Here is a 49296-nt window from a genome sequence, read left to right on the forward strand (position 1 = left end):
TAGTATTATATTTGAAAACAGATGTAGGATTTAATGGCAGTAGGTTTGACCATTTACACAAAATTCTTCACAGGCTCTCTTGTTTCTCTCTTTCGGTCTTCCTGACTTTCTTGTCTCTTGATTCTATGTTCTTGTTTCTCTCTTCCGGTCTGACTTTCCCGACTTTCGGACTACTATCAGCCATGAACTATGAACCATCAGCCGCCTTCAACCTTCTGGCCTTCCACCTGTATAATCGTAGTTGAACTATAATATGATAATATCCTACAAAATATAGCGAAAATATTATAGTAAATACGTATGTTTTCAGAATAGCTTTGTTACTGTTTTAATAGCAGACTTTGAAATAAAGCAGGCGATGTTCAAAACAAGTGTTTTCCGGACTTGCCTGTTCTTAACCAATTTTAAACGATAGATGAAAAATCTTCCTGTACTTGACCTTTGTGTTATTGCACTTTACCTGATAGCCATGATAGTTGTCGGAATCTATTTCTCACGTAAGAATAAGAGTTCCGAACAATTTACCAAAGCATCCGGAAAAATACCCGGCTGGGCCATTGGTTTATCTATATATGCTACATTTTTAAGTAGCAATACATTCCTCGGAGTTCCCGGTAAGGCATTTGGAGGTAACTGGAACGCCTTTGTGTTCAGTATATCCATGCCTCTTGCTGCCTGGGTAGCATCCAAATATTTTGTACCATTTTATCGTACCATTGGCGGAGTATCCGCTTATACACATTTAGAGCACCGGTTTGGCGCCTGGGCACGTACCTACGCCGTTGTGTGCTTTTTATTAACACAGCTTGCCCGTATGGGCTCCATATTCTTTGGTATAGCCCTGAGCTTACAGGCGCTTACCGGATACAGCATGAGTGTTATCATGATTGTAATGGGCGTCTGTATTATTTTTTACACTGTATTGGGCGGTATTGAGGCCGTTATCTGGACGGAGGTAGTGCAGGCTATTGTCAAGACAGTTGGAGCCTTGCTTATTCTTTTCCTGATTATTAAGGATATGCCCGGAGGCGTCTCCGATATTATAAAAATTGGTGTGACAGACCAGAAATTCAGTTTAGGAAGCCTGTCGCCCAATTTCACCGAATCCACATTCTGGGTAGTGCTTTTTTATGGCTTCTTTATTAACCTGAACAACTTTGGTATGGACCAGAATTATGTACAGCGTTATCATACCGCCACATCCGAAAAAGAAGCAACCAAATCAGTTTGGTTGTGTGTGTGGCTGTATGTTCCGGCATCGCTGTTATTTTTCATAATCGGCACCTGCCTGTACGCTTATTACCAGGTGCACCCGGAATTCTTGACCAGCATTAAGCAGCAGGTAGCTATAGAGCGACTACCGCATGGGGCTTCTTCACAGGAAATATCACAGCTGGCATCTTCTCTAAAACCCGCCGATTATGGTGATAAGGTAATGCCGCAGTTTATGGTGACTAATATACCGGCGGGCCTGGTTGGATTGATTATTTCAGCTATTCTTTCGGCAGCCATGAGTACCATCAGCTCCGGTATGAATGCATCGGCAACGGTGTTCTCTGTCGATATTTTCAAGCGCTACATTAAACCTGATATCACCGAAAAACAAAATATGAATTTATTATATGTGGCTACGGTTGTGTTTGGTCTGCTCGGTATGGGAACCGGTATCGCGATGATTGGAGTCAAAAGCCTGCTTGATATCTGGTGGGAGCTTTCCGGGATTTTTGCCGGGGGAATGTTGGGCCTATTCCTGTTGGGCATGATAAGCCGCCGGGCAGGAAATCATGAAGCGCTGACAGCTACACTTATCGGTATACTGGTTATCCTCTGGATGACCTTCTCTAACCTGATACCGGAGCAATACAGCTTTTTACGTAACCCATTGCACAGTAATATGATTATTGTGATTGGTACGCTTACCATTTTCCTGGTGGGATTATTCATGACGTCAGTCCGCAAACAGCCGGTAACGCGATAAGAAATTAACAAGAAAAGAAATAAAATAATGAAGAACAAGCAAAAGGGATTTATTCCCGTTATGTTAACGCCGTTTAAAGACAATGGCGCTGTAGATTATGATGGATTATCGCGAATAACCGAACTGAATATAGAAGCAGGGGCCGCCGGGTTGTTTGCCAACTGCCTTTCCAGCGAAATGTTTGAGCTTACGCCACAGGAACGTATTGACAGTGTAAAGCATATTGTTAACATCGCAGACGGAGCAGTGCCTATAGTCGCTACCGGGACATTTGCCGGTACTGTAGCGCAACAGGCTGATTTTATAAAGCGTATATACGATACCGGTATTGAGGCCGCCATAGTAATTACGGGACTAATGGCCGAAGAAACCGAGCCGGATGAAATTTTCGATAACAATGTTTTCAAGCTGATAGCGCTTACGCCAGATATTCCCTTAGGATTTTACGAGTGTCCCGAGCCGTATAAACGATTAATTTCACCAGCACAATTAAAGCGGTTTGTTGAAACCGGCCGGGTAATTTATCATAAAGATACCTGCCTGGATATAAACCTGATAAAGGAAAAAATCGAGGCTACTAAAGATTATGAACAATTCGGTTTGTACGATGCTTACATGGTACACGCCGTTGAATCGCTTAAAGCCGGTTCCGCGGGGCTGTCCTGTATCCAGGGTAATTTCTTCCCCGAACTGATTGTTTGGTTATGCAATAACTATGACCGTCCGGAGCTACAACAACAGGTTGTTAAAGTGCAGTCATTCATTACCCGTAACATGGAACCTATGCATGAAGTATATCCCATCGTTGCCAAATATTTTCTTCAAAAACGCGGACTTAATATCTCATCGTTTACACGCAGAGACGTTGGCCGGTTTACACCAGATGTTAAGCAACGCATTGATGTGCTGTACAATGAATATTACCAGCTTCGTGCCGAATTAAATCTCACTTTTGAAATAGCATAATATGTACAACCGCCTGCATATCGCTGTATTTTACGTTATCTTACCAGGATATTTGTTTATTATGCAGGCTTGTTCTGTCAATCAATCCGGTAACATGTCTTTTCGCGAAAAACAACTTACACACGATAAAAAAGGTCATTGTCTGCATATTTCACAAAGCTTTTCGCCGGATAACGAATGGCTGGTGTACGATACCCGTAATAATGATACGCTGATACGGAGCACCGGAAGCATTGAGATAGTAAATGTAAAAACCGGGGAGATAAAAGAGGTTTATAAAACCTCTAATCAGACGGAATATGGGCCAGGTGTGGGAGCTGTAACATTTTCGCCGGTTGCCGATACCGTCTTGTTTATTCACGGTATTCGCAATGCCGATAGCCGTAATCCGTACAGCTTTACCCGTCGTACCGGCGTTGCGGTAGATATTCATCATCCGTATCAACCCGTGTTTATGGATGCCCGCGATATTACCGTACCGTTTACTCCGGGCGCTTTACGCGGAGGTACGCATGCCCATTCATGGAGCGCTGACGGGCAATGGATTAGCTTTACCTACAACGATTATGTGATAGAGCAACTGGCAAAAACCGATACCTCGGTGCAGGATTTGCGGGCAGTAGGCGTGATGGTTCCGGGACATCCGGTTACGGTGGAATCGGACAATGCAGGCGAAAATAACAGCGGTAAAATGTTTGCCGTTGCGGTAACCCAGGTTACCGAACATCCACAGCCCGGCAGCGATGAAATTGACCGGGCATTTGATGAGGGCTGGATTGGTAACGGTTATCAAAAGACCGATGGCAGCTGGCAGAAACGGGCTATTGCTTTTCAGGGAAATGTGCGTGACAAGAATGGAAAAACCAAAACCGAAGTATTTGTCGTTGACCTGCCCGATAATCTTACCGTGGCTCGTCCGGGATTGCCATTAGAAGGTACAGCAAGCAGCCGTCCAAATGTACCGGCCGGAGTAGTGCAACGCCGGATTACATTTACAGCACATGGAATAGAAGGGCCGCGGCATTGGCTGCGCAGTACCAGCGATGGTAAACAAATTGCTTTCCTGGCTAAAGATGCAAAGGGCATTGTACAAATTTATGGGGTTTCGCCGAACGGCGGAGCTATTACACAATTAACATTCAATGAATTTTCGGTTGCAGGACCGTTTAATTTCAGTCCCGATAACCGCTATATTGCTTATCCTGCTGATAACAGCATTTTTATAACCGATTTAAAAACATCCCGCTCAGAACGGGTAACACCAAAATCAACCGATGATGAAAAACCGGTAGGCGGTGTAGTTTGGTCGCATGACGGCAAAACACTGGCTTATAACCGTTATGTAAAATCAGGAAATGAGCAGTTTTTGCAGATTTTTGTGAGTAAGCGGTTGTAATTAAAAAGTACCTGCTTTCTGTTAGCGCTCGTTTGCAACGAGTGCTATATTCTGTTGTGATTGTATCACAAACAATCATGATTTTTGGCGTTATAAACGCCGTGCAATGAGGCGCTCGTTGCAAACGAGCGCTATCCGATATGAAAATAGTAATGTGCCGTAGGCACAATCGCTTTGTAAAAAATGTATGTAAATATACTTGCCCTGTAGGGGCAATCCATTGATTGGTCTCACAATGTAGCAAATGATTAACCAAAAGATATAACCCAGTAAGGTGTGTACCTGCGGCACGCTTCTCATACGTTTGTGCTGTTATAAAGCGGCTGCTCCTACGGAGCAAGAGTCACTCGATTATATCCTTATTTTTCGTACCTCGCTTAACTCTTAACTTTCAACCTGACATCAATACGTCAGATACTTCTTTTTATATTCTAACGGAGTCATGCCTTTAACTTTCTTAAAATGACGGTAAAAGTTAGAAACGTTATTAAATCCGCACTCAAAACAAATAACCTCGGTAGGTAATTTATCTTCTACCAGGTAGCGGCAGGCATGGCTTATCCTGATTTCAATTAAAAAATCGTAATAGGTTTTCTTGGTAATCAGCTTAAAATAACGACAAAACGAAGTAACGCTCAAATTGCTCAATGCAGAAATCTCTTCCAGGGTAATTTCCCGCTTATAATTTGACAAGGTATGTGTATAAATTTTATTCAGCCTGACCGTGTCGTTCGACTGGGTAAAATTCGGCACCGAGGCAATATTTTTGTACTCTTCAGTCTCTGCAAGGGTTTTTAAGATAGAAAGCAGGATAATCAGCCGGTCAAGGTTGGTAGCATCAATAGCCGACACCATCAGTTCCGACAATTTTTTCCGTGCTTCGCCCTGTATAACCATGCCGCGAAGCGCTTTCTCAAAAAGCTTGGGCAGCAGGTAAGCCTCCGGCAAGCTCAGGATATCTTTACCCAGGCAATCGGGTAAAAAATGAATCACGATGGCCTCAACGCTCAGCTCATCATTTTGCTGAAAATACTCCTCGCGGCAACGCCAGGTATGCGGTAAATTTTGTCCGAGCAGGATAATATCGCCGGAAGAAAAATTGCTGATATTATCCCCGATGAAACGCACTCCCTCACCCCGCATCACATAATGTAATTCCAGTTCCGGATGGTAGTGCCAGATAGTGCCAAAGTTGGGCTGTATGTCATGCCGTATGCTGAACGAGTTCTGAAGTTTAACCGGTACTTTATGATATTGCGGCTTCATAGCGGCTTTTTACTAATTTAAGTTCTGGTTAGAAATTAAGTATTACAGGCTACAGCGCTTTAGCAATACAGCCGGTTCTCATCAATTGGTTTTGTTTTTTTAATTCTATTACTAAGGAAAGCAAAAAATACAATCTTTCAAAGTTTATGATAATATCCTACAAAAAAAGGATAAGAAACTGCATAAATCCGGAGATTGGTTAACGCATATTTGTATAGCTGCATGAGGGCAGCCACTAACCGGTTTATGAATTAAATTTTCAGTTTAACGTATTAATCATTCTTACGATATTATGAGTACAGGCAACAAAGAAATCTGGCTGGTTGCCAGCGGAGATTTACGATTAGCAGCCAACCAGGATTGCTGGCAGGCGCAATATGAAATGGAAGAGCTGTTAAAAGCGGCCCTTGAAAAGCAAGGTTATACCATCAGGCGGGCACATCCTTACGATGAAGTAAAGAAACACGGGTTTATCGATTCGCAAAAGATGGGGATGGAAGTTTTCCGAAATATTGACCCCAATGCGCCGCTGATTGTTGCAGAAAGCGTCTGGCAATATACACACCATGTGCTTGCCGGACTTACCACGCATCAGGGCCCGATTCTTACCGTTGCCAATTGGAGCGGTATGTGGCCGGGTTTGGTCGGCTTGTTAAACCTGAATGGTTCGCTAACCAAAGCAGGAGTAAATTACAGCACGCTGTGGAGTAAAGATTTCGGCGATGATTTCTTTACCCGGAACCTGAACGAGTGGCTGACTACCGGGAAAATTAAACATGACCTGCAGCATGTGAAAGATTATAAGCTGGTTAAGATTCCGGCAGCGGATGAGAAGACTGGGTTGGAATTTGCCGCTGAACTGAAAGGCAACAAAGCCATTATGGGTGTGTTCGATGAAGGCTGTATGGGCATGTTCAATGCCATTGTGCCCGACCATTTGTTGCATGCTACAGGCATTTTCAAGGAGCGTCTCAGCCAATCAACGTTATATGCCCGTATGCAGCAGGTAAGCGACGCGGATGCCCGCAAGGTATTAGATTGGCTGCTGCAAAAGGGAATGAGCTTTAACTGGGGCAGCGATGAAGCTACCGAGCTTACCGAAAAACAAACATTGGAACAATGTAAAATGTATATCGCTGCGCTCCGCATTGCCGATGAATTTGGCTGCAATACCATCGGTATACAATACCAGCAGGGCCTGAAAGACCTCACTGGCGCAAGCGATTTGGTAGAAGGATTGTTAAATAATACCGAACGTCCGCCGGTGTATAGCGAAGATGGCAGAGAATTGTATGCAGGCAAAGCGCTTCCGCATTTTAACGAGGTTGACGAATGCGCTGGTATTGATGCGTTGGTAACCTATCATCTGTGGAATAAATTAGGCTTACGCGGCGATAACACCCTGCATGATATTCGCTGGGGCGAACATTACCGGGGCGATGGTATTGATGATTTTGTTTGGGTGTTCCTGATTTCAGGAGCTGTACCCGCTTCGCATTTTGCAAATGGCTACCGCGATGCAGGCAGCGACAGGCAGCCACCAATGTATTTCAGGTTAGGCGGCGGTACATTAAAAGGTGTAAGCAAACCGGGACCGATTGTGTGGAGCCGCGTTTACATTATGGATGATAAGCTGCATTGCGATTTAGGTGTTGGCGAAGCTGTAAAGCTCCCCGAAGACGAATCGCAGCGTCGCTGGAAGGCAACCACGCCACAGTGGCCCATTATGCACGCCGTGCTTAAAGGCGTTTCCCGCGACCAGTTGATGGGGCGGCACAAAGCCAATCACATCCATGTAGTGTACACGGATAATGAGGCACAGGCACATCAGGCCTGCCGGATTAAGGCCGCTGCCCTGGCAGGATTAGGTATTGAAGTGCATTTCTGCGGAGATGTGGAACTGGATTAGTTGTTAGTTGGTTAGTGATTGGTTGGTTAGTGTGACATCTCACATCTAAAATCTCATATCTAAAATCTCATATCTAAAATCTCATATCTTAAAATCTAAAAGAGAATGCCCGCAAAATATGTTATTGGTATAGATTTCGGTACCGATTCGGTTAGAACCTTATTGGTGAATGCCCATACCGGGGAAGAAGCCGGATGTGCCGTTCATTATTATCCGCGATGGAAAGAAGGCAAATATTGTAATGCTGCTGTTTCACAATTCAGGCAGCATCCGCTGGATTACCTGGAAAGTATGGAAGCCTGTTTGCACGAGGTGCTGGCAGGCCTATCGCCGGAAGTGGTGAATAATATCACCGGTATTTCGGTAGATACTACGGGCTCATCGCCGGTAGCGGTTGATAAAAACGGGACACCACTGGCGCTTTTGCCTGAATTTTCGGAAAATCCCAATGCTATGTTTATTTTATGGAAAGACCATACGGCTAATGCCGAGGCCGAAGAGATAAACAAGCTATGTCGCCGGTGGCATACGGATTATACCCGTTACTCAGGCGGAGCCTATTCGTCGGAATGGTTCTGGTCCAAAATACTGCATACCCTGCGGGTGGATGAGCAGGTAAGGCAAAAAGCGTTTTCGTGGATGGAACATAGCGACTGGATGCCGGCTGTATTAACTGGTAATACCAATCCGCTTACCGCGAAACGTAATCGCTGCGCCGCGGGGCACAAGGCCATGTGGCACGAGGAATTTGACGGTTTACCCGAAGAAGCATTCTGGAAAACGCTCGACCCCTTGTTAACCGGTTTAAGAAGCCGTCTTTACCAGGATACTCATACGGCCGATGAAGCCGCGGGAACAATTTCTGCCGAATGGGCGCACCGGCTCGGTTTACCGGAGCACGTTAAAATCGGCGTAGGCGCTATCGACGCACACTTTGGAGCTGTGGGCGCTTGCATAGAACCTTATTCGCTGGTAAAAGTAATGGGAACCTCAACCTGCGACATGCTGATAGCGCCGGCAGAAAAGCATAAAAATCATTGTGTGAAGGGAATTTGCGGTCAGGTTGATGGCTCCATTCTTCCCGGAATGCTGGGTATGGAAGCCGGTCAGTCGGCCTTTGGCGATGTCTATTTCTGGTTTAAGGAGCTGTTAAGTTTTCCGCTAAAGCAGCTATTAAAAGATAAAATACCGGCCGAAACTCTTACAGCGGCGGCAGAAAATATACTGCCAGAATTGAATAAGCTGGCGGCAACGCTTCCGGTTACAGAAAAAGATGTGGTAGCCTTAGACTGGATTAACGGTCGCCGCACACCGGATGCAGACCTGACATTAACCGGTACCATTGCGGGTATCAGCTTAGGAACCGATGCCCCGCGAATTTTTAAGGCGCTGGTAGAAGCTACAGCCTTTGGCTCAAAGGCCATTGTTGAGCGTTTTAATGATGAGGGAGTCCCCGTCAAAAAGATAATCGCCTTGGGCGGCATCAGTAAGAAATCAGCCTTTGTGATGCAAACGCTGTCCAGCATTTTGAACCTGCCTATTGAAGTTATCCAAAGCGAGCAGGCTTGCGCATTAGGCGCCGCCATGTTCGCGGCAACGGCAAGCGGCGTATATCCGGATATTCAGCAGGCGCAAAAAGCCATGTCGGGAGGAATTGAAACCGTATATTCGCCCGAAAAGGATAAAGTAGCGGTTTACGAAAAATTGTACGAGCGCTATAAACAGCTACAACATTAAAATAATAGGTATTATATTTATGGTTTAACCCAGAATTCTGCTCTCATGAATATTCAATCCGACCAGCAGTTATTGCAACAGCTTAAAGCGGGTAGTTCCAGGGCTTATGATGCTATATTCCTGAAATACTATAAGCTGCTGTGTATTAATGCCTATTTTTATCTTCACGATGAACAGGAAGCCAAAGACCTGGTACAGGCTTTTTTCCTGGAATTGTGGGAAAAGAAAATTTATATGCGGTTGGAGGGCGATATTAAAGGATATTTATACCGTTCCATACAAAATAGATGTTTGAATTATTTGCGAAAGCAGGAAACCAATACCAAAAAGCAATCCGAGCTGGTCAGTGATTTAGAAACCGAGTATATATTTGAGGAAGAAGACTCGTTGGAAGCGGTTTATGCCATGCTGAACGGTGCGTTCAGCGAGTTGCCCAACCAGCGTAAAGAAGCATTAAAGCTGGTTTATTTCCAGGATAAAAAGTACCAGGAAGCTGCCGATATTATGGGTATCAGCATCAATTCGCTGAAAACACATTTAAAAATCGGATTAAAGAATCTACGCGAAATGCTGAATATCTTTTAAAAAAATTAACCTGAAATCCCCTCTTTATTGTATTACTACTAATGACATCCGATTACGAGCATATACGCCAGTTGTTTATGGAGAAGCTGGCCGGCACACTTAGTCCGGCAGATGAGCTCCGTTTACAGCAGTTACTGAATGCCGATGAGCGTAACCGGGCGTTGTGGCAATCGCTTGAAAAACAAAGTGCTAATATTGGTGCAGGCGATTTTCTCGATAAATTAGATACGGAGCATGATTTGTCAGCAATCAGGAAAACAATACAGCAGCGTTCTGTAAAGCGGATACGTCCCTGGGTAATTTCGGCGGCCGCTATGTTGCTGGTTGTGCTGGGAATCAGCAGCTGGTTTTTATTGGTAAGGAAAAATCAGCCGGAGAAGATATTGGCTAAAAATACGGTTAAAAGTAGTTCTGAGCACGTCCAGTTGTTACTGGAAAACGGCGAAGCCGTGACGCTGGATAAAACCACGAAACATCGTGTTTTAACGTTGGGAAATGTGAAGTTTCAGACTTCCGGCAATACTTTGCAGACCGTAAGCGGCAGTAATCCCGAACAGCTGACCACGCTTTCGGTTCCGGTAAAAGAAGATTTCCGGGTAACCTTGTCAGATGGTACGAAAGTGTGGCTGAACTCCATCTCAAAATTACGTTTCCCCGTACGCTTTACCGGGAAAACACGGGAAGTTTACCTGGAAGGGGAGGCCTATCTCGAAGTGGTCAAAGATGCCCAACATCCGTTTATTGTTCATACCGAACAATCGGATATCCGTGTTTTAGGAACAAAATTCAATGTGAATACCTACCAGGCAGGCAGTATGAAAACCTCGCTGGTGGAAGGTTCTGTTTTGCTGACAGCTAAAAACGGGAGTGCTACAAAGTTATCGCCGGGTTACCAATCGGTGTATACGAAAGATGGATTTAAAACAACATCTTTTGACGCGGATGAAGTGCTCTCGTGGATGGATGGAGTCTATTACTTTCAGCATGTGCAGCTAAAGGAGCTGGAACCGGTAATTAGCCGTTGGTTCGGGCTTAATGTTGCATTTGATAATCCGGCATTGGGTGATATACGCTTATCCGGAATGATAGAAAAACAGCAACTGACCGGTTTTTTAAAAGACCTGGAAACGTCAAGCGATATTCAGTATACCATTTCCGGCAATGTGCTTCATTTAAAGTAAAAGTTATTATGTTCTTATCCGGGACTTCTTCGGGACTTGTTCGAGGCAGCTTCGGGAGAGTTCCCCAAATTTCCGAACGTGTCCCGAAGCAATACACTAAGTATCCCGGAGAAAGTTGATTTTATAGGCGCTGACGCACATCAGAAATTTTTTCATTAGGAGTATCGCTCAATTTTTACTTGTTTCAAGTCATTTTGCAAGGCTGATAATCTTACACGTTCTTCGACAGCTCTTCGGGAAAAGTTTCGACTCCCTCATAACAGACCGGCTTAGTGTACTGAATTCGGGGTATTACATAGCTGAGCAAAGTAGCAAAAACTATGGCTGCGCCTTTTGATTTAAAGTTTCTGTTAAGACAATTATACTTTTACTGCAAAGGCTATCCGGATTAAAGGTCTGCTGAAGCTCAAATTATCAAGAATAGTTTTGACAAGAATACGTCATAACACCAAATTTGTACTTTCTAATTTTCTCCAATATGCTGATTTTTCGATTATAATCTAAAAATTAAGCCTAAAATTTTGATTGTAATCTAAAAATTACGCCTAAAATTTTGATTACAATTGGGGTTTACTTAGGTTTGAGTATTAGAATATGTAGCCATGATACATAGGAATTTACAGCAAAGCATTATAGATACGTGCTTTAAAAGTAAGGTTATCTTGCTTTTGGGGGCTCGCCAGGTAGGAAAAACAACCTTGTTAAAAGAGGTTATAGCCCAAATTGGTGTTCCGTCTGTATGGTTAAATGCCGATGAAGCCGATGTTTTACAAGCCTTTGAAACAGCAACCACCAGTACACAGCTTTTGCAACTGATTGGCACAAACAATAAGCTGGTTGTGATAGATGAAGCCCAACAAATTCCGGATATCGGCAGAAAGCTCAAGCTGATTTATGATACCCGGCCTGACATCCAGCTGATTGCTACCGGTTCGTCGTCTTTTGATTTGCAGGACAAAATGGCTGAGCCGCTCACAGGGCGAAAACGGACATTTTATCTATATCCGCTCAGTTACAGGGAAATTGCACAAAACCAATCTGTTTTAGAGGCAAGAAGACTGTTAGAAACACGCCTTATTTACGGTTCTTATCCCGATGTGGTAAACCATCCGGGTACTGAAAAAAGTGTATTGACCGAAATTGCAGCCAGTTATCTATACAAAGACATTTTAAAACTGGATTATATCCGCAAACCTGCCCATATAGAAAAATTATTACAGGCTCTGGCATTTCAGGTAGGAAGCGAGGTGAGTTACCACGAATTAGCGCAAACCATCGGGAATATTGACACGACAACCGTAGAAAAATACATTGATTTGCTGGAAAAAGCATTTGTCATATTCAAACTTCCGGCCTTGAGCCGAAATTTGCGTAATGAAATCAAAAAAGGGAAAAAATATTATTTTTATGATAACGGCATACGCAACGTGCTGATAAGCAATTTCTCGGGTGTTGATTTAAGGTACGACAAAGGCGCTTTGTGGGAAAATTTCCTGATTTCTGAACGGATAAAAAACAACCATTACAAAGGCCTGTATGTAAATTCTTATTTTTGGCGAACACAAGATAAGGCCGAAATTGATTACATTGAGGAAGCTAACGGCATTTTGAGTGCCTTTGAAATAAAGTGGAAAGCACAGAAAGTGCGTTTTGCCAATTCTTTTTTAGAAGCATATCCAAATCATAGAACAGCAGTAGTTAGCCGGTCTGATTTTGAGCCTTTTATAGGAATGTAAATTTCCGGCATTATCCGCTAAACCCCCTCTTTCCAAGTTTAGCGACCTTACACATTCTCCGACGCATCTTCGGGTAAGTTTTCAATACCCTCATAACAGACCGGCTTAGTGTACTGAATCTGGGATGTTACAAGTAATGAATGAGTGCTATTAGCTACTCAGCTATAATTTCTGCTTTCTGCTCAAATCTTATCTTTTCCACCTGCTCAACACATTTTAAATTAATTTAGATTCCCGTTCACCCGAATTACTATATACTGTGTAATTACAGTAACTAATTAATTTATATTCATGCAACAGATTTTACGAAAGTACCGGAAAGCTTCCTATGGAATATCGTTTTGCGTGTTACTTATGCTTCTGCTCTCTTCTAATGTGTATGCGCAGGAAAAAAATGAGCATAGGCTGATAACCGTTACAGGTAATAATATCACGCTGGCTAAAGCTTTTCAGCTCATTAAAAAAGAAACCGGGTTAACCGTTTTTTACAACAACTTGTTGTTAAACGACCAGGAAAGAATTACCGTGAACTTAAAAAAAGCATCGTTATCAGAGGTGCTTGACTTTTTACTTTCTGGTCGGAATATCAGTTATGAAATCCGGCGTGACCGGGTTATCGTTTTAACTAAGAAGGTTGTGACCGGTGCTTCTGTGAGCAACCCTTCAAAAAATGTGCTGGTGACAGGCAAAATTACTGATGAAAAAGGCGAACCGCTGGCAGGGGTAAGCATCAGGGTTAAAGGCAAAAATGTATCGGCCATATCTGATAGTAAAGGCACGTATAAGGTAACTGTCGTTAGTCCGGATGATATTCTGGTATTTGTATATATCGGGTTTGAAACGGTAGAGCGGAAAGTTGCCAATAGTGCACGGATAGATGTGGTTTTAAAACAAAAGATCACAGGTTTAGACCAGGTAGTAGTAATTGGCTACGGGGAGGTTAAAAGGAGCGATTTAACAGGGTCTGTAGGCGAGGTGAAAATGGCCGACCTGCAAAAGGCTCCTGTTCCTAATTTTGATCAGGCGCTTGCCGGGAGAATTGCGGGTGTGCAGGTGAGTTCAAATGAGGGTCAGCCTGGTTCCGGGGTTGATATAGTTATCAGAGGTGGAAATTCATTAACACAAAGCAATGCTCCGTTATATGTGATAGATGGTTTTCCGATGGAAGATTTTTCCAGCTCTTCCTTAAATCCTGAAGATATTGAGTCTATTTCCGTACTAAAAGATGCTTCTGCAACAGCTATATATGGTTCGCGTGGTGCTAACGGAGTTATTATTATAGAAACCAAGAAAGGAAAAATAGGCCCGCCACAGGTAGCCTATCATGGCTATTTTGGTATTCAGGAGGCTACCAAAAGAATGAATATGATGAATCCCTATGAGTTTGTTAAATATCAGTATGAGATGAACGCAGAAGAAACAAATAAACTTTATTTTCAAAAGCCGGGGATGACTTTAGATGATTATAAGGGGGCAGACAATATAGATTGGCAATCGCTTCTGTTCAGAAGAGCCGCAATGCAAAATCATAATCTTTCTATAAGAGGTGCCACCAATGCTACAAAATACTCTTTTTCTGGATCATTATCCGATCAGGATGGAATAATTATAAACTCGGGATTTAATCGGGCACAGGGTAGAATCACTGTTGAGCAGACCATTAGTAAAAAGCTAAAGGCTAATATCAATATTAATTATGCTAAAGATAAGAACTATGGCTCTTTAGCCTCCGAAATGAAGTCGAGTTCCAATTCTTACGCATCGTATTTAATGTATAGGATTTTGGGGTACAGACCTGTTGCTAATAATGTAGATATAATTGATAACCTGATAGACCCTGAAGATGAGGATGCTTTGTTTCTCATGAACCCCTTAATTTCCACAAAAAACGAAATTCGCCAGGAAACAAAGTCAGATTTGCTTATAAATTCGGGACTGAACTACAATATCACCAATGAGCTTACCCTTAATGTCAGGGGCGGGTATAATCAACGGTTTGCCAAAAGTCAGTCATTTAACAATTCACAAACTTATAAAGGGTTTACATCCAACTGGAATCCCAATGGAGCAAATGGAACTTATGGTGATATAGAACTAGGCATTTGGGTAAATGAGAATAGGCTTACCTACAAAAAGCGGCTGAATAAAGATCATTATATTGATGTTACAGCCGCCTTCACCATGCAGGGTGTTTCTTTAGAAAGCTTTGGATTTGAAATAGATAGAATTACAAATGAGGAATTAGGCATCAGGGCACTTGATTTTGGTATACCAAAGGATGTGCGATCTGTATTGTCTAAAAATACGTTGATGTCCTATTTAAGCAGGGTAAACTATAACCTAAAATCAAAGTATTTATTCACCGCGTCTTTGCGGGCAGATGGTTCTTCGAAGTTCTCGCCGGGAAACAGATGGGGCGTATTTCCATCCGGCGCATTTGCGTGGCAAATGGGAAAAGAGAATTTTCTGAAGAATTCCAGGATTATTAATAATGCAAAATTGCGTTTAAGCTATGGTATTACAGGAAATAACAGAATTAGTGATTTTGCCCGGTTCCAGACACTTGCTATAGGCGATTATTATTCCTTTGGCAATGAAACTCCTCTTTACGCGGCTGTAATAAACAGTATGGGAAATCAGAACCTCAAATGGGAAAAGACGGCGCAGTTAGATTTAGGGTACGATATATCGTTGCTGCGAAACAGGGTAAATCTTACCATAGATGCTTATGACAAAACAACCAGTGACTTACTGTTAAACGCTAATATGCCACTTGCCACAGGGTTTAATGCTGTTTATAAAAATGTAGGCAAGATTCGTAATACAGGTCTTGAGATTTCATTAAATACGGTAAACGTTCAAAAAAAGGACTTTTCATGGGAGTCATCATTTAATATAAGCTTTAACAAGAATAAAATTCTGAAGTTGTCTGATGGGCAGTCAAATATACTGTCATGGGTAAACTTTACGGGCGATTATAACGGCTCATTTTCATACATAGCTAAAGTGGGCGGTCCGGCAGCATCCCTGTATGGTTATGTATGGGATGGCAATTACCAGTATAGCGATTTTGATCTGATAGGAACATCGTACGTATTAAAAAAAGGTATCCCAACAAACGGCAATACAACCGTCCAGCCTGGCGATATTAAGTATGTTGATTTTAATAAGGATGGTGTTGTCAATGAAAAAGACATGGTTCAGATTGGCCGGGGATTGCCGATACATTATGGAGGTTTTACCAACAACTTTACTTACAGGGGATTTAGTTTAAACGTGTTTTTTCAATGGAGCTACGGAAATGACATTATAAATGCCAACAGGTTAGCTTTTGAAGGAAACATGGGCAACAGAATAAATCTTAACCAGTTTGCTTCTTATGAAAACAGGTGGACCCCCGATAATCCGACAAATGAGAATTTCCGGGTAGGAGGCTTCGGGCCAAAAGGTAGGTATTCAACAAAGATAATTGAGGATGGATCGTATTTAAGATTAAAGACGGTTCAGTTATCCTATGCTTTTCCTAAGAAATGGCGGGGGAAATTAAAATCATTAGAAGTATATGGTGCAGCACAGAATATATATACATGGACTAATTACTCAGGATATGATCCGGAAGTTTCTGTAAGGCAATCAACACTAACCCCTGGATTTGATTACTCCTCCTATCCAAGGAATCTGACCGTAACCGCAGGGGTAAAAGCAAATTTTTAACGATTAAAATCATTGAAAATGATAAAAAATATATTGTCTATAACACTATTTGCTTCAATGCTGGTAAGTGTATCATGTAAAAGCTTTTTGGATGTAAAGCCCGATAAGTATGTAGTATCTACCGAAAATTATTATAAGAATGCCCAGCAAGTAGATATTGCTTTGAGAGGGGTATATGCCATTCTTGCGGAAACGTTTGTGTATGGAAATAGTATGCTGGGACGTATGGGCCTGGAAGCTGATGAAGGATTTATGCATTTTCCGACAGATAACGGTACAATTGGTTATTACGTAGTTAATACTACCGATGATAAATTACTTAACCATTGGCGGGCATTATATAAGGGAATAAGCAGGGCAAACCTTCTGTTAAAAAATATTGATAATCCGGAGATAGCCATTGATAAAACTGAAAGAGCAAGTATAAAGGGGCAGGCTTTATTTCTGCGGGGATATTATTTTTTTATGCTGGTGAGCAGATTTGGAGGTGTTCCACTTGTTCTAGACCCGCCGGTTTCCAGTGAAGATGAATATACTAAGCTACCCCGGTCTACTGCTAAAGAAGTTTACCAACAGGTACTTTCGGATATGGAGCAGGCTGCAGAGCTGGTAGATGATGTATCGAAAGTAGAATCTGCTGGAAGGATAAGTAAATCCGCCGTGTGGGGAGTACTGGCCAGGGTTAATCTATATATGGCAGGTTATCCGCTGAATGAAACACCCAGGTATGCCGATGCCGCTAATTGGGCAAAAAAAGTAATTGATTTAGGATTCCATCAATTAAATCAATCTTACGAACAGGTTTTTGTTAACTATGCACAAGACCAATATTATATCCCAGAAAGTATTTGGGAAGTTGAATTCTGGGGTAATGGTACTGGAGTTTATAATACCACAGGTGGTTGTGTTGGGATAAATAATGGTATCGCTTATTCTGCAACAGGCACAGCCAACTGGGGATTTTCGCAGGGTATGGTAAGGCCACATCCCTGGTTGTACAGGCTGTATGACGCAACTGATTTACGCCGGGATTGGGCTATATCCCCTTATAAATATGCAGATGCCGGGAAAGTGGCTTTCTCTCCAACTAACCTTATCATAGAAAGGTATTGCGGAAAGTTTAGACGGGAAAACGAACTTGTTACTCCTAAAACCAATACGCAAACCCCGCAAAATTTCCCGCTTTTACGTTACTCCGATGTGTTATTGATGTATGCAGAAGCCATCAATGAATCTGAAGGGAAACCAGATAATGCTTATGAATACATCAATCAGGTAAGAAGACGGGCCCACGGGCTTCCTGTAACTGCAACCAATACATCAGTTGATTTATCCGGAATGTCTTATGCCGATTTCAAAGAAGAGATAAAGAATGAGAGGGCCCGCGAATTGTGCTTTGAGGCGTTGCGCAAAAACGACCTGATACGGTGGGGCGATTTTTATACAAATATGAAACAAAGGCTGTCAGAAGTGCCGGCAGGCACTAATACGCTGTATGTTTCCATGTATAACTATTATAATAATGTAACAGAGAGGGATGTTGTTTGGCCCATCCCTGCTTATGAAATGGGAGTTAATCCTAAACTGGTTCAAAATAAAGGGTGGTAGCATCATCTCCAATAATTATTTAAAACGAATGTTATGAATAAAAATATAAAATGGGTTTTAGGCCTTATTGTAGTTTTCAATACATGGTCCTGCTCCAAAGAACTAAAAACAGAATATCCCAATTTTAAGGTATCGGTTGCCGATACAATTGTAAAAGCAGGAGAACCTGTAGTATTCAATTTTGAAGGTAATCCTGATATAATAACGTTTTATTCAGGAGAGTTTGGTAATGATTACGGCTATATGGATAAAGACAGTATAGTTGCTTTGAAACAGCTTAACTTATCTTTTCAAAACCAGGTACGCAGTCAGGGCGGTACAGAACCTTTGTGTCAGGCTGATCAGTTCCATGTGCTGATAACTAATAACCTTAATTTAGTTGGAGCGTCGAAAGAAGATTCAGTGCAGCGTATTAAGGATGCAGTATGGAAAGATTTGACAGCCAAATTTACCTGGAGCCCGCTAACCTGTTCAAGTACAAATCCGTATATATCATCGGGTACAGCAAATATTGCAGACTCAGTTGAAAAGAATAAGCAAACATACATTGCTTTCCGGTATACAAACAGGCCCAATAATAATACAGTAGGAAAATCTTCTATCTGGAGGTTCCAGGCTTTAACGCTCACTGCTGTAACAGAATTAGGTAGTTCTTTGCTCATGAACCAGGGTAATGCGGGTTGGCAGCCTGTTTATGAGGGAGGAATAGAGTTATGGAATCCTACTCCATTTAGCATCGCTTCTACTACCTCATACGCGGTAACTATGAGAGGGCCAAGAACCACTACAGAAACATATCAGATGTGGTGTATCAGTAAGCCTTTCATTATAACAGACACTAACCTGGGTAAGAATCCCGGAATAGGCATCAAATCCTATACAGACGTTCCATTGAAATCTTACAGCTATATCTTCACGACCGCGGGTACCTATAATGTGGTATTCCTTGCTATCAATGCTAATAAGGATAGTAAGCAGGAGTCTGTTCATCAGTTGCGAATCGTGGTAAAACCATAACGTTAAAAGCGAGCCATACGAAATTAGGATGAGTAAAACTAAAGGAATATTATTAGCCTGTTTTTTAGCCTGTGGCGGCGGAGTAAAAGCTCAAAATAGCCTGCCTGCACCTTTAAGATACCCCGACTCCACAATTTCTGATTTTGGTTTTGGATTAGACCTGAAACCAGTTGTTTTGCCAAATAAAAATTTATTAGTCAGCATTTCGCTGTTAGGTAATGGTTTTTATGAATGTAAGTATTTGGGCAAAACAGCCGATGGCTCATTATTATATAGTAGGCCGGAAAGAAACGAAGAGTTTAGCAGGAAGTTTGGGGAAGGGAAGCAAATATACGTAGACGGAAAACCTGAATACTTTTTCACAGAAAAACCAACCAGGCGATGGGTTCACGTAGAACTGGCAGATGACGCTCCGCTGAGAATAATTAAAACCACATCCTTAACAGTTTCGGGTAGTCCGCTGGTTGGAGAGTTTACAATTGTAAAAAACCGGGATGGTGTATTCCTGGTAAAATACTCTTATGTAAATGAAGGAAAATCGTATTGGCCGGGAGGCAGTAACCCATGGATATATCCGCCTAATCCGGAAATAGGGTTTGGTAAAGGGTATAATGCCAATGGAAGCTGGAAAGGGGATAAAACCAGGGCTCAGTTTAGTTATGCGGAGCTAAATGATAAAAACAGATGGGAATTTGGCTCTTATAAAAAGGTGTTATCTAACGGCGAGCCACTGACACTCGAATTTTATCAAAGTCCTTCAGGGATATTTGATGTGGAAGTATTAGGTAAAAAAGAGCAGCAGGTTTTAATAACGTGGGATGTAGATAAGGTTACACTGTATGAAACCGCCCTGTTCAAAGGAATTCTGAACTTTTTCCCAAAGAAACTACCCAAAGGAATTTCTTCAACCACTAAGGAACTATATAGCGGAGCAGATATAAGCTCTACCCAACCCATTTATAAAGATTTAACGGCGAGACATGGTTTTGTAATGGGAGGGAATCCCGGGATTTTAATAGAATATTACTTCGATAGAAAAGGGTCTGAGTGGAAACAGCGCCCTGTAAAAATGAAAGGGGGAAACCTTCACATTCAAACACTGGCTGTTCCGCAATGGGTTGATTGGGACGGAGACGGTAATTCAGATATTATTGGTGGCGATGCGTCAGGTTACATCTGGTTCTTTAAAAATACGGGTACAGATGAAAAGCCTATATGGCAACCTGGTGTGAAATTGAAGTCGCAGGGAAAAGTAATCCAGCGTCAGGCCGGACTAACCGGTTCAATACAAGGACCGAATGAAAAAAGATGGGGTTACGTGCAACCAGTTGTAATTGATTGGGATAACGACGGTTTATTAGATGTCCTGTGTAATGATATAAAAGGGGAATACGTGGTTTATAGAAACACGGGAGATAAGCATACTCCAAAGTTAGGGCCTGCAAAACCTTTGGAATACAACAGCAAGCCGTTTAAGGCAGCCTGGAGAAGCAAGCCGGCAATGGTTCCTCAACGTTATCTGTCACAAAGTATAGAGGCCGCTGCCCCCATGCTGGCTATCAGTAGCTCTGGTATATTATGCAGCTATACCCGCGATAAAACAATCCCGGATAAGCTAACGGAGGAAATTCCGTTGAAATGGGAAAATGGAGAAGGTATACGCATAGTGGGTTTTGCCGGGCATGAAGGCAGGGCAACCCTAAGCGTATGTGATTATAATCGCGATGGAAAATGGGATATTCTGTTCGGGCAGGGAATCCACATGTTTCAGTCTAAAGAAGTAAAAGAAGCAAAACCCTATGCAACCGCTTATGTGCTCATCAACAGCGGAACCAACCAAAAACCTGTTTTTGAAAGGCCAAAAGTAATCTGTCAGGAAAATGGAGAGCCGATAAATATGGACAGGCATGGATGCTGGGTGAGTCCGGTTTTAACAAAAGAAGGTTTTGTTAAGGATATTCTTGCAGGTGGCGAAGACGGGAGATTCTATCTGTTTAAAAATCCCCGGATATGTAAATAATCGCAAGCAATGATATGATTATAAACTTTAAAAATAAAGAACGATGAGAAAAAACAGACTAAAACAAATTAGTGCAATAACACTGGTCTTTATTGGCATGGCAAAGATTTCTTCCGGACAGCTAATAGAAGAAACAGTTCCGGGTACAACAGCCGGAAATACCGGAACAGTAAAATTTACATACGGAGGCAGTGAAGTAACGTATACAACGGTACGGGCAAAAGACGGCAATGTCTGGTTACAGCAGAATTTAGGTTCATCAAATGTGGCCACGGCCCAGGCTACAGATCAAGGCTCCTGGGGAGATTTGTTCCAGTGGGGGCGTTGGGATGACGGTCATCAATACCGGTCAGGGTTAACTACCTCAGACACCCCCCCGTCACCAAACGACCCTACCGGTTTAAGTACTACAGTCCCCGCCCCGTTTTATTATAATTCAACAGTAGCAAACAGGTGGTGGGCCGGTGGAACGTCCTCCGATCAGGCAGCGGCCGCTTCCCCAAACGATGTTTCTGCAACAGACGGCTGCGACCCCTGTAAAAAACTACTGGCGGGACAATGGAGATTACCCACCAGTGCCGAATGGGAAACCTTAAAAGATGCAGAAGGAATCACGAATAATGCAACAGCCTTTAGCTCCAATCTGAAAATTCCGTCCACAACCTTTCGTGACGGGGGAACCGGGAATTTGAACACCAATACCAACACAACCCGGCTTTGGTCATCTACTGCAGGAGTAAATGGCGGGGCCTATGTGCTTAGTTTGGTAAGCGGCAGCGCAACAATACCCAACATCAGCCGGGCCAATGGATATGGCGTAAGGTGCATCAGGGCAGAAAGCACCACCCCTGTTGGTTTTATAAACTTTAAAGGCAAGAGCAGCGTGTGGGGCGTAAACTTAGAATGGGCGGTAGCATCAGAATATAATAATGCCTACTATACGGTTAAACATTCCCCGGATGGAGCCGTATTCAAAAAGCTGACAGATATATCCGGCAAAGGAAATTCCTCGGTTCAGCAAACCTATACGTATGTCCACCGCAACCCTGTTTCAGGTATTAATTATTATAAATTATCGCAAACAGATTTAGACGGGACGCAAAGGGAGCTTTCAACCATTGTGGTTGAAGGTACAGCCTTAGAGAAAGAGAAAATCATTATCAGTACTACCGACCAGTCTGTTAACGTATTGCTGGTTGGTTTTGAGTCTAAGCCGAAGCGAATCGTTATATCTTCCATTTCCGGTCAAAACGTGTATGCAGGGAGCATTGATAATGGGCGAGTGACACTTCCTGTAGCGCTTAGAGAAGGAGGATATGTTGCCAGAGTAGTTTTTAAAGATAATACAGTTAAAACAGTAAAATTTCTAAAGTAAAGATTTTGCCTTTACCACAAATCATCGGTAAAACAACTTCGGGTTTTAGTTTAGACAGGTAAGTAGTTTAAGTCTATTTTATGAGGGTCACAAAAATATGCCTGATTGCAATTTTAGTGCAATTAATAATGAGTTCATTTAGGGTGTCTGCCCTGAATCAGTTGAGGCATGGCCAAACAGTTAACATTGCCGGGGCAGATTCCCTTTGGGTAAGCGAAGTTAAGTATCAGGATGCCGCAACAGGTATTTATCTCGGAAGTCCCAGTTTACTAAAACTATCAAATGGTGATATACTGGCATCTCATGACTATAATGGGCCCACCTCAAATACTACAGGGGTTTACCGTTCCCAGGATAATGGATATACCTGGACCCATATAACAGATATTACGGGACTATTTTGGGCGACCCTTTTTGAATATCAGGGAAATATATACTTTTTAGGAACCAATGCTGGTACAGGAGTTACTTCGCGAACAATCGTTATTTGTCGTTCCACGGATAATGGCGCCACATGGTCTGAGCCGGTAACGCTTTTTGATGAAGATATACCCAGCCAGCCAGTTAGGTATCATTGTGCGCCAACCCCTGTGGTAACGTATAATGGCCGGTTATTTCGGGCCTTTGAAGCGTTGGATACGCGATTTCTGTGGGCAAGAGGATATAGGGCATTTGTAATATCTATAGCGGAAGGCGCAGACCTTATGGTTCCTTCAAACTGGAAAATGAGCACCAAGGTTACTTATAACGCAGGGTGGGATCCCCCCGGGTCGGACTTAACAACAACAGGCTGGATAGAGGGAAATGTAGTAGTAGACCCCTTAGGAAAGTTATTGGATATCATAAGGGTTAATTCTGTACCTTATATAGACAAAGCGGCTATTATCAGGATTAGTGACGATGGCAGTTCTGCTACGTTTACGCCCGATGATTATATAGAGTTTCCTGGGGGGCTGCATAAATTTGTTATTCGTCCTGATACCGTTACCGGTGTTTACCTCGCGATGGTTAACAACAATACGGATACGGCATACCCCCAGCAACGTAATATTTTGTCTTTATATGGTTCTACAAATTTGAGGAACTGGCATCATATTAAAACGTTAATGGAGGATGATCAGGGACTGCCATTTTCCGTCTCTGTTGAAAAAACAGGCTTTCAATACCCGGATTGGCATTTCGATGGCGATGATTTGATTTACCTGGTAAGAACAGCTTATGATGGAGCATATAATTATCACAACGCCAACAGGATTACCTTTGGGAGATTAAAAAACTTCAGATCTTACATTACGTTTCCTCCGGATCCTCCGGCACCACCACCACTCTCAGAGAAAGTTCCCGATTCTGGTGTAGGAAGTACAGGTTATGTTCGGCTGGTGTATAATAGTAACGAAGTAGTTTATACAACGGTACGGGCAAAAGACGGCAATGTCTGGTTGCAGCAGAATCTAGGTTCATCAAATGTGGCCACGGCCCAGGCTACAGACCAGGGCTCCTGGGGAGATTTGTTCCAGTGGGGGCGTTGGGATGACGGTCATCAATACCGGTCAGGGTTAACTATCTCAGACACCCCCCCGTCACCAAACGACCCTACCGGTTTAAGTACTACAGTCCCCGCCCCGTTTTATTATAATTCAACAGTAGCAAACAGGTGGTGGGCCGGTGGAACGTCCTCCGATCAGGCAGCGGCCGCTTCCCCAAACGATGTTTCTGCAACAGACGGCTGCGACCCCTGTAAAAAACTACTGGCGGGACAATGGAGATTACCCACCAGTGCCGAATGGGAAACCTTAAAAGATGCAGAAGGAATCACGAATAATGCAACAGCCTTTAGCTCCAATCTGAAAATTCCGTCCACAACCTTTCGTGACGGGGGAACCGGGAATTTGAACACCAATACCAACACAACCCGGCTTTGGTCATCTACTGCAGGAGTAAATGGCGGGGCCTATGTGCTTAGTTTGGTAAGCGGCAGCGCAACAATATCCAACATCAGCCGGGCCAATGGATATGGCGTAAGGTGCATCAGGGCAGAAAGCACCACCCCTGTTGGTTTTATAAACTTTAAGGGCAAGAGCAGCGTGTGGGGCGTAAACTTAGAATGGGCGGTAGCATCAGAATATAATAATGCCTACTATACGGTTAAACATTCCCCGGATGGAGCCGTATTCAAAAAGCTGACAGATATATCCGGCAAAGGAAATTCCTCGGTTCAGCAAACCTATACGTATGTCCACCGCAACCCTGTTTCAGGTATTAATTATTATAAATTATCGCAAACAGATTTAGACGGGACGCAAAGGGAGCTTTCAACCATTGTGGTTGAAGGTACAGCCTTAGAGAAAGAGAAAATCATTATCAGTACTACCGACCAGTCTGTTAACGTATTGCTGGTTGGTTTTGAGTCTAAGCCGAAGCGAATCGTTATATCTTCCATTTCCGGTCAAAACGTGTATGCAGGGAGCATTGATAATGGGCGAGTGACACTTCCTGTAGCGCTTAGAGAAGGAGGATATGTTGCCAGAATAGTTTTTGAAGATAATACAGTTAAAGTGGTAAAATTTCTGAGGTAGAGATAGAGCTCTAGTATTAATCCACTTTACTCTCTTCCTTAAAATTATAATATAAAAAGATGAAGACAAAGAGAAGCATAACAATGATATTGATTGCATTGACACAATTGATGTGTAAAGCGCAAACCGACAGAACCACCGGTCAACCAGAAACCGTCCTCGGCTGGCAATTAGGCGCCCAAGCGTACACATTTAACCGTTTCACCTTTACCCAGGCCTTAGACAAAATAGACAGCTGCAATCTAAAAAATGTAGAAGCCTATCCTCAGCAACTCATCGGTGGTGGGATAAACGAAAAGATGGACTACCACATGTCCGAAAGCAGCAGGCAATACGTACTACAGCAATTGCAGGCAAAGAAAATCAGGCTGGTATCCTATGGCGTTATCAAAACCCAGGACAGCAGCGAGTGGGAAAAAATATTTGCCTTCGCCAAATCGCTGGGCGCAGAAAACATCACCTGCGAACCCGAAGCCAAAGACATTCCGCTGGTATCGCAATTATGTGATAAATACCAAATCAACGCCGCCATACACAACCACCCCCGGCCCTCGCACTATTGGAATCCCGATACCGTGCTCAAAGCCATTGCCGGACAAAGCAAGCGCTTAGGCGCCTGTGCCGATATCGGCCACTGGGTACGTTCAGGATTAGACCCCATAGTCTGCCTGCAGAAGCTGCAGGGGCATATTATCCAGCTACACTTCAAAGACCTGAGTGAAAAAGGAAACATCAACGCACACGATGTACACTGGGGCACAGGCATCAGCAATATCCCCGGCGTCATCGCCGAGCTCAAGCGCCAGAGATTCAAAGGAGTCATCTCCGCCGAATACGAGTACAACTGGGAAAACAACGTCCCCGACGTACAGGCAAGTGTAGAAAACTTCAGGACTATGGTCAGGAAGTCACCAAAGTCAAAATAAAATCCAGCTATAGGGTCAAAAGAAAAAATAACGTAACAACTTATAAGTGAAGCACTATATCAGGACAATCATACTGGCCGGTTTGTTTGCGATAAATGCAGGAGTAGCAAAGCTACAGGCACAAGAACAGATAACCATAGGCTCAGAAATATGGATAGAACCCGGCCAGCGCAAAGAAGAAATCGAAGAATGGTTCAGACTGTCCAGCCAGAACAAAATGCGCTCCGTACGCCTGTTCATGATGTGGAACTACATCGAAGAAAAACCCGGAGTATTCAATTTTATACAATACGATTGGGCCTTTGCCGCGGCAAACAAATACAACATAAAAATAGAAGCCACCCTATGCGCCATACACGGTCCCGTAAGCGCCAGCAAAATATATCATGGCCGTCCGCAGTTCAACGAACTATTCCCCACAGAAGAACTGATGCACAAGTCAGCAATATATATCGAAAAAACAGTAAACAAGTATAAAAATAACAAAGCCCTGGAAAGCTGGTGGCTGCTGAATGAACCCAGAAGGTTCGACGCCACCTCACCCTTAGCCACCCAAAAGCTGCAAGAATGGGTAAAGCAAAAATATAAGACCATCGAAGCCGTCAATAAAGCCTGGATAGAAAACTATAAAAACTTCACAGAAATAAAATACGACCCCCTGTGGACCCAGGGGAACTATTTTTACTGGCCGGTGCCCTCCATAGACTGGTACCAGTTCCAGCGGGACTACCTGACCTTCAACCTGCAGTGGATAGCCGGGCAAATACGCCAGTACGACAAAAAGACCGAAATAACGATGAACCCCGCCAACGTTTTCGAGTCAGCCCACCAATACGATTTACCAGCCTATAAAACATTCAACAACATCCTGGGCGCATCCATGCACGCCTCCTGGCAGCTCAGGTTTATGGAACGCGAACAATACGGGTACGCCGTAGCAGGCATCTCAGAAATATTAAAAGGCGCAGCCCCGCAAGGGAAATTCTGGATTAGCGAACTACAGGGAGGCAATAACATCTGGAGCGGCAAAACCCCCATGTGCCCCGACTCGCTGGACTTAGCACAATGGATATGGACCGGTATAGGCTCCGGAGCCAGAAAAGTAGTGTATTGGGCCTTAAACTACCGCAGGCAGGGAATAGAAGCAGGCGAATGGGGACTGTTCGGCTTTAGAGGCGAAGCCACCGACCGTTCCAGGGTAACATTAAAAATGAACCAGGTGCTGGAAAAATACCAGGCATTCTTTAAAGACGCCAAACCCTATAAGCCCAAAGTAACCCTGATTCTCAGCCCCGAAACCATGCGTGTGCTGTTACACATCGACGCCTTTGGAACAGGCGCCCGGCTGTTTGACAAAGATGCCCACATGCGGAGCCTGATGATGTGGTTCGTAGCATTACAAGAAATAGGCTGCCAGGCAGACATCCGCTATATGAACGATTACGAATGGAATTCACCAGAGCAGGGGCGTATAGCGATATTAGCCAATGCAGTCTCTATACCCACAGCACAAGTAACGCAGATACAGCAATTTGTAGCCAGCGGAAACCAGCTTATCGCCGAAGGGCTCACCGGCTTTTTTGACGAATACGAAACCAATACCTTTCAAACCAGCTTTGATATGGAAAAACTGTTAGGCGGCAGAATGACAGACATAAGATACCAGGAAGACCCTAAAAGTTTCCAGGTAGACGGTCAGGAAGAAAAGCTGCCCGCATATATATGGAAGCCCTTATTGCAAGCCACCTCAGGCACTGCAAAAATAGCAGGAAAAGACGGCGGAGATATCATAGCCCTGCGGAACAGCTTTGGAAACGGAACAACGCTGTGGATGCCAGCCTGTTTCAGCTTAGGAGCTTTGCCATCAAATACAAGGCCGCTCGCCTTATTAGCAGGAACAGAGCTAAAAACCACCTTACAATCGCAGCCCTTTTACTTTAAAGAATATACCAAAGGCGCATTGCTTCGCATGATGCAGAATGGCAATCAATATCTGACGGTGATAACCAATAATAATAAAACGGCGATAAATGCAGAACTGGTTAACACCTTAAAGCTGAACCCAACGGTGATATTCGGAAACGGGGCAGCCCTGGAAGGCACTAAAGTACATCTAACGGGACGCGAAACCTTGGTTATCCTATGGAAGTAATGATGGGTATTCTCTGAAGTCTGATACTGTTTTAAGAAATAAATTATGCGAATGAAAACTATACACTTTATTCTCTTATGTCTTTTCTGCCTGGTAGGTAAGGTATATGCCCGGGTAGATTTGCCATCAGTATTTTCGGATGGAATGGTTATGCAGCGGCAGTCGAAAGTAGCCGTTTGGGGGAAGAGCGATGCCGGAGCTAAAATAACAATAGTTCCTTCATGGAATGAAAAGTTGTACACTACAGCAAGCGATAGCAGCGGTACCTGGAAGCTGAACATTGCTACCCCGGCTGCCGGAGGTCCTTATACCCTGACCGTTAGCGATAGCCAAAGCCAGCTTGTTTTATCGGATATATGGATAGGCGAAGTTTGGGTAGCATCAGGGCAATCCAATATGGCAATGCCGGTTAGAGGTTTTACCACAGATTCCATTTTGAACGGACAGAAAATCATAGCGACGGCAGAAAATCCTTACATTCGCTTTTACACAGGTCCGCAGATATCCTGGGGTAAACCGCTTACGGATTTCAGGCGCAATAACTGGCAGCCATCAACGCCGGTGTCGGTGAGGAACTTTAGCGCTGCTGCCTATACGTTTGCCCGTGAATTACAGCGGCGCTTACAGGTTCCTGTTGGGATTATACAGGTAGCCTGGGGCGGTACGGTTATCCAGGCCTGGATGAGCGCACACAGCCTGAGCACATTTCCGTCAGTGCATGTACCCGAAGAAATAAATGGTGCCTTTGAAAATAAAAACACTCCTGCCGGCTTATTTAACGGGATGATAGCTCCCATTGCCGGGTATGGTATTAAAGGAGTAATATGGTACCAGGGTGAGCAAAATGTACGGGAGCCGGATGCCTACGCGAAGTTGTTCCCGGCTATGGTAAAAAACTGGCGACAGGTGTGGAATGCGGATTTCCCTTTCTATTATGCACAGATAGCTCCCTGGGATTATAAAAGTATGAATAAGAAAGCTCCGCTGCTAAGAGAAGCCCAGCTAAATAGTTTACAAACAATTCCCAATTCAGGAATGGCTGTACTCACAGATGTCGGGGCGGAAAAAACAATTCATCCTCCTGATAAGGAGTCGGTAGGCAAGCGCCTGGCTTATATCGCTTTGGCAAAAACGTATCATCAGCCTATCGCGTGGTCCGGGCCGGTATATCGGAATATGCAGGCAGAACATAATGCCTTGCTGCTGAGCTTTGGCCATGCCGAAGGTCTGCATTTTTCGGGTACAACATCGGATAATTTTGAAATAGCCGGAGCCGACCGGGTATTTTATCCGGCGAAAGCCCTCATAACAGGGAATAAAATACGTGTGAGTGCTGAACAGGTAGTCCGACCAGTGGCAGCCCGGTATGCGTTTAAAGGCTGGGTTGCAGGCGATTTATTTAATAAAGACGGTCTGCCTGCATCATCTTTCAGAACAGATAACTGGCCGGTAAACTGAGCCAAACCCAATAATAAGCCGGAAAATGAAGGCCAGCTTACATACCGTAATACCTGAGCATCAGCATTCATACCGGGTGTTCCACACGATTCAGCCGCATTTCGGCACCGTATGGCATTACCATCCTGAACTGGAGCTTCATTATATTATCCGGGGCGAAGGAATACGTTTTATCGGCGACAGTATAGACCACTTTAGTTCGGGCGAGCTGGTGTTACTGGGAGCAAACCTGCCTCATACCTGGCGCTGTCGCGAAGAATATTTCAGGAATGATAGCGATAAAGTTGCCGAAGCTATGGTAGTACAATTTTTGCCGGAATGTTTAGGTTGTGATTTCCTGGAATTACCCGAATCCTGGCCACTCACCCGTCTGTTTGATAAGGCATCTGCCGGAATGTTCATCAGGGGTAAAAGTAAGGATGAAGTGTGCCGGCTGATGCAGCATGCTATGCTGGCTGATGGACTGGAGCGGTTGGTGATTTTATTGCGCATATTAAAAATTCTTGCTCATACAGAAGAATATCACCCGATTTCAGCAACTAATAACTTTCGGCCAAAGGAGGCCGACCGGCTACGGTTAAACCGTATTTACGATTATACATTAACCCATTACAGGAATGCCATCAGCCTGAATGAAATAGCAGCAATATGTCATACCAGCATTGCCAATTTTTGCCGCTACTTTAAGCAGATAACGAGGAAAACGTACAGCAACTTTTTAACAGAGGTGCGCATTAATCAGGCCTGCAGGATGTTACTTGAGACCAGCAATACCGTAACGTATATCAGCTACGAATGCGGATTTAATACTACCGCCAGCTTCTACCATCATTTTAAAAAATTAAAAGGGGTTACTCCGTCAGTATATAAGAAAAGCCTGTTCAGGGATTGTCTTTAATAAGTTCATGATAATATCCTACATAAATAGGATAAGAATTGCAATAATTTATATCATTGATTTCTGTACATTAGCAGTAATTGTTAACCAATTATAGGAACTCATTTGTGCCTATCGCTTTCAGGTAGTATTCAGGTATACCCGGTTGGGATGCCAGGGAACTATGGATTTTAATAATCATATAATAGAACGGTAATATGCTGGTTAACTTATGTTTTTTCTTTTGCGGGTAAATTGCAGCTCACTGGATGGAAAAAGATGAAGAACTTTTATCGGGATTATCAGCCGGAAATCAGGTTGCCTTCACCACTATTTATCGTAAATACTGGCCTGAGCTTTATAATGTCGCCTATAAACGGGTAAAGAACCGGGAGTTGAGTCAGGATATTGTTCAGAATGTATTTACTTCGCTGTGGGATAGAAGGCAGCATGCCAAAATCAGGAACCTTCCGGCTTATTTGCATACCTCTGTTAAGTTTCAGGTCTTAAAACAAAGCATTCATCATGCAGGTTCTCCGGTACTATTAGAGGAACTGGAAAATATAATCACTTCTCCGTTCAATACAGACGACCCTATCCGTTATAAAGAAATAACCGAACTGGTACAAGCCTGGATAAACATATTGCCAGAAAAAAGACGAGAGATTTTTCTGCTGCATTATCGTGAGGAGTTATCTACGCTGCAAATTGCAGAGGTGCTCAAGGTTTCCCGCAAAACCGTACAAAACCAGTTAAATACCGCTACCCAAACCCTTAAGCTGCGGGTGGTGCAATCGTTATCCATACTCATCTTCCTGTATTTTATCCTCCGTTGAGTAAGGTTAAGACTGAGACTAAGGTTAAGGATGTCTAAGACTGTCCGAGTTCCGCAGGGGCTCTACGGATTAGGCAATATAATGGAGTCTTTCAGACTCCGGAAAAATACTGCTTGGGCACATATCGGAGTCAGAGACTCCGTTTTATTTATAAAATCCTTAGAACGTTGCACTAACTCTAAGGACAGGCTGTGAGATTGAGGTCAAGGCTAAGGTTAAGGTTGTCTGTATAAGACATTTTAACCTTAGGCTTCTTTCAGGCTTCCGGACTTTCCCGACTTGCGGACTATAGGCTATGACTACGAACGACACGGACATTGTCCACTGTCAACTTTTAGAGATAAACTACATGGACATTGTCAACTGTCCATTATCCACTGTCCATTATTTAATTTTTTTCTCCTCCGTTTGGGACTTTTAGTCTTTTCCGGTACATATCTATAAACGAAGGGATATAATCCATGGAGAATTATAAGGCCAAGCCTGATATGATAGCTGTTGTACAGAAGTACCTGAGTGGCAATGCCACAAAGGAGGAATTAAAATTCCTGGAATTGTATTACGGATATTTCGAAAGTGAAGACGATATCCTTAATAAGTTAACTGACGAAGAACGGCAACAACTCCAGGAGGCAATGGAATCTCATCTTTTGCGTCACATTGCCACAGCAGGAAAAGCGGCAAAACCATCTAAAACTCCAGTTATAGCTATCAAAACAATACGTTTAGGCATAGCAGCTTCTTTATTTATCACTATCGGATGCGGTGTATGGTTCTACCTGGCCCGGCAGGGGACAACAGGTAATGAGGTAAAACAGACATTAGCTTATCACCAAAACAATAAACCGCAGCAGCAAGCCATATTAACACTGGCCAATGGTAAAAAGATTAACCTTGATGCCGCGAAGAACGGTCGGATTGCGGAAGAAGCAGGAATTAATATCAAAAAATCAGCCGATGGTACATTGGTTTACACTCAGTCCGCTAAGCAGCTAAGCGCCAATATACCTGCCTATAACACTATTTCCACGCCCAACGGACGGCAATACCAGCTTAACCTGCCCGATGGCACTAAGGTGTGGCTGAACGCGGCGTCGGCTTTAACTTATCCTGTTTCATTTACAGGGAATTTGCGAAATGTTGAACTGGTTGGCGAAGCCTATTTTGAAGTCGCGAAAAATGCGAACATGCCTTTTGTTGTAGCCGCACGAGGTACAAAGGTAGAAGTGCTGGGGACGCATTTTAATGTATCGGCTTACACCGATGATGATTTGGTTAAAACTGCCCTTATCGAAGGTTCGGTTCGCATGTCAAATAAAAATGATGCCGTGATACTAAAACCTGGCCAGCAGGGTGCCGGTACTTCAGAAAGCCTGGACATTGGCGTAAAACCGGTAAACGTGCAGCAGGCAACCGCCTGGAAAGATGGGTATTTTATCTTCAGGAATAATACTATCCGCGAAGTAATGAAACAAGTAGCACGCTGGTATAACGTCGGGGTAGAGTATAAGATATCAGGAGACGATAAACGTTTCGGAGGAATTTATTCGAGGACAAATGATTTGGAAGAATTATTAAAAGGACTGGAGCTAACCGGCCTGGTGAAATTTAAAATTATAACCGGTAGTCGAGAAGGACAAGCGGCAGGAGAAAGGAGCGTGATGGTGATGGATTAATCTTTTCAGGTGGTCCGTAAAATTTCCCGGGAACGGGGCAAACGCTCCCGGGGTAGTTGTGCGGGCTAACTCATTATTGTTTTTGCAAACCAATTGATAATAGTTAAACCCAACGTTCAAATGTATATAAAAAATACCGCATTTAATGGCGGCAGTGCTGCCTGCGCTCACTTAAAACTCTTTCGTATTATGAAGTTAATGTGTGCATTTATGTTCGTGGCTGTCATGCAGGTTAGCGCAACCTCGTATGCCCAGAAAATAAACATAGCATTTAAAAACGCTAATCTGGAAGATGTGTTTATCCGGTTAAAGCAGGAAAGCGGTTATAACTTTCTGTACAATGCGCAACTGCTGGAATCGGCAAAACCGGTAACACTTTCGCTTAAGCAAGCTACCATAAACCAGGTGATGAATAATTTAATGGCTAACCAGCCCTTAACCTATACCATCAATCAAAAAACCATCACCATACAGCCCAGGCTACAGCAGCCGGATATACCGGTAAGAGGCCGTATAACTGATGAGCAGGGCGAGGCATTGCCCGGTGTAAATATAAAAGTGAAAGGTACCGCTGTTGGGGCAATATCGGCCGCTGATGGAACCTATACATTAAAAGTTCTTGATACCAAAAGCATATTGGTGTTCTCATTCCTGGGATTTGTAAGCCAGGAAATACCAGTGGCCGGCCATACCACTATCAATGTAACCCTCAAACAGCAAAATACCGATTTATCTGAGGTAGTAGTTACCGCCCTGGGTATCAAACGCGAAGAAAAGGCGTTGGGCTACGCTGTAACACAGGTAAAAGGCGAGCAGCTTACAGAAGCGCTTTCAAATAACTGGACGGATGCTTTATCTGGTAAAGTGGCGGGCTTAAATCTGGTGAGGTCGGGCGGAGGGCCGACAGGCTCAAACAAAATCATTTTACGTGGAGAAAGTAATCTGAACGGAGATAACGATGCGTTGATTGTAGTTGATGGCGTAGTGATTAATAACAGTAGTGGCCGTATGACCGGAACCGGTGATGCCGGATACCTGGGAAGCGATTCGCCGGTAGACTTTGGTACAAGCTTAAATGACATTAATCCCGAAGATATAGAAAGCGTAAACGTATTAAAAGGACCCGGAGCCGCGGCATTGTATGGTCAGCGTGGCGCTAATGGAGCCATTATTATTACTACAAAATCGGGCAAACCGAGAGTGAAGGGCATCGGCGTGACACTGAACTCGAATACTTCGATAGAAACCATATCCAGATGGCCTGATTACCAGTACGAGTATGGTTCTGGAACCGAAGGTGTTGACTACTTTTCATGGGGTTCCGCTGCCGATGGGTCCAGTACACGTAGTTCAAGCACCGCCTGGGGCCCAAAGTTTGATGGGCAAATGTATTTTCAATATGACCCGGTAACACATACTGGAGCTACAGTAAGAACACCCTGGATTGCATATCCAAATAACCGGAAAGACTTTTTTGAAACGGGTAAGACCTTTACCAATAGTATAAGCCTGGACGGTGGAACAGCTAAAACGGCAGTACGTTTTTCATATACTAACGTTTACGATACCTGGATTATTCCTAATACCGGTTATAAAAGAAATACCATTGCCCTTTCTGCCAGCCAGAAAGTTACAGATAAACTGCAGATATCAACTAAAATTAACTATACCAATAAATGGAGTGATAATTTGCCGGCAACAGGTTATAACAATCAAACCATTATGTACTGGAACATCATGCAGGTACCTAACGGTAACCTCGACTGGTTAAGAGAATACTGGATACCGGGAAAGGAAGGGGTTGAGCAGAGTTACCCATTTAGTAGTTCTCCCGATAATCCCTATTTGATTGTAAACGAGATGCTCAATAAGCTGAACAGGAATTCACTTACAGGTAATATACAGGCTAACTACAACTTTACAAAGAATCTGAGTTTGATGGTACGTACCTCTATGGACTTTTCGTATGATAACCGCTCTGAGCAACGCCCGATGGATACACAAAAGTTTACCTATGGGATGTTTCGCACCATGAATATTTTTGCCATGGAAGCCAACAGTGATTTCCTGTTAAAATATAACAGGAAGTTAAGCAGCAGGTTTGATGCGTCAATATCCGCCGGGGGTAGTATGCTGAAGAATCGTTATGTGAAAGATGAACTACGGGCCAACGCATTGCAGTATCCGCAAATTTTTACATTGGCAAACAGCAGAGATGTATTAACAGCCTTACCTTATCGTAGTGAGTATGCTATAAACAGCTTTTACGGATTAGGAACCTTGAGCTATAATAACTATTTATTTCTTGATGTTACGGCCCGTAATGACTGGAACAGTGTGCTGGCTACATCAACATCACTGGCAAATGTTTCGTTTTTCTATCCATCGGTTAACCTGAGTGCCATTGTATCTGATATGTTTAAATTACCGGCTGCAATATCGTATGCCAAGCTGCGGGCATCTTATGCGGGGGTAGGTAGCGGTGGTACAAAAGCATATCAGAATACCTACAGTTTTACTACAGTAACTAACTATTCCGGTGGGCTACGGAACCCGGTAACGCTGCCTAATGTCAATCTGAAACCGCAGTATACCACCAGTTACGAAGTGGGGGCGGATGTCCGCCTTTTTAAAAGTCGTTTAGGATTTGATATAGCTCTGTATCAGGGTAATACGAAAGATCAGATTCTGGCCGCTACATTAGACAGATCGGCCGGGTATAATAATATTGTTGTAAACGGAGGGCTGGTGCGTAACCAGGGGATTGAAATTCAGGCTAACGCCAAACCCTTGGTTAACAAAAAAGGACTGAACTGGAATGTTTTTGCAACATTTTCTGCCAACAGAAATGAGGTTGTGCGATTAACAGATAGTTTGTATGCCCTTCAATTGCAAAACACACTATCCGGTCGTGGATCTATAGAGGCACGGGTTGGAGGAAGTATGAGTGCTATTTATGGGCCGGGTTATCAGCGTGCACCAGACGGACAAATTATCTACCAGGACGGTTATCCGCTGTTAACAGCAGACCCTGTTTTCTTGGGGAACAGTGATCCTAGATGGAGAGCCAGCCTTGGTAATGAATTCAGGTACAAGCAATTTCGTTTCAATATATTGGTTGATGGTGAATACGGCGGTGTAGGCTATTCGCTTACTCATGCCTTGCTGGCCGAGCACGGAAAACTTAAAGAAACACTTCCGGGACGCTATAATGGAATCATCGGCGATGGTGTGATTAAAAATGAGGATGGTACATATCGCCCTAACGATGTAATAGCCCGTGATATATGGACTTACTATACCCGGCATTACGGACGTGAGAACCTGGAAGGAAGTATGTATAATACCGATTTTATAAAGCTACGGGAAGCCCGCCTGGATTATACATTACCATCAAAGCTCAATAAGCGCCTGGGATTGCAAAAGGCGACTATAGGTATTTATGGACGCGATTTATTGATTATAACCTCATGGCCAGCTTTTGATCCGGAATTTGGGACATTAAATAATGGTTCTATAGATAAAGGTTTTGAAACCGCACAGTTTCCGTCAACACGAACATTTGGTTTAAATCTAACCGTCGGTTTTTAATAAATATATTATGAAACAGGTAAATTATTACATATATACAGGTGCTGTTGTTTTTATGCTGGTTGTTTCATCCTGCACCAAGGGATTTAAAGACCTCAATAAAAATCCGAATGCCAGTGAATTTGCACTACCTCAGGCTTTGCTCGCTCCGGCAATTACCGACGTGGTAAGTAGAAATATGGATAGGGGGGCTAAACGTATTAACAATGAGTTAATGCAGGTGCATGTTTTAATGGGCGATGTAGAAGGGCGAATATTCCGTTACGATATCAGACGGTCAGAAGCAGATTACTTATGGAATAACTGGTATTTGCAGCTTACAAATTTCAAAAGTTTATATACCAGCGCAGAAGAACTTTACAGGGTTGACGGCAATAACGTTAGTAAAACCTATATGGCCATAGGGCTGATATGCCAGTCGTGGGTAGCATCGTTGCTAACCGATACCTATGGCGATATTCCATATTTTGATGCGAATAAAGGAAAAGATGGCATATTAATGCCCGTATTTGACAGACAGGAAGATATTTATAAAGATATTTTCGATAAGCTGGAACAAGCTAATGAATTGCTGAAAACAGGGGCCGATCTTCCGGCAGAACAGGCAGGTTCAGATCCTATTTATGCAGGCGCAGCGGCAAAATGGAGAAAATTTGGAAACTCGCTTTATCTGCGATTATTGTTAAGAGTATCCGCTAAAGCAGAGTCTGATGTTGCTGCTAAAGTTAGGGAAATTGTTCAAACGCAGGCAAACAATTATCCGATTATAGCCACAAATGCCGAATCGGCAATACTCAGATGGACAGGCGTATTGCCTTATCAGTCTCCATTTCAGACAGACCGTGATTCAGACTGGAATTTACTTAAGCTGGCAGAATTTTTTGTGGATAATCTGAATGCCTGGGGCGATCCGCGTATCGTTAAATGGGCAACATTGAAAAACGGACAATATGCCGGCATTCCAAGTGGATATCCGGTTGGTGAAGTACCCGATCCAAAATCAGCAATGCCTTTAGCGTTAAAAACAGAGCCGTTGCTGGGTAACATCATGAATTATGCCGAAGTGCAGTTTATTTTATGCGAGGCCGCTCTTAGAGGATGGATAAGTGGAAGCGCTCAGCAATACTATGAAAACGGAATTACCAATGGTATTACATTATGGGGCTATAATGTACCTGCAAATTATCTTGCCGGAACATTTATTAAATGGGATGAGAGTGAACCCTTTGATAATAAACTGGAAAAAATACAGCTCCAGAAATATTATTCCTTGTTTTTTACCGACCTGGAGCAATGGTTTGAATACCGGCGAACCGGGCATCCTGTATTGCCCAAGGGCACAGGCTTGCTTAACAACGGAGAGATGCCAGCCCGTTTAAATTATCCTGTTTATTTACAATCCACTAATCGCGATAACTATGACGCCGCGGTAGCTATACAAGGGCCTGATGATATCAGTACAAAGGTTTGGTGGCAGCGCCCCTGATAATTATTTATAGTATCCATAAAATTCATACACAGCATGAAGAAACTATATTTTTTATTACTGATGGTAGGCCTGATTGGCGTTATCTCATGTAAGCGTGAAAATTGGGCTGACGGTAAACCTAGTCCTGTTATATTTCTTGGTGATATACGTTCACTATATAAAGGTAGCCAGGTTTCGCTTAATACAAATAATATGTTAGGTGCCAGCCAGATTACCGGTATTGTTATTTCAGATGCGGTTTCAGGTAATGCGCCGCAGGGTACAATTGTTTTACAAAATACACTCCGGAAAAAAACACGGGGTATTAATATCATTGTTGGCCAGACTGCTACAGATTATATGCCCGGCGATTCCCTGATTATTGATGTCTCTGGTGGGATTTTATCCCGTGAAGGAGGCTCTCTGCAAATCTCACAAATCACTACAGATGCTATCAAACTGGTTTCAAAAGACAATGTTGTCACACCGGCCAGGATTACAGCACAGCAATTAATCGAAAATCCGGATACCTACGAAAGTACATTGGTTAGAATTTATGCAGGTACAGTTATTCCAGAGCCTGCTGCAACTGAAACCTACAGTGGCGATAAAGCATTTTCAGATGGGTCAGATACCGTAATACTGCATACGGAGGTCAATGCGGATTTTGCTTCGGAGATTTTACCAGCTACCGCGACTTTTACCGGTATTCCGCTTTTTTATAATGATGGCAGCAATAATAACTTAATAAAATTGTGGCCACGTCATATCAGCGATATGCTGTTAAATTCATCACTGCTCTCCTGGAACTTATTTGGTGCCAAAGGTAATGAACTAACAGCCAGTTCCACGTCAACTAATACCAATCTTGAGATATCGGTGCTTAGTCGTGGGCCCGGTATTGTGGCTCAAGCGGCCGGCAGTTCTTACGCCAGTACATTTCCTATTAATGCAGACAGGGCTGCGGCAGAGGCAGCCGGTTCGTATTATCAGTTCACTGTAAAAGTAAAAAGCAGTGCAGTAGTAAGCCTTTCAGCGCTGGACGTAATTTTACGTATACAAACCAGTGCGCCGCGTACCTACATCTGGGAATATAGTTTAGATAATGGGGATACTTTTAAGGATGTTGGCGTACCATATACCTGGACAACAGGCTTTTCGGATAATAATGGTATACAGCAACCCACGATTGACCTTTCTACTATTGCTGATTTGCAGAACATTTCAGCAGATACGTCCTTGATTTTCAGGTTATATGCCTGGGGAGGAACAAGCGCTACCAGCAATAGCGGGTTTAGAATAGGTAAAAGCTTAACGGCGGCTCAAAGTTCGTTGACTGTTAGTGGAAGTGTAACAACAAATTAATTATTATCGTGATGAAAAAAAGTATCGTTCTATTATTATTGGCAGGTACATTACAATGTGCCAAAGCACAAGTTCTTTCCTGGAGTTTTTCAGGTAACATAAAAGGAAGTGAAAAAAGTAGTCCGGCAACCCAGGTTGACCCTAACCTGGAACCTTCTTTGTTGACCAGGGGCCCTGCCTTAATACCGCAAAAGGCTACATACTCTTTTGCCTCGGCTTTCCCGGTAAATGCCACAAAAAAAGACGCTGTTAAGGCAGGCGCATATTATCAGTTTACAATACAAGCTAAAAAAGATTATGCTGTGTCTTTGTCAGCATTAGATGTGGTATTGCGTATACAAAAAAATGCGCCTAAATATTACCGTTGGCAATACAGTCTGGATGGTAAAAACTTTACCGACTTAGGTAATGCGGATATAAAATCAGGTACTACCATAAATAATGGCCAGGAGCAGCCAACACTTGATCTTTCAGGCTATAAAGCACTGCAGCATGTTCCCGCTTCGGTTAGTATTACATTTCGTTTGTATGCCTGGGGAGGCCTTGGTACAACCGATAATGGGTTTAGAATAGGGAAAAGCAATACACAAAGAAGTGCACTTGTTTTGAAAGGTAAAGTTACCAGGCAGTAACTGGTAATGCTAACAATTATCAATTACTAACATTAAAATTAAAATAAATATGAAAAAGTTATTATTCATGTTGGTCGCATTAATTATTGTAAGCCGGCTTGATGCGCAAATTTTAGCCTGGAATTTGCTGGGTGCAGCAGGTAATGAAGCTACCAGTAATTCTACCCTGACTAATCCTAATCTTGAAATTTCGACACTGAGCCGTGGGGCCGGAATTGCGGTTCAGCCAGCCGGAGGTTCTTACGCCAGTACGTTTCCGGTAAATATCGATAGTGCTGCGGCAAGAGTGGCCGGGGCATATTATGAATTTACAATTACTCCTAAAGGAAGTTCATTAGTAAGCCTCACAACGCTTGATGTGATATTACGTATACAAACCAACGCCCCACCCACCTATATATGGCGCTATAGTAAAGATAATGGTATTACGTTTAACGATATAGGCGCACCGTATACTTGGACAACGGGGTTCTCGCAAAATAATGGTATACAACAGCCTACCATAGATTTATCAGGTATTAATGATTTACAACAATTCAATACACCGGTAATTTTCAGGTTATATGCCTGGGGAGGAACAAGCGCTACCAGCAACAACGGTTTCAGAATAGGAAAAAGCTTAGATGAAACTCAAAATGCCCTGGCTATAGGTGGTACAATTACACCCCTGATAGCCTGGAACTTACTTGGCGCAGCAGGCGACGAAGCTACCAGTAGCTCTACGCTTACCAATCCCAATCTCGAAGTATCTGTGTTAAGCCGTGGGCCGGGTATTCAGGCCCAGACAGCCGGAGGTTCCTATGCCAGCACATTTCCAGTAAATGCCGATAGCGTTGCGGCAAGAGTGGCCGGGGCATATTATGAATTTACCGTAACTCCCAAAGGTAATGCTATGGTAAGTCTCACAACTCTTAACGTGATACTACGCATACAAACCAGTGCCCCGCCCACTTATATATGGCGTTATAGCAAAGATGGAGGCGTTGCATTTACTGATATAGGAACACCATATACCTGGACAACGGGGTTCACACAAAATAATGGTATACAACAACCTGCCATAGATTTATCAGGTATTAGTGATTTACAAAATGTTAGTACTCCGGTAATTTTCAGGTTGTATGCCTGGGGCGGAACAAGTGCCACCAGTAATAATGGTTTCCGGATAGGAAAAAGCCTTACCGCAACCCAGGACGCTTTGGCTATATCCGGAATAATTGAACAGGAAAATACATTGCCTGTAGTATTAACCTCGTTTACCGGCAAGTTGGATGCGGGTAAAATTAAATTACACTGGATAACGGCATCAGAACAGAATAACGCCTATTTTGAAATATTACGCTCGACCGATGGTCGGCCTTTTACTGTTATTGGTACAGTTACCGGGAATGGTACAACCAATACTACCAGTAATTACAATTATATGGATTCAAAGCCATTGCCGGAAGATAATTACTATCAGTTAAGGCAGGTAGATTTTAACGGAAATATTACCGGGTCTCCGGTAATCCATATTAATGCAGGCTTTAAACAAACGGAATTGCAGGTATACACGCCCTCAGGTGATGAAGCCATTCATGTGGCTGTATATACTGAACATGCAGGCAGAGCGACTGTAAGTATCACCAATATGTTAGGTCAGGTAGTTATAAAGCAAGATTGTAAGCTGGAAAAAGGCTATAATGATTTACGATTAGCAGTAGCCCTCCCTAAAAACATTTACATTGCCCGGTTATCTTCTTCCACAGAGAATGTAAGCACTAAATTTTTAAGATAAACTGATTTATGAAAAAAATATATCTGCTGTTATTTACTGCAGCTAATTTTGTAATATTTGTAGCCTGCAAAACGGTTAGTCGTGACGAGAGCGGCCACCCTTCGGGGAAAGAGACAGAACAGCCGGTTAATACTTCCGGTTCGGCAATTGTTAAAACCGAATTTATATGTAATCCTCCTAAAACACCCGAATTGCATGCCTCTACCATTGAAGAAACTTCTTACGGATTAATAGCTGCGTGGTTTGGCGGCACTAAAGAGAAGAATCCTGATGTTGGGATTTGGGTTTCACGCAATGATCATAATACAGGTTGGACAGTGCCTGTAGAAGTTGCAACGGGAGTAACCCTCAAAGCTGATGGCACAACAGAACGTTACCCCTGCTGGAACCCGGTACTTTTCCAGGCGCATAACGGCGGTCCGCTCATGTTGTTTTATAAAGTCGGCCCTACCACGCCCGAATGGTGGGGAATGTTAATAACATCAACAGATGGGGGTAAAACCTGGAGCAAGCCACAGCGGTTACCTGACAATATTTATGGCCCTATAAAAAACAAGCCTGTATCCATAGGCGAAAATGGGATGTTATGTCCGTCAAGCATTACTTCACGCCTGCATTTTGAGCGTACAGACGATTGGGGCAAAACCTGGACACGTACCCCATCAGTTACAGACAGGTCAATTCCGGTTATACAGCCCAGCATCCTGTTTTATGGAAATGGGAAATTGCAAGCCGTAGGCCGTACACTCAAAGATAAACGGGTATTCAGTATATGGTCGGCAGATAATGGCAGCACCTGGAGCAATTTTCACTTACTGAAGTTACCTAATCCAAATTCAGGTACAGATGCGGTTACATTAAAAGACGGCCGGCAACTACTCGTCTATAATCACAGTGAAGATTTTCGGTCGCCGCTCAACGTAGCGTTGTCTGACGATGGTGAAAATTGGTATCAGGTATTAGTGATTGAAAATGATAAGGATGGAGGGTACAGCTATCCGGCAGTAATTCAAACCAAAGATGGATTAGTACATATTACGTATTCCTGGCGGAGAAAAAATATTAAGCATGTGGTTATCGATCCTGCAAAGTTAACAGGCAAACCTATCCTTGCCTGGAATTTTGAGGCGGCAGGTATTACAGGTGCCGAAACAAGCAGCACATCAACATTTACTGTTAGTGGTTTAGAAAAAGCTGTTTTAAGCAGGGGTGCAGGAATTACGGCTCAAAAGGCATCCAATTCATTCGCGGCAGCGTTTCCTGTCAATGCAGATTTGGCTGCGGCCGAGGCCGGTCGTGCTTATTACCAGCTTACGGTAAAGGCAAAAAATGGCTATAAAGTATCATTGTCATCAATTGGTATAACGCTAAGGGTACAAACAGATGCACCTAAAACCTATCTATGGAAATATAGCGTTGATGGTGGTTATAATTTTACTCCCATCGGCGAGCCGTATACCGTAACTTCAGGTTTTACTGATAATAACGGATTGCAGCAGCCACAACTTGAGCTTGCACAGGTTAAGGGTTTACAGCAGGTAGATTCATCCGGGAAAATAATTCTGCGTTTATACGCCTGGGGTGGCAATAGTGTAACTGCGAATAATGGATTTAGGATTGGGAAAAGCAATGCTGTAACCGATGCACTTGTAATAAATGGAACCGTTATTAAATAACAAAATTTAAGAGGAACTCTGCTCTTTGCTGATAAAAACCTTAGGGTTTACCCATACCCCGCTCTGAAAAGGAGTTCCTTATCTTTAAGGAGCTCCTTGGTAGGAGTAATAATATGAACTATATTAAGTCTATCTTTATAAGAAAACACAATGAAGTTATCCTTCTTTTTACGATCTCCACAAAAATACACAACACAGTTTCCTGCAATTCATTATCTGAAAGGGAATTTTTTTATGATAATTTGGTTCATAAGCTTATGCTTTACGATGCCTGTATATACTATGGCCCAACAAGAAATGAATGCAATGACACCCAAAACCAAGAACAGCATCGGCCTTGAGATGGTACGCTTACCCGCCGGACGTTTTTATATGGGCTCGGCCGGAATTGGTGAAAACGCAGACGAAGCTCCGGCTCATATTGTAGACATCACCAAGCCATTCAGCATAGCGTCAACTGAGATAACCAATAAACAATACGAACTGTTCGACCCCTCGCATAAAGCGTTGAGAGGTAAAAAAGGGCTTTCAAAAGGAGATGATGAGGCGGTTATTTTTGTAAGCTACGATGAAGCCAGCGCATTTTGTCGATGGTTGTCGGAAAAAGAAGGAAAAGCCTACCGTTTGCCTACCGAGGCCGAATGGGAGTATGCCTGTCGTGCCGGAACATTATCAGCTTATTCCATGGCGGCCAAGCTTCCGAAGGAATTAGGAAAAGTCCAGGAATTTAACCGCGATCCGAAACCGGTATCGTTACAAGTAGCCGAATTTGCACCCAACGACTGGGGGCTTTATGACATGCACGGCAATGTAGAAGAATGGTGTTACGATTGGTACGGCCCTTATGAGAAGGGCGAGCAGCGAGATCCGGTAGGAAGAATAAGCGGCAGTTTCCGGGTTACCCGGGGCGGCAGTCATAATACGCTTGTTCAATACCTGCGCTCAGCCAACAGGTCGGCAATGATTCCGGCAGATAAGAACTGGATGGTCGGTTTCCGGGTAGTGGAAGGGCCATTGCCGGCAACAACTCCGCTACCTGCCGTCGGCAAACCTGCCAATATGCAAAACGTGCGGCAAGCGGCTTATCATTGGTCAGCTCCCGCTAAACAAGCATTTTTTTCTGAACCGGTATATTATGTTAAGCCGCCTTCCTGCGGAAATAATACGCCTTTTTATTCGCATAATCATTGTCCGGCTATTACCTGGTGCCCTAATGGCGATTTGCTGGCCATCTGGTTTTCAACCAACGATGAATCCGGCCGCGAAATGACCATACTGGCCAGTCGCCTGCGGGCAGGAAGTACCAGTTGGGATGAGCCATCGGAGTTTTTTAACGTTCCCGACCGTAACATGACCGGTTCTTCCCTGTTCTGCGATAAAGAGGGAACGCTTTATCACATGAATGGGGTGGAAGTTGCCGGGGGCTGGAAAAACCTGGCTATGGTGCTGCGAACCAGTACAGATAATGGCGCCAGTTGGTCTGAACCCCGCTTAATTGATCCGGAGCACCAGGTACGCAACCAGGTGATTGCGGGAATGTTTCAAACCAAAGAAGGCTGGTTGATACAACCTTCCGACGCAGGTCCGGGTCATTCAGACGGCTCCGCAATCCATATCAGTAAAGATAAAGGTAAAACCTGGTACAATCCGTATACCGGTAATGCTAAACCGGAATTTAAAGAGGGATATCACGGAGGATTGATTGCCGGTATTCACACGGGTGTAGTGCAACTGAAAAATGGCGATTTATTTGCCTTTGGCAGGAACAACGATATCCCCGGGAAAGACGGCGAATTGCACATGCCCATCAGTATATCAAAAGATATGGGTAAAAGCTGGACTTACAGTGCATCTGAATTTCCACGAATATATGGTGGGCAACGGCTTGTATTGCGTCGTCTGAATGAAGGGCCTTTATTGCTGATTTCATTCACACATCATCCACGCGAAAAAGAAAAACCAGGAATGCTTTTTAAAAGCAGCAGCGGGAAAGAATATACTGGGTATGGCATGTTTGCGGCAATTTCGTATGATGAAGGTAAAACCTGGCCTGTGAAAAAACTGCTTACCGATGGCAAAGAGCGCTTTCTGGATGGGGGTGGCTGGACAGGCATATTTAAAATGGATAAAACCCATGCCGAACCGATGGGCTATCTTGCCGCCACGCAAACTCCTGATAATAACATACATCTCATCAGCAGTAAAGTGTATTATTGTTTTAACCTGCAATGGATTTTGCAGCAGCCTGATCTGTAATACCTACCCCAATAGACAAGCCGGAAATGAATCCCAGCTTACATACTGTAGCCTCCGGACAGCAGCGTTCATACCGGATATTTCATATCATGCAGCCGCATTTTGGTACCGTGTGGCATTACCACCCCGAAATGGAGCTTCATTATGTTATCCGGGGCGAAGGAATACGTTTTATCGGCGATAATATCGACTACTTCCGGGCAGGTGAATTAATACTGCTGGGCGCTAATCTGCCTCATGTCTGGCATTGTAGAGAGAATAACGCGGAGCACATGACCGAAGCTGTGGTGCTGCAATTTTTACCGGAATGCCTGGGCTCTGATTTTTTAGATTTGCCGGAAGCCTGGCAGTTATCCCGTTTATTCGAAAGAGCCCGAAAGGGAATACTGATTCGCGGGCGACATAAGGAAAAAATTATTGGTTTGATGTATGAAGCCCAGACGGCAACCGGACTACAGCGTATTGTGATATTACTGTCGTTATTAAAGGTGCTTTTAGAGTCGGCCGATTCAAAAAGCATTTCCATGACCCAGGGATTTTCCCGGCCCGGTGAAACCGAATGCCGCCGCCTCAACCTGGTGTACGATTATATTTTTTCAAATTATAAAGATAATATTACACTGAACCAGGCGGCGGCCATAAGTAATATGAGTGCGGCTAATTTTTGCCGTTATTTTAAACGGTTAACCCACAGGACCTATTCCGCTTTTTTAACCGAGGTACGTGTCAACCAGGCCTGCCGGATGCTTATTGCCGGTAAACATGCTGTAGAATTTATCAGCTATGAGTGCGGGTTCAATAACCCGGCTAACTTTTATCGTCATTTTAAATTACTAAAAGGAGTGACGCCTTTGGAGTATAGGCAGCAGTTTTCACCGGTAAAAATATAGCGTCTGATTGTTCACGTTTATCTTAAACCCCCAATTGTAATCATTTCATGTTGTAATCAAATTTGATTACATTTGTGCAATGAAGGCGTCTTTAGAAAAATATAAAGGCATACACCCGGGGCTGATTCTTGAGCATGAGCTGAAGAAAAGAGGCATCCCGAAAAACCAGTTTGCTCTGGCTGTTGATGAGCACCGGCAGAATATCCATGCCATTACCAAAGGAAGGCGAAAACTACCTGCTGAACTGGCATTTAAAATTGATAAAGAGCTTGGATTTGCTGAAGGTACGATGCTGTTATTGCAAACCTATTTTGAAATTGAAGATTACCAGAGAAGGCATAAAGCGCCGTTTGAAGCTATCAATCAGGGCAAGCTTCGTAAGGGACTCTTCTGGGATACAGATATTAACCGCATTGATTGGGTCAAGAACGCCAATGCCATTATTCGTAGAGTTTATGAGCGGGGTAATGATGAAGAAAAATCCTTCATCGCCCGGCACTACGGACATAATGCCGTGAAAAAGGTGTTGAATTCAGAAGGTATTGATAGTTAATCATGGCGTTGTACTGGAATACCGTTAATGATCTGTTAAAAAGCAGCCTTTATACCCTAATGCAAGCTTCATTATTTAACAGTTTCCGGCTGGTGGGTGGTACCGCACTCAGTTTGTACCTGGGGCATCGTATGTCGGTAGATATTGATCTCTTTACAGACCAGCCCTATGACTCAGTTGATTTTAATGCCATTGATGAATTTCTCCAGGCTACTTTCCCGTATGTGCGTGGCGATTTCGGGATGCTTCCCGGTCTGGGTAAATCTTACCTGGTAGGCGATAGTGAACAGGATCACATCAAATTGGATGTTTACTATACCAATGACCCGTTTATACAACCTGCAATGCAGATCGATAAAGTGCGTATGGCTACGGTTGACGAGATTACAGCGATGAAAATCGATGTGATTTCACGTGGCGGACGCAAAAAAGATTTTTGGGATATCCACGAACTACTGGACAAATATACCCTTGAGCAAATGCTGGCCTTACATCGCCAACGACACGAATACACCCATAATGAGGAACAAATACTGCATAGCCTTGTCGATTTTACCAGGGCCGATGAGGATTTTGACCCGTTCTGCCTCCGGGGTAAATATTGGGAGTTTATCAAAGATGATATAATGAGTATTATCCAATCGCAGAGGCAGAACCTTTAGACAATTCTTATCTGTAGGAGCCTCTATTTAAAAATGAAAAAGTTAAGCTATACGGAGCTGCTGGTGGCGACACCAGCCCCGGCAGGAAGCCATGGACGGTGAAGACACCGTCCATTAATTAAACCTGTAAAACTTTTAAATGAATTTAAACAGGCTCCTAAATCTACCGTTTTTCATTACGCAAGGTTCATCAGGAAAAGTAGCGGATGAAAATCCATTGATCAGCAATATTATCATTTTGTTAATACCTTGCTTTTTCTTCAAAAAAGGGTGATATTAGTGATGCGATTTGCAGGAATCATTTTCCGGCAATCAGGCTATAGTTTAGTTAATGCATCTCAAATACAAAAATACGTCGGGAGAAGCTGGCCGTGTTGCACGGGGAGACGATAGCTTGGATGAATTATTCAGGGAATTATACCCCCGGTTGCTTTATTTTGCCGTTCAGCTTGTTAAAGACAGCGCTTCTGCCGAAGATATTGTTCAGGGTGCATTTATCGCTTATTTAGAAAACAGCGAAGAATTATCGCCCGATAAAAATGTTATAAAAAGCTTTTTATATAAAGCTGTAAAAAATGCCGGCTTAAACTCCCTTCGCCATCATAAAGTAGTAGAAAAATTCCGGCTGACGCTTGAGGAAGAACCCAGCGAAGATTCTGTAATGAGTTCGCTGATGCGCTCAGAAATTTTGGGTGAAATTCATACTGCCCTGGCCTCGCTGCCCGAAAGTTGTCAGCGTATTTCAAAAATGGGCTACCTTGACGGAATGAAAAACAAGGAGATCGCCGAAGAGCTGGGTATTTCAATTAATACAGTAAAATCGCAAAAACAACGGGCAATTCAACTACTTAAACTGCGTCTAAATCCCGACTTTTTCCTTTCCGTAGTGCTTGTAACAAGCCTGGTTTATTGGCTGATAGGGTAAGCGATGTGGCTTTCTGGGCTTTTCGTCTTAGTTCAGGACATATCCTTCGGGAATTTACCTCGACACTTTGGAATAATGTGCTGTCTTTAACCTTTGCTTAAATTCATAAAACTATACGTTTGAACATGATTGTTTTTTCAATGCTATTTGGAGGTGAGATCAGGTGGATAATAAGTATATGTTTTTAACTGCCCATAACACTTTTTTAATTTTTGACTGGTCACAAAACGTTAGTTCAAGCTATGGACTTTAGTCCAAGGCTTTAGCTTCTACAAATTTTTAAATCGAAGCATAAGAGAAAAATAAAAAATTCGGCGAAGCCACCATTAGACTTTCAGTCGTCAGATCAACCTATGGATTTTCAATCCATAGTATTTTAGTCTGAATGATAGCGAGTTTACTCGATGTTTGATTTTTGGAAGGAAACGTACCTATGGCACGCTTGCTACACACTTGTGTTGTTACAAAGCGGTTGTCCCGCTGGGCAATGTCATTAAGTTAAGGATTAGTAT

The 49296-nt window shown here is 43.3% G+C and carries 32 protein-coding genes; 31 read left to right on the forward strand and 1 reads right to left on the reverse strand.

The window, feature by feature from the left end; genetic code table 11:
* Positions 1 to 415: 415 nt before the first annotated feature.
* Genes FW774_RS19375 through FW774_RS19385 form a run of 3 tightly spaced genes read left to right on the forward strand, consistent with a single transcriptional unit; the run spans position 416 to position 4340 of the window.
* A complete protein-coding gene (locus tag FW774_RS19375; protein WP_149350055.1) occupies positions 416 to 1978 on the forward strand; it encodes a sodium:solute symporter in 1563 nt (520 codons plus the stop codon).
* Between the two features lie 27 nt (positions 1979 to 2005).
* Complete coding sequence (locus tag FW774_RS19380; RefSeq protein ID WP_149350057.1) at positions 2006 to 2944, forward strand: dihydrodipicolinate synthase family protein; 939 nt, start codon at positions 2006 to 2008, stop codon at positions 2942 to 2944.
* A gap of 1 nt (position 2945) precedes the next feature.
* Positions 2946 to 4340 (forward strand): DUF3748 domain-containing protein, encoded by a 1395-nt coding sequence (locus FW774_RS19385; protein WP_242457888.1) that lies wholly within the window; start codon positions 2946 to 2948, stop codon positions 4338 to 4340.
* Between the two features lie 402 nt (positions 4341 to 4742).
* On the opposite strand, the gene FW774_RS19390 is transcribed toward FW774_RS19385, so the two are convergent.
* A complete protein-coding gene (locus tag FW774_RS19390; RefSeq protein ID WP_149350058.1) occupies positions 4743 to 5606 on the reverse strand; it encodes an AraC family transcriptional regulator in 864 nt (287 codons plus the stop codon).
* Between the two features lie 292 nt (positions 5607 to 5898).
* Here FW774_RS19390 and FW774_RS19395 point away from each other — a divergent pair, with 292 nt between their 5' ends.
* From FW774_RS19395 to FW774_RS19530, 28 genes are all read left to right on the forward strand, one after another.
* On the forward strand, positions 5899 to 7515 hold the full coding sequence (locus FW774_RS19395) for an L-fucose/L-arabinose isomerase family protein (protein WP_149350060.1): 1617 nt from the start codon (positions 5899 to 5901) through the stop codon (positions 7513 to 7515).
* 105 nt (positions 7516 to 7620) lie between these two features.
* A complete protein-coding gene (locus tag FW774_RS19400) occupies positions 7621 to 9252 on the forward strand; it encodes a ribulokinase (RefSeq protein ID WP_149350062.1) in 1632 nt (543 codons plus the stop codon).
* 45 nt (positions 9253 to 9297) lie between these two features.
* A complete protein-coding gene (locus FW774_RS19405) occupies positions 9298 to 9837 on the forward strand; it encodes a sigma-70 family RNA polymerase sigma factor (protein ID WP_149350064.1) in 540 nt (179 codons plus the stop codon).
* A 41-nt stretch (positions 9838 to 9878) separates the two neighbouring features.
* A complete protein-coding gene (locus tag FW774_RS19410; RefSeq protein WP_149350066.1) occupies positions 9879 to 11018 on the forward strand; it encodes a FecR family protein in 1140 nt (379 codons plus the stop codon).
* 602 nt (positions 11019 to 11620) lie between these two features.
* Positions 11621 to 12754, forward strand: coding sequence for an ATP-binding protein (locus FW774_RS19415; protein ID WP_149350068.1), 1134 nt, complete (start codon positions 11621 to 11623; stop codon positions 12752 to 12754).
* A 291-nt stretch (positions 12755 to 13045) separates the two neighbouring features.
* Entirely contained in the window at positions 13046 to 16468 is a 3423-nt protein-coding gene (locus tag FW774_RS19420; protein WP_149350070.1) for a SusC/RagA family TonB-linked outer membrane protein, read from the forward strand.
* Positions 16469 to 16486: 18 nt separating this feature from the next.
* Positions 16487 to 18076 carry a RagB/SusD family nutrient uptake outer membrane protein gene (locus tag FW774_RS19425; RefSeq protein ID WP_197739897.1) on the forward strand — a complete coding sequence of 530 codons (1590 nt, stop codon included), beginning with the start codon at positions 16487 to 16489 and terminating at the stop codon, positions 18074 to 18076.
* A gap of 33 nt (positions 18077 to 18109) precedes the next feature.
* On the forward strand, positions 18110 to 19093 hold the full coding sequence (locus tag FW774_RS19430) for a DUF5017 domain-containing protein (protein ID WP_149350071.1): 984 nt from the start codon (positions 18110 to 18112) through the stop codon (positions 19091 to 19093).
* 28 nt (positions 19094 to 19121) lie between these two features.
* A complete protein-coding gene (locus tag FW774_RS19435; RefSeq protein WP_149350073.1) occupies positions 19122 to 21113 on the forward strand; it encodes an FG-GAP repeat domain-containing protein in 1992 nt (663 codons plus the stop codon).
* Between the two features lie 43 nt (positions 21114 to 21156).
* Positions 21157 to 22488 carry a hypothetical protein gene (locus tag FW774_RS19440; RefSeq protein ID WP_149350075.1) on the forward strand — a complete coding sequence of 444 codons (1332 nt, stop codon included), beginning with the start codon at positions 21157 to 21159 and terminating at the stop codon, positions 22486 to 22488.
* A gap of 128 nt (positions 22489 to 22616) precedes the next feature.
* The gene (locus tag FW774_RS19445; protein WP_149350077.1) at positions 22617 to 25064 is read left to right on the forward strand and encodes a hypothetical protein; all 2448 of its coding nucleotides are present in this window, start codon (positions 22617 to 22619) and stop codon (positions 25062 to 25064) included.
* A 59-nt stretch (positions 25065 to 25123) separates the two neighbouring features.
* A complete protein-coding gene (locus FW774_RS19450) occupies positions 25124 to 25990 on the forward strand; it encodes a sugar phosphate isomerase/epimerase family protein (RefSeq protein ID WP_149350079.1) in 867 nt (288 codons plus the stop codon).
* A 46-nt stretch (positions 25991 to 26036) separates the two neighbouring features.
* The gene (locus FW774_RS19455; protein WP_149350081.1) at positions 26037 to 28142 is read left to right on the forward strand and encodes a beta-galactosidase; all 2106 of its coding nucleotides are present in this window, start codon (positions 26037 to 26039) and stop codon (positions 28140 to 28142) included.
* A gap of 51 nt (positions 28143 to 28193) precedes the next feature.
* Positions 28194 to 29600 carry a sialate O-acetylesterase gene (locus FW774_RS19460; RefSeq protein ID WP_149350083.1) on the forward strand — a complete coding sequence of 469 codons (1407 nt, stop codon included), beginning with the start codon at positions 28194 to 28196 and terminating at the stop codon, positions 29598 to 29600.
* A 25-nt stretch (positions 29601 to 29625) separates the two neighbouring features.
* Positions 29626 to 30498: an AraC family transcriptional regulator gene (locus tag FW774_RS19465; protein WP_149350085.1), complete on the forward strand. Its 873-nt coding sequence runs from the start codon at positions 29626 to 29628 to the stop codon at positions 30496 to 30498.
* A 248-nt stretch (positions 30499 to 30746) separates the two neighbouring features.
* Complete coding sequence (locus FW774_RS19470; protein ID WP_149350087.1) at positions 30747 to 31313, forward strand: RNA polymerase sigma factor; 567 nt, start codon at positions 30747 to 30749, stop codon at positions 31311 to 31313.
* A 461-nt stretch (positions 31314 to 31774) separates the two neighbouring features.
* Positions 31775 to 32989, forward strand: a complete 1215-nt coding sequence (locus tag FW774_RS19475) for a FecR family protein (RefSeq protein ID WP_149350089.1) — start codon at positions 31775 to 31777, stop codon at positions 32987 to 32989.
* 189 nt (positions 32990 to 33178) lie between these two features.
* Positions 33179 to 36580 carry a SusC/RagA family TonB-linked outer membrane protein gene (locus FW774_RS19480; protein ID WP_242457889.1) on the forward strand — a complete coding sequence of 1134 codons (3402 nt, stop codon included), beginning with the start codon at positions 33179 to 33181 and terminating at the stop codon, positions 36578 to 36580.
* Positions 36581 to 36590: 10 nt separating this feature from the next.
* Positions 36591 to 38066 (forward strand): SusD/RagB family nutrient-binding outer membrane lipoprotein, encoded by a 1476-nt coding sequence (locus FW774_RS19485; protein WP_149350091.1) that lies wholly within the window; start codon positions 36591 to 36593, stop codon positions 38064 to 38066.
* A gap of 36 nt (positions 38067 to 38102) precedes the next feature.
* Positions 38103 to 39413, forward strand: coding sequence for a DUF5689 domain-containing protein (locus tag FW774_RS19490; RefSeq protein WP_149350093.1), 1311 nt, complete (start codon positions 38103 to 38105; stop codon positions 39411 to 39413).
* 11 nt (positions 39414 to 39424) lie between these two features.
* Positions 39425 to 40045 carry a hypothetical protein gene (locus FW774_RS19495; RefSeq protein WP_149350095.1) on the forward strand — a complete coding sequence of 207 codons (621 nt, stop codon included), beginning with the start codon at positions 39425 to 39427 and terminating at the stop codon, positions 40043 to 40045.
* A 49-nt stretch (positions 40046 to 40094) separates the two neighbouring features.
* On the forward strand, positions 40095 to 41822 hold the full coding sequence (locus tag FW774_RS19500) for a T9SS type A sorting domain-containing protein (protein ID WP_149350097.1): 1728 nt from the start codon (positions 40095 to 40097) through the stop codon (positions 41820 to 41822).
* A gap of 8 nt (positions 41823 to 41830) precedes the next feature.
* Entirely contained in the window at positions 41831 to 43498 is a 1668-nt protein-coding gene (locus tag FW774_RS19505; RefSeq protein WP_149350099.1) for a sialidase family protein, read from the forward strand.
* Between the two features lie 306 nt (positions 43499 to 43804).
* Complete coding sequence (locus tag FW774_RS19510; RefSeq protein ID WP_242457890.1) at positions 43805 to 45754, forward strand: SUMF1/EgtB/PvdO family nonheme iron enzyme; 1950 nt, start codon at positions 43805 to 43807, stop codon at positions 45752 to 45754.
* A gap of 26 nt (positions 45755 to 45780) precedes the next feature.
* Positions 45781 to 46644 carry an AraC family transcriptional regulator gene (locus tag FW774_RS19515; protein WP_149350102.1) on the forward strand — a complete coding sequence of 288 codons (864 nt, stop codon included), beginning with the start codon at positions 45781 to 45783 and terminating at the stop codon, positions 46642 to 46644.
* Between the two features lie 79 nt (positions 46645 to 46723).
* On the forward strand, positions 46724 to 47197 hold the full coding sequence (locus FW774_RS19520) for a transcriptional regulator (protein ID WP_149350104.1): 474 nt from the start codon (positions 46724 to 46726) through the stop codon (positions 47195 to 47197).
* A 59-nt stretch (positions 47198 to 47256) separates the two neighbouring features.
* Positions 47257 to 47859 (forward strand): nucleotidyl transferase AbiEii/AbiGii toxin family protein, encoded by a 603-nt coding sequence (locus FW774_RS19525; protein ID WP_242457891.1) that lies wholly within the window; start codon positions 47257 to 47259, stop codon positions 47857 to 47859.
* Positions 47860 to 48190: 331 nt separating this feature from the next.
* Positions 48191 to 48784, forward strand: a complete 594-nt coding sequence (locus FW774_RS19530; protein WP_149350109.1) for an RNA polymerase sigma-70 factor — start codon at positions 48191 to 48193, stop codon at positions 48782 to 48784.
* Positions 48785 to 49296 lie beyond the last annotated feature (512 nt).

It is taken from the genome of Pedobacter sp. BS3 (assembly GCF_008274585.1).
Taxonomy (GTDB): Bacteria; Bacteroidota; Bacteroidia; order Sphingobacteriales; family Sphingobacteriaceae; genus Hufsiella_A.

What these genes read in the sequence shown, in the direction of transcription:
- FW774_RS19375 (WP_149350055.1), top strand. Translation starts at nt 416, where the DNA reads ATGAAAAATCTTCCTGTACTTGACCTTTGTGTTATTGCACTTTACCTG.
- FW774_RS19380 (WP_149350057.1), top strand. Translation starts at nt 2,006, where the DNA reads ATGAAGAACAAGCAAAAGGGATTTATTCCCGTTATGTTAACGCCGTTT.
- FW774_RS19385 (WP_242457888.1), top strand. Translation starts at nt 2,946, where the DNA reads ATGTACAACCGCCTGCATATCGCTGTATTTTACGTTATCTTACCAGGA.
- FW774_RS19390 (WP_149350058.1), bottom strand. Translation starts at nt 5,606, where the DNA reads ATGAAGCCGCAATATCATAAAGTACCGGTTAAACTTCAGAACTCGTTC.
- FW774_RS19395 (WP_149350060.1), top strand. Translation starts at nt 5,899, where the DNA reads ATGAGTACAGGCAACAAAGAAATCTGGCTGGTTGCCAGCGGAGATTTA.
- FW774_RS19400 (WP_149350062.1), top strand. Translation starts at nt 7,621, where the DNA reads ATGCCCGCAAAATATGTTATTGGTATAGATTTCGGTACCGATTCGGTT.
- FW774_RS19405 (WP_149350064.1), top strand. Translation starts at nt 9,298, where the DNA reads ATGAATATTCAATCCGACCAGCAGTTATTGCAACAGCTTAAAGCGGGT.
- FW774_RS19410 (WP_149350066.1), top strand. Translation starts at nt 9,879, where the DNA reads ATGACATCCGATTACGAGCATATACGCCAGTTGTTTATGGAGAAGCTG.
- FW774_RS19415 (WP_149350068.1), top strand. Translation starts at nt 11,621, where the DNA reads ATGATACATAGGAATTTACAGCAAAGCATTATAGATACGTGCTTTAAA.
- FW774_RS19420 (WP_149350070.1), top strand. Translation starts at nt 13,046, where the DNA reads ATGCAACAGATTTTACGAAAGTACCGGAAAGCTTCCTATGGAATATCG.
- FW774_RS19425 (WP_197739897.1), top strand. Translation starts at nt 16,487, where the DNA reads ATGATAAAAAATATATTGTCTATAACACTATTTGCTTCAATGCTGGTA.
- FW774_RS19430 (WP_149350071.1), top strand. Translation starts at nt 18,110, where the DNA reads ATGAATAAAAATATAAAATGGGTTTTAGGCCTTATTGTAGTTTTCAAT.
- FW774_RS19435 (WP_149350073.1), top strand. Translation starts at nt 19,122, where the DNA reads ATGAGTAAAACTAAAGGAATATTATTAGCCTGTTTTTTAGCCTGTGGC.
- FW774_RS19440 (WP_149350075.1), top strand. Translation starts at nt 21,157, where the DNA reads ATGAGAAAAAACAGACTAAAACAAATTAGTGCAATAACACTGGTCTTT.
- FW774_RS19445 (WP_149350077.1), top strand. Translation starts at nt 22,617, where the DNA reads ATGAGTTCATTTAGGGTGTCTGCCCTGAATCAGTTGAGGCATGGCCAA.
- FW774_RS19450 (WP_149350079.1), top strand. Translation starts at nt 25,124, where the DNA reads ATGAAGACAAAGAGAAGCATAACAATGATATTGATTGCATTGACACAA.
- FW774_RS19460 (WP_149350083.1), top strand. Translation starts at nt 28,194, where the DNA reads ATGAAAACTATACACTTTATTCTCTTATGTCTTTTCTGCCTGGTAGGT.
- FW774_RS19465 (WP_149350085.1), top strand. Translation starts at nt 29,626, where the DNA reads ATGAAGGCCAGCTTACATACCGTAATACCTGAGCATCAGCATTCATAC.
- FW774_RS19470 (WP_149350087.1), top strand. Translation starts at nt 30,747, where the DNA reads ATGGAAAAAGATGAAGAACTTTTATCGGGATTATCAGCCGGAAATCAG.
- FW774_RS19475 (WP_149350089.1), top strand. Translation starts at nt 31,775, where the DNA reads ATGGAGAATTATAAGGCCAAGCCTGATATGATAGCTGTTGTACAGAAG.
- FW774_RS19480 (WP_242457889.1), top strand. Translation starts at nt 33,179, where the DNA reads ATGAAGTTAATGTGTGCATTTATGTTCGTGGCTGTCATGCAGGTTAGC.
- FW774_RS19485 (WP_149350091.1), top strand. Translation starts at nt 36,591, where the DNA reads ATGAAACAGGTAAATTATTACATATATACAGGTGCTGTTGTTTTTATG.
- FW774_RS19490 (WP_149350093.1), top strand. Translation starts at nt 38,103, where the DNA reads ATGAAGAAACTATATTTTTTATTACTGATGGTAGGCCTGATTGGCGTT.
- FW774_RS19495 (WP_149350095.1), top strand. Translation starts at nt 39,425, where the DNA reads ATGAAAAAAAGTATCGTTCTATTATTATTGGCAGGTACATTACAATGT.
- FW774_RS19500 (WP_149350097.1), top strand. Translation starts at nt 40,095, where the DNA reads ATGAAAAAGTTATTATTCATGTTGGTCGCATTAATTATTGTAAGCCGG.
- FW774_RS19505 (WP_149350099.1), top strand. Translation starts at nt 41,831, where the DNA reads ATGAAAAAAATATATCTGCTGTTATTTACTGCAGCTAATTTTGTAATA.
- FW774_RS19510 (WP_242457890.1), top strand. Translation starts at nt 43,805, where the DNA reads ATGACACCCAAAACCAAGAACAGCATCGGCCTTGAGATGGTACGCTTA.
- FW774_RS19515 (WP_149350102.1), top strand. Translation starts at nt 45,781, where the DNA reads ATGAATCCCAGCTTACATACTGTAGCCTCCGGACAGCAGCGTTCATAC.
- FW774_RS19520 (WP_149350104.1), top strand. Translation starts at nt 46,724, where the DNA reads ATGAAGGCGTCTTTAGAAAAATATAAAGGCATACACCCGGGGCTGATT.
- FW774_RS19525 (WP_242457891.1), top strand. Translation starts at nt 47,257, where the DNA reads ATGCAAGCTTCATTATTTAACAGTTTCCGGCTGGTGGGTGGTACCGCA.
- FW774_RS19530 (WP_149350109.1), top strand. Translation starts at nt 48,191, where the DNA reads ATGCATCTCAAATACAAAAATACGTCGGGAGAAGCTGGCCGTGTTGCA.